Raw genomic sequence first — 54,780 nt, 5'->3', positions numbered from 1 at the left:
GCGGCCTTTCATCGGGTCGTTACTGCAGCAGTTCGAATCCCTGCTCGCGCACGCTCTGCGAGTCGAACCCGATCTGCACGTTGAAGCGGCCCGGCTCCGCCACGCGGCGCAGCTGGGCATTGAAGAACTTGAGTTTGTCCTCGTCGACCGTGAAGCGCACCTGGCGCTCCTCGCCGGGCTGCAGCATGACTTTGCGGAAATCCCTCAGCTCCTTGACCGGACGGACCACCGACGCGGCCACGTCCTGGATGTAGAGCTGCACCACGGTCTCGCCCGCGCGCTGGCCCGTGTTCTTGACGGTCACGGTCGCTTCGACCTTGCCGTTGCGCGCCATGGTCGGGCTCGACAGCGTGACGTCCGACAGGGTGAAGTCGGTGTAGCTCAGGCCATAGCCGAAGGGATACAACGGGCCGGTGATCTCCTCGTAGTACTGCGAGGTGTAGTTGCCCGGCTTGCCTTCCGTGAAGGGGCGGCCCAGCCGCGGATGGTTGTAGTAGGTCGGGATCTGCCCGACCGAACGCGGGAACGAGATCGGCAGCTTGCCCGCCGGGTTGTAGTCGCCGTAGAGCACGTCGGCGATCGCGTTGCCGCCCTCGGTGCCGGTGTACCAGGTCTCGAGGATCGCGTCGGCCTCCTGCTGCTCGCGCACCAGCGCCAGCGGGCGGCCGTTCATGAGCACCAGCACCAGCGGCTTGCCGGTGGCCTTGAGCGCGGTGATCAGGTCGCGCTGGCTCTGCGGCAGGTCCAGGCTGGTGCGGCTCGACGACTCGTGCGACATGCCGCGCGCCTCGCCGACCGCGGCCACGACCACATCGGCCTGCTGCGCGGCCTTCACCGCCTCGGCGATCATCTCCGCCGGCGTGCGTGGGTCCTGCGTCACCTCGGGCGTGTCCCAGTTGAGGAAGTTGAGGTACTTGACGACGCCCTCGTCGTTGGTGATGTTGGCGCCGCGCGCATAGATCACGCGGCCCTTGCCGTCCTTCGCGACCGCGGCATTCAGGCCCGCGCGCAAGGTGACCGCGTTCTTCGAGTAGCCCGCCGCCGACCAGCTGCCGAGCATGTCGATCGGCGCGTCGGCCAGCGGGCCGACCAGCGCGACGGCGGCCGAGCGCGCCAGCGGCAGCGTGCGGTTGCGGTTCTCGAGCAGCACCATCGATTTGCGCGCCACCTCGCGCGCGGCCGGACGGCTCAGGCGGCTGTCGGCATTGAGGTCCGGCGGATCGTCCTTGGCCACCCCGATGCGCAGGTACGGGTCGCGGAACAGGCCCATGTCGTACTTGGCGCCCAGCACCTCGCGCACCGCGTTGTCGATCGCCTTCATGCTCACCTCGCCGGACTTGACCAGGCCCGGCAGCTCCTTCAGGTAGACCGAATCGGCCATGCTGAGGTCGATGCCGTTGTTGATCGCGAGCTTGGCGGCCTCGCGCTCGTCCTTGGCCACGCCATGGCGGATCAGCTCGATGATGGCACCGTGGTCGCTGACCGCCACGCCCTTGAAACCCCAGTCCTTGCGCAGCAGGTCCTGCATCAGCCAGGTGTTGGAGGTGGCGGGCACGCCATTGATCGAGTTGAGCGCCACCATCACGCCGCCGGATCCGGCATCGATCGCGGCGCGGTACGGCGGCAGGTAGTCCTGGTACATCCGCATCGGACTCATGTCGACCGTGTTGTAGTCGCGCCCGCCTTCCACCGCGCCGTACAGCGCGAAGTGCTTCACGGCCGTCATGATGCGGCCGGCGGGCACTGGCAAGGTGCCGCCCTGGAAGCCCTTGACCGCGGCCTTGGCGATCTCGGACACCAGGTAGGGGTCTTCGCCGAAGCCCTCCGAGGTGCGGCCCCAGCGCGGGTCGCGCGCGATGTCGACCATCGGCGCGAAGGTCATGTCGATCGAGTCGGCGCTGGCTTCGCGGGCAGCGGTACGCGCCATCACGTCGACCGCGCCCAGGTCCCAGCTCGACGCCAGCCCGAGGCCGATCGGAAAGGTGGTGCGATGCCCGTGGATCACGTCATAGGCGTAGAACATCGGGATCTTCAGCCGGCTCTTCATGGCCGCGTCCTGCAGCCGGCGGTTGTCGGGGCGGTTGACCGAATTGAAGGTGCCGCCGACCCGGCCGGCCGCGATCTCGTCGGCCAGCTGCGCGATCGGCATTTCGGGGCCGATGCTGATCAAGCGGAGCTGGCCGATCTTCTCGTCCAGCGTCATTCTTGAAATGAGGTCGGCGACCAAGGCCGTTTTGCTTTTCGGTGCGGCGGGCTGCGCCTGGGAGAAAGCCAGCGGGCTGGCCAGTCCGGCCGCCAGGGCCAGCACAAACGACATCTTCATTCAGTCTCTTTCATGGATTCGTCGCCGCGTGCGGCGATGCGTCTCGCGCACGGCCCCTCTCTCGAGGGGGAAGGCTTGTCTAGCCCTGGATGCTAAGCTAAGCCGATATTTGTCGACTCGGACAGATCCGAGATACGACAGGAAGTTTCCATAAGTTGATTCTCATGATTGCTCACGCCGCCCGCCGCCGGGGACCGAAGCCCGCGCTGCTGTCCCTGGCCTCCGCCGCCCTGCTGCTCTGGGCCTGCCAGGCCCAGGCCTTCTCGCTCGACGACGTCACGGCGCAGGCACGCACCCTGATGAACAAGCCCTACGTGGCGCCGGTGAACAACCTGCCGCCGGCTTTCAGCGACATGCAGTTCGCCGACTACCAGAAGATGCAGCCGCGCGCCGACCGCTTCGAATGGAAGGACCTGGACACGCCGTTCCGGCTGAACTTCTACCACCAGGGCATGCAGTTCAATTCGGCCGTGCGGATCAACGAGATCACCGCCGACGGCGTGCAGGAGATCAAGTACGACCCCGACCGCTTCGACTTCGGCGGCCTCGCCTTCGACCGCGGCGCGACCCAGGCATTGGGCTACGCCGGCTTCCGGGTGCTCTACCCGATCAACCAGCCCGACAAGCTCGACGAGATCGTGAGCTTCCTCGGCGCCAGCTATTTCCGCGTGATCGGCAAGGGCCAGGTGTACGGGCTGTCGAGCCGCGGGCTGGCGATCGACACCGCGCCGCCGGGCGGCGAGGAGTTTCCCAACTTCCGCGAGTTCTGGATCCAGCGGCCGGCGCCGCAGGACCGCCAGCTGGTGATCTACGCGCTGCTCGACTCGCCGCGCGCCACCGGCGCCTACCAGTTCATCGTGACGCCCGGGGGCAAGGACGCAGTGGTCGACGTGCAGGCCAACATCTTCGTGCGCGGCGACATCAAGACGCTCGGCATCGCGCCATTGACCAGCATGTTCCTCTACGGGCCGAACCAGCAGTCGGACCTCAAGCGCGGCTTCAGGCCCGCGATCCATGATTCGAACGGCCTCGCGCTGCGCACCGGCAGCGGCGAATGGATCTGGCGGCCGCTCAACAACCCGCGCCAGCTCGCGATCAGCTCGTTCGAGATCGAGAACCCGAAAGGCTTCGGCCTGCTGCAGCGCGGCCGCGAGTTCTCGCGCTACGAAGACCTCAAGGACCGATACGACCTGCGCCCGAGCGCCTGGATCGAGCCGCAGGGCCAATGGGGCAAGGGCCGCGTCACGCTGATGGAAATCCCGACGCCGGACGAGACCAACGACAACATCGTGGCCTTCTGGACGCCTGACGCGCCCACCCGGCGCGGCCAGATGCTGCAGTTCGCCTACCGCATGCACTGGACCACCGACGAGCCGGCGCTGCACGATGCCGCCAACGCCTGGGTCCGCCAGACCTTCCACACCGACAGCGAGCAGCTGCAGGCCAACCTGATCCGCAAGCTCGACGGCAACAGCGCCTTCCTGATCGATTTCGAAGGCCCGGCGCTGGCCAGCCTGCCGCCCGGCACCGAGGTCAAGCCGCGGGTCAGCGTGGGCGACAACGCCGATCTGATCGACGTCGGCATCGAGCGCAACCCGGCGACCAAGGGCTGGCGCGTGTCGCTGCGGGTGCGCGTGAAGAACCCGGCCCTGTCGGTCGAGATGCGGGCCGCCCTGGTGCAGGGCGACCAGCCGATCAGCGAGACCTGGAGCTACCAGCTGCCGCCGAATCCGCCGGTGGCGGCAGCAGCGCCGCCAGCGCCCGCGGCGACGCCCTGAGCGGCTCGCGGCCTCAGGCCAGCAGCTTGGCGCCGGTCTTGGCCTGGAGGGCGTCGAAGCTCACGCCGGGCGCGAGCTCGACCACCTTGAGGCCCTCGGGCGTGACGTCCATCACGGCCAGGTCGGTGATGATGCGGTCGACCACGCCGACCCCGGTCAGCGGCAGGCTGCACTTCTCGAGGATCTTGAGGTCCTCGGTGCCGTCCTTCTTGCGAGCAACGTGTTCCATCAGGATGATCACGCGCTTGACGCCGGCCACCAGGTCCATGGCACCGCCCATGCCCTTGACCATCTTGCCGGGGATCATCCAGTTGGCGAGATCGCCCTTCTCGCTGACCTGCATGGCGCCGAGGATCGACAGGTTGATCTTGCCGCCGCGGATCATCGCGAAGCTGTCGTGGCTGCCGAAGATGGCCGAGCCCGGCAAGGTGGTCACGGTCTGCTTGCCGGCGTTGATCAGGTCGGCGTCGACCTGGTCTTCGGTCGGAAAGGGGCCGATGCCGAGCATGCCGTTCTCGCTCTGCAGCCAGACTTCCTTGTCGCCGACGAAGTTCGCGACCAGGGTCGGGATGCCGATGCCGAGGTTGACGTAGAAGCCGTCTTCGAGTTCTTCTGCCGCACGTGCGGCCATCTGGTCCTGGGTCCAGGGCATGTCAGGCTCCTTTGGTGTTCTTGATGGGCGCGGGGACTTCGACACCCGCGGCCGCTTGCGCGATCGCGGCCTGGGCCTCGACCTTGGCGGCGGCGGCATCGACCGAGGCGCTCACGGTGCGCTTCTCGATGCGCTTCTCGGGCGTGGCGTTGAGCACGATGCGGTGCACGTAGATGCCCGGCAGGTGGATGTCGTCGGGCGCCAGCTCGCCGACCTCGACGATCTTCTCGACCTCGACGATGCAGATCTTGCCGGCCATCGCGGCGGCCGGGTTGAAGTTGCGCGCCGTCAGGCGGAAACGCAGGTTGCCGGACTTGTCGGCGACGTCGGCCTTGACCAGCGCCACGTCGGGCACCAGCGAGCGTTCCATGACGTAGGTCTCGCCATCGAACTCGCGCAGTTCCTTGCCTTCGGCGACCTGCGTGCCGACGCCGGTCTTGGTGAAGAAGGCCGGGATGCCGGCGCCGCCGGCACGCAGCTTCTCGGCCAGCGTGCCCTGCGGCGTGAATTCGAGCTCGAGTTCGCCGGCCAGGTACTGGCGCTCGAACTCCTTGTTCTCGCCGACGTAGCTGGCGACCATTTTCTTGATCTGCCGGGTCTCGAGCAGCCTGCCGAGGCCGAAGCCGTCGACGCCGGCGTTGTTCGAGATGCAGGTCAGGTTCTTGACGCCCGAGTCGTGCAGCGCGTCGATCAGCGCCTCGGGAATGCCGCACAGGCCGAAGCCGCCGACGGCAAGGGTCTGGCCGTCGGCCACGACGCCCTTGAGCGCCGCGTCGGCGGAGGGATAGATCTTGTTCGCCATGGTTCCTCGCTGGGTGATGGGGATGGGGTTGAATCGGGTCGAAATCCGAACCCGGACGATACTACGTACTGGCATACGTAGTATTTCGTAATGGACACACCCGACACCGCGCTCGCCGCCATCGACTACCGGCTCGCCTTCGAGCAGGCGCCGGTCGGCATGGTGCTGTCGCGCCATCGGATCATCGTCGACTGCAACCTGCGTCTGTGCGAGATGTTCGGTGCCACGCGCGACGCGCTGGTCGGACAGTCGTTTCGAGTCCTGTACCCGAGCGTCGTCGAATTCGAGCGCATCGGCAAGCGCATGGAGCCGATTCTGAACGCCAGCGGCCGCTATGCCGACAACCGAATGATGAAGCGCCTGGGCGGCCTGCACGGTGCCTTTGCGGGCGAAACCTTCTGGTGCCACGTGAGCGGCCAGGCGCTCAACCGCGAGGCGCCGCACGAGGCCGGCATCTGGACCTTCGAGGACCTGGGCTCGCGGCGAGCCGCCAAGGCAGACCTGACGCCGCGCGAGCGCGAGGTCGCGGCGCAGCTGATGAAAGGGCTGACCTCGAAGGAGATCGGCCGGGCGCTGGCGATCAGCCACCGCACGGTCGAGATCCACCGCGCCCGGCTGATGCGCAAGTACACCGCGGCGACCACGGCCGAGCTGGTGCAGAAATTGATCGCTGGCTAGCGTCGGCGCCACACGATGAACCCGTACCACGACCCCGACAAGTCGCACCACCGCCCCAACGGCTTCCAGAACAACTACCTCGAGTTCGAGCCCAAGAGCCTGTCGGAGCTGCTGCGCTGGCGCCGCGAGGCGGCGCGCCTGCGCCTGCCGCCGCCGCCGCGGGCACCGACGCCGCGCGTCGCGCCCGAACTGGACTGGCTGCTTGCCAATGCACTCGCTGGTGCCGCGATGCAACCGGCCGTCACCTGGATCGGCCACGCGACGGCGATGGTCCAGATGGGCGGATTGACCCTGCTGACCGATCCAATGTTTTCACAGCGCGCCTCCCCGCTGCCGCTGCTCGGCCCGCGGCGCCATGCGGCCCCGGGCCTTGCGCTGGCCGACCTGCCGCACGTCGACCTGGTGCTGGTCTCGCACAACCACTACGACCACCTCGACGCGGCCTCGGTGGTGGCACTGAACCGGCAGCCGGGCGGCCCGCCGCTGTTCGTCGTGCCGCTGGGCCTCAAGGATTGGCTGGCAGCCCGCGGCATCACGCGCTCGATCGAACTCGACTGGTGGGACCGCCAGCGCCTCGAAGGCCCGCGGGGCCCGGTCGAGGTGGCCCTGGTGCCGGCCCAGCACTGGTCCTCGCGCAGCCCGCGCGACGCCATGGCCACGCTGTGGGGCGGCTTCGCCGTGCTGGCGCCCGACTGCCACCTGCTGTTCACGGGCGACACCGGCTACTCGCGCGACTTCGGCGACATCCGCCAGCACTTCAGCGACCGGCAGACCGTGACCCAGGGCGGCGGCTTCGATCTGGCGCTGATCCCGATCGGCGCCTATGCGCCGCGGTGGTTCATGCGCGATCAGCACGTGGATGTGGGAGAAGCCTTGCGGATCCACGCCGACCTCGGCGCCAAGCGCTCGCTCGGCATCCACTGGGGCGTGTTCCAGCTGACCGACGAGGCGCTGGACGAACCGCCGCGCAAGCTGGCGGAACTGCGCGAGCTCAGAGGGCTGGCGGAAGAGGAATTCTTCGTCACCGCGATCGGCGAGACGCGCCGGCTGCCGCCGCGCCGCGCGTTCAACCCGCTTTCCGAAACGTGAGGTTGATGCGCGAGGCGCCGAGCATCGGGTGCTCGCCCTCCTTCAGCGGCAGCACGCCGTGGAAATTGAGCCGGGCCGGCCCGCCCCACACCACGACGTCGCCGTGGGCGAGCGGCACGCGCCGCGGCCTGTCGCTGCGCGTCGAGCCGCCGAACTGGAACACCGCAGGCAGGCCGAGCGACACCGAGACGATCGGCTGGCCCAGATCGCGCTCGTCGCGGTCCTGGTGCAGCGACAAGCGGGTGCCGGGCAGGTAGCGATTGACGAGGCAGGCATCGGGCACGAAGCCGTCGAAGCCGGCCTCCGCGGCCGCCTGCGCCGCCAGCGCGGCAAAGGCGGCCGGCATCGAAGGCCAGGCCCGCCCGCTGTCGGGATCGATCGGGTCATAGCGGTAGCCGGTGCGATCGCTGACCCAGCCCAGCGCACCGCAGTTGCTCATCGCGACCGACATCGTGAAGCCGCCCGGGGTCACGAGATGGCGAAACGGCGCCCGCGCGGTCACGGCCTGCACGGCCGCGAGCAGGGCCGCATCGTGCCGGCACGCGAAGCGCCGCAGCACGACCGCGCCGGGCGCCAGCGGCTCCATTGACGGCGCATCGGGTTCGAACAGGTCCAGGGTCATTCAGGTGGCGTCGTGGAAGATGATGCCCAGCGTGTGCCGGCGGCCTGACTTCACGAGGCTGACGCCGTGGCGCAGGTTGACCCGATAGGCGCCGCGCGTACCCTGCACCGGGCGGTGATGCACCGCGATCACCGCGGCGTCGCCCTGCCGCAGCGGCAGCACCATTGGCCGCGACTGCATGCGCGGACGCTGCTCGGTCATGACGAATTCTCCACCGGAGAAATCGCGCTCCGGCTCGGACAGCAACACCACCATCTGCAGCGGAAAGACCTGCGCGCCGTAGAGATCCTGGTGCAGGCAGTTGTAGTCGCCGGGGCCGTATTGCAGGAGCAGAGGTGTTGGCTTGCATTGCCCCGCCGCATGGCAGCGGGCGATGAACTCGGCATGCTGCGGGGGATAGCGCACATCGACGCCCATGGCCTCGTTCCAGCGGTTGGCGATCGGCGCGAGCCGCGGGTAGACCGATTCGCGCAGTCCCGCGACCAGGCCCGGCAACGGATGGTCGAAGTACTTGTACTCACCGCGTCCAAAGCCGTGGCGCTCCATCACGACCCGGCTGCGAAACGGACCCGCCCCGGCGTAGAGCGCGGCCATCGAGCGGCACTGCTCGGGCGTCAGCAGGGCCCGGATGAGCGCATGGCCCTGTTCGTCCAGGTCGCTTGCGACCTGTGCCCAGTCGACCATGTCGATGTCGCGTGCGCTCACTGGTGCTCCGCCTCTCGTTGCAGCAGCGCGCTCTTGCGCTCCACGCCCCAGCGATAGCCCGAGAGGCCGCCGTCGCTGCGCACTACGCGGTGGCACGGGATCGCCACGGCCAGCGCGTTGGCGCCGCAGGCCTGGGCCACGGCGCGCACCGACTTCGGCGCGCCGATGCGCTCGGCGATCTGGCTGTAGCTCGCGGTCGCGCCGGCCGGGATCTCGCGCAGCGCCCGCCACACGCGCAGCTGGAAGGCCGTGCCGCGCAGGTCCAGCGGCAGGTCGAGCCCGAGCGCCGGCGCCTCGACGAAGCCGACCACCCGGGCCACCAGCGCCTCGAAGGCCGGGTCGCCGCCGATCAGCCGGGCCTTGGGGAAGCGGTCCTGCAGATCGCGCGCCAGCGCATCGGGATCGTCCCCGAGCGCGATCGCGCAGACGCCGCGCGCGCTCTGCGCCACCAGGATGGCGCCGAGCGCGCAGGCGCCGATGGCGAAGCGGATCTCTGTGTCGGCACCGCCGGCACGCCAGGCCGTGGGCGTCATGCCGAGCGTCCGGTCGGCATCCTCGTAGAAGCGGCCGTTGGAGTTGTAGCCGGCGTCGTAGATGGCGCTGGTGACCGATTCGCTGCGGCCGAGCGACTCGCGCACGCGGTGGGCGCGGTGCGCGGCGGCGTAGGCCTTCGGCGTCAGCCCCGTCACCGCCTTGAAGAGCCGCTGCACATGCGATGCGCTCAGGCCGGCACGCTCGGCCAGTTGATCGAGGGTGGGGCCCTGCTCGGCGCCTTCGATGAAGCGGCACAGATCGGCGACTTGCACCGCCTGCCGCTCGGCGCGCGCCGGCTGGTCGGGCTGGCAGCGCATGCAGGGCCGGAAGCCCGCCCGCTCGGCCTCGGCCGGGCTGGCGTGGAAGTCGACGTTCTCGGGCCGCGCGGAACGGGCGCCGCACGAAGGTCGGCAGTAGACGCCGGTGGTCCGCACCGAATAGACGAAGCGGCCATCGGCGGCCGGGTCGCGCGCGGCCACCGCCGCCCAGCGCGGATCGCTCACAGTGGCGAGTGCCCGCATCTCGTTGCTGTTGCTCATGTTCATCTCTGTCCTCGGCATGTTGTGGATCGGTGCCACCACTGTAGGAAAGGCCGCCGCGCCGCGCACTCCGTGTCTTGCTTTCGAATTCGACTGTAGGACCAGGGCGCCCCTGCGGCGTCATCAGCCTTCGACCTACGAAACGCCGCCGATGCCGCCGCTAGATTGAGCCCACATGATGGATCGTCGCTCACTTCTGGTCGCGGGTGGGGCCTCACGGCCCTGGCTTCCCTCGGACTGCCCGCGGGCGCGCAGGCGGCTGCCGGCCTCCGCTTCAGTCAGCCCTCGCCCTTCTCTTTCGAACGCCTTGTTGCATTGTCGAAGTCGCTGGCCGCCAAGCCCAGGGTCGCCGACGCCTCGCTGCCGGCCGACGTGCTGCAGCGTATCGACTACGACGCCCAGGGAAAGATCCGTTTCGACACCCGCAACGCGCTGTTCCGCGACGGTCCCGGCGCGTTTCCCGTGACCTTCTTCCACCTCGGACGTCTGGCCCCGGTACCGGTCCACATGTACCTCATCGAAGAAGCACGCGGCGACAGCTTTGCGCGCGAGATTCTCTACGACCCGGCGCTGTTCACGATGCCCGCCGACAGTCCGGCCAGGCAGTTGCCCGCCGGCGCCGGCTTCGCGGGCTTTCGCCTGCAGGAGAGCCGGCTCGGAGACCAGGCCGGGCGGCCCTGGCAGGACAACGACTGGGTGGCTTTCCAGGGCGCCTCCTACTTTCGCGCCATCGGCGAGCTCTACCAGTACGGGCTGTCGGCGCGCGGCGTCGCCCTCGATGCGGCCGTGCCCGACCGGCCCGAGGAATTCCCCGACTTCACGCGCTTCTACTTCGAGCCGCCCACCGCGGGCTCGGACGCCATGACGGTCTACGCGCTGCTCGAAGGACCCAGCATCACCGGCGCCTACAAGTTCCTGCTGCGGCGCGGCAAGGGCGTGCTGATGGACATCGAGTGCCGGCTGTTCCTGCGCCGCGAGGTCGAGCGTTTCGGCCTGGCGCCGCTGACCTCGATGTACTGGTACTCCGAAACGGCAAAGCCGACCGGCATCGACTGGCGGCCCGAGGTGCACGACTCCGACGGCCTGGCGATGTGGAACGGCGCCGGCGAACGCATCTGGCGGCCGCTCAACAACCCGACCCAGACCCGTGCCTCGACCTTCACCGACAGCAACCCCAAGGGCTTCGGCCTGCTGCAGCGCGACCGAAGCTTCGACCACTACCAGGACGGCGTCCACTACGAGAAGCGGCCGAGCCTGTGGGTCGAGCCGCTCGGTGCCTGGGGCGAAGGCGAGGTGCAGCTGATCGAGATCGCGACCGACGACGAGATCCATGACAACGTGCTGGCCTGCTGGGTGCCCAAGGCGCCGGTCAGCGCGGGTTCGAGCGTGACGCTCAAGTACCGCCTCCACTGGAGCGCCGAGGAGCCCTTCCCCTCGCCCTTGGCACGCTGCATCGCCACCCGCATGGGCCGCGGCGGCGAGCCGGGCAAACCTCGGCCGGCGGGGGTGCGCAAGTTCATGGTGGAGTTCATCGGCAAGCCGCTGGAATCGCTGCCGTCCGGCGTCAAGCCCGAGCTGGTGCTGACCGCGGCGCGCGGCAAGTTCTCGTACGTCTTCGCCGAAGCCGTTCCGAACGGTGTTGCCGGACATTGGCGGGCGCAGTTCGACTTCACGCCGGAGGGCAACGAGGCGGTCGACATGCGCCTGTTCCTGAAGAACGGGGAACAGACTTTGTCGGAGACCTGGCTGTATCAGTTTCAGCCGGGTTGAGATCGTTCGTTGGTGGGGGCCCGGCAAGCGGTGCGGGCCATCCCGACGTCTCCAACGCCGATGCCACCCCAACGTATCAGCGGTGGTGGGCGGTATGCCCTGGGCTGGCCGTTGAGGCACCGCCGAGCAGCGGAGCGGCAGGCGGAAAAAGGGCCGCGCGTGTTTGAGTGGAGCGCAGCGGAGCGAGTTTGCGCGGACCCCGCCTGCCGCGAGCAGCGCAGGGAAGCCCGAAGGGCCGGTGACGTCGGCCGGCCCAGGGCATACCGCCCGCCACCGCCGCCCACCGCCGTCAAACGTCCCCGATACCCTACTTCCCCTTCACAGCAATCAACTCGATCTCGAAGTTCAAGGTCGCGTTGGGCGGAATCACCCCGCCCGCCCCGCGCGTCCCGTAGGCGATGCCCGGCGGGCAGGTCAGCTTGGCCTTGCCGCCGACCTTCATCAGCTGCACGCCCTCGGTCCAGCACGGGATCACGCCGTTGAGCGGGAACTCGGTCGGCTCGCCGCGCTTGTAGGAGCTGTCGAACTCCTTGCCGTCGGGGAAGGTGCCTCGGTAGTGCACCTTGACCACGTCGGTCGCGGCCGGCGAGGCCCCCTTGCCGTCGACCAGCGACTGGAACACCAGCCCGCTGGGCTTGGTGACCGGCGCCGACTGCGCGAAGGCGCTCGGCAAGACGAACAACGAAACGACGGCGGCACAAAGAACTGATCGCACGGCAAACCCTTGGTTGATTGGACGAAGAGCCTCATTATTGCCGGGTGGCGCCTGTCTGGCACCGCTCTTGCACATCGTCGCCGCCTCCCCATCGACTCTCTGCTCGCACCATGCGCTACCGCACCACGATCGACTCCCAGGTCTTCGACTTCGACGACCTGAGGCAGGTCATGGCCTTTGCCAGCCCCGCACGTTCGGGCGACTACCTGGCGGGCATCGGCGCCGCCACCGCGCAGCAGCGCATGGCCGCGCGCCACGTTCTGGCCGAGACGCCGCTGAAGCAATTCCTGACCGAGGCGTTGATCCCCTACGAGGCCGACAACATCACGCGCCTGATCATCGACGGCCACGATGCCGCGGCCTTCGCGCCCGTGGCGCACCTGACGGTCGGCGATTTCCGCAACTGGCTGCTGTCCGACCTCGCCGACACCGCGGCATTGAGTGCGCTGGCGCCCGGCCTGACGCCCGAGATGGTGGCCGCGGCCTCCAAGCTCATGCGCAACCAGGACCTGGTCGCAGTGGCCCGCAAATGCAGCGTGGTCACGCGCTTCAGGGACACCATCGGCCTGCCCGGCCACCTCTCGGTGCGGCTGCAGCCCAACCACCCGACCGACGACCTGCGCGGCGTCGCCGCCTCCACGCTCGACGGCCTGTTGATGGGCGCCGGCGATGCCGTGATCGGGCTCAACCCGGCGTCCGACAGCATGCCCATCCTCGGCGAACTGCTGCGGCTGCTCGACGAAGTCATCCAGCGCTTCGAGATTCCGACCCAGAGCTGCGTGCTGACCCATGTCACCAACACGCTGAAGCTGGCCGAGTCCGGGGCGCCGATCGACCTGGTGTTCCAGTCGATCGGCGGCACCGAGCAGACCAACCTGTCCTTCGGCGTCACGCCCGAGCTGCTCGACGAGGCCCATGCCGCGGCGCAGTCGCTGCAGCGCGGCACCGTCGGGCGCAACTGCATGTACTTCGAGACCGGCCAGGGCAGCGCGCTGTCGGCCAACGCCAGCTTCGGCGTCGACCAGCAGACTTGCGAGGCACGCGCCTACGCGCTGGCCCGCCGCTACCAGCCCCTGCTGATCAACACCGTGGTCGGCTTCATCGGGCCCGAGTACCTGTACGACGGCAAGCAGATCATCCGCGCCGGCCTCGAGGACCACTTCTGCGGCAAGCTCCTCGGCCTGCCGATCGGCTGCGACATCTGCTACACCAACCACGCCGAGGCCGATCAGGACGACATGGACACGCTGCTGGTGCTGCTCGGCACGGCCGGCATCAACTTCATCATGGGCGTGCCGGGCGCCGACGACGTCATGCTCAACTACCAAAGCACTTCCTTCCACGACGCGCTCTTCCTGCGCCAGACCCTGGGCCTCAAGCGGGCGCCCGAGTTCGAGGCCTGGCTGCAACGCATGCAGATCAGCGACGCCGCGGGCCGGCTCCATCCGCCCTCGTCCAATCGCCTGCTCGCCGACATGGGTGCCCTCGCGGCACTCGCCCGATGAACGACATCGTCACCGCCAGCCCCTGGGGCGCCTGGCGCAGCGCCACCCCGGCGCGGCTCGCGCTCGGCCGCGCCGGCGCCGGCATGCCGACCGACGAGGTGCTGCGCTTCGGCTGGGCCCATGCGATGGCGCGCGACGCAATCCACGCCGCGCTCGACGTGCCGGCGCTCGAGTCCGCCCTGCGCGACGGCGGCTGGGCCGTGGCCGAGGCCCGCAGCCGCGCGCCCGACCGCACCGCCTACCTGCGCCGCCCCGACCTCGGCCGCCAGCTCGACGCCAGCGACGCCGAGCGGCTGCACGCCGCCGCCGGGCCGCCGGCCGACCTCTGCATCGTGGTGGGCGACGGCCTGTCCTCGCTGGCGGTGGCGCGCCATGCCGTCCCGCTGCTGGCGGCGCTGCGCCCCCATCTGCCGGCCGGGCTGGCGCTGACGCCGGTGGTGGTCGCGACCCAGGCCCGGGTCGCCCTGGCGGACGAGATCGGCGAGGCTTTCGGCGCGCGGCTGTCGGTCATGCTGATCGGCGAACGCCCGGGGCTGAGTTCGCCGGACAGCCTCGGGATCTACATCACGCACGCGCCGCGCCGCGGCCGCCACGACGCCGAACGCAACTGCATCTCGAACGTGCGGCCCGAAGGGCTGGCCTACGCAACGGCCGCCTTCAAGCTCGGCTGGCTGCTGCGCGAAGCCCTGCGCCGGGGACTCACCGGCGTTGCGCTGAAGGACGACAGCGAGCTCCATCTCCCCTCCTCCCTATGATGATCGGGAACAAGGAACCCAGGAGACGCCCATGACCGACCGCTATCCCCTCGCCGAGCTCAAGGACCTGCCCGACGACATCCGCGCCGCGGTGCTCGCAGTCCAGGAGAAGGCCGGCTTCGTGCCCAACGTGTTCCTCGGACTGGCGCGCCGCCCGGCCGAGTGGCGGGCCTTCTTCGCCTACCACGACACCCTCATGCTGAAGGAGGAAGGCTCGCTCACCAAGGGCGATCGCGAGATGATCGTCACCGCCACCAGCGCGGTCAACCAGTGCCTCTATTGCGTGGTGGCCCACGGCGCGCTGCTGCGCATCTACGAGAAGAAGCCGCTGGTGGCCGACCAGGTGGCAGTCAACTGGCGCAAGGCAGACATCACGCCGCGCCAGCGCGCGATGCTCGAGTTCGCGATGAAGGTCTGCGAGCGTTCGCACGAGATCGACGACAGCGATTTCGCGCCGCTCCACGTTCACGGCTTCGACGACGAGGACATCTGGGACATCGCCGCCATCACCGCCTTCTTCGGCCTCTCGAACCGAATGGCAAGCTTCAGCGGGATGCAGCCTAACCCGGAGTTCTTCCTGATGGGCCGGGTCCCACGCGAGAAGAAGTAGCCACCGCATCGCGCCCGCGGCACGACGCCAGCGCATCGAGCGCTGGCAGGTAGGTCGGCGTCTTGACGTCCATCAGGCCGAGCACCGTGTGATAGAGGTTGTCGTGCGTGAGCGGCGTGTCCAGCCCCGCCGACATGCAGCTGGCGGACAGTCGCCGGCGGGCCGTCATGCCTTCGCCGAACCAGGCCACCATCGGTACGTGCTTCTGCACCTCCGGCGCGAAACCGTAGGGCACGCCGTGCAGGAACAGGCCGTACTCGCCGAGCGATTCGCCGTGGTCGCTCAGGTAGAGCAGCGCCGTATCGAACTTCGCCGACTGGCCCTGGAGCCAGTCGATGGTCTTGCCCAGGAAGCGGTCGGTGTAGGCGATCGAGTTGTCGTAGCCGTTCAGCAGCTCGGAGTGGCTGCACTCGGCCAGCGCATTGCTCCGGCATTCGGGCAGGAAGCGCTTGGCATCCGGCGACGAGCGCTTGAAGTACGAGGGGCCATGACTGCCCATCTGGTGCATCACCAGCACCACGCCCTTGGCGCGGCGCTCGGCGGGCAGTGCGGCCAGGCGCTGGTCCAGGCCCTTGAGCATGACGTCGTCCAGGCACTCGTCGCCGTCGCACAACGCGCTCTTGACGCCGGCGTCGAGCGGGTCGAAGGCCGAGGCATGGGGAATGCGATCGCACACGCCCTTGCAGCCGCCGGCCTGGTTGTCGAGCCAGAACACCGCCAGGCCCGAGGCCTGCAAAACGTCCATCAGGTTCTCGTAGTCGTCCTTGCGCCCCTCGAAGGCCTGCTTGCTCAGCGGCGAGAACATGCACGGCACGGAGGCCAGGGTGTTGGTGCCGCAGGAATGAACGTCGCGCCAGCTCAGCACCTTGCGCGCCGCGAGCTCCGGCGTGGTGTCGCGCGCATAGCCGTTGAGGCCGAAGTGGTCGGAGCGCGCGGTCTCGCCCACCACCAGCACGAACAGCGGCGGCCTGGCCTGTCCGGCATAGCTGGCGCCCAAGGCCGCACCGCCGCTCATCGGAATCAGGCGGCGGTTGTGCTTGAAGACCGGTCCGAAAGTCACCGACCCCGCGGAATACAGGCTCGCCAGCGGATTCATCATGTAGCGCAGGTTCGCGTTGTTGCGCATCAGCGGCGCCAGTTGCCGGTTCATGGCCATCGCACCGCCCGCGGCCAGCACCGCCACGGCCAGCAGCAGCACGCCATTGCGCCAGGCCTGCGAGACCAGGCGCTGCGGTGCCAGCCGGAGGCGCCAGAGCGCCCAGCCCGGCAGCGCAGCGACCAGGATCACATTGAGCAGCAGGCGCCAGCTCATCAGGTCGCGCACCTCGTTGGCGTCGGTCTGCATGGCGTTGGCCAGCATGCTCGGGTCCATCACGACGCTGTAGCTCAGCATGTAGTGCTGGACCACCGCCGCCAGCACGACGACGCCGAACCAGACCGGCTTCATCCAGCGCGACCAGGCGGTGAACGACAGCAGCGCCACGGTGCCGCACACCGTGAGCAGCAGCATCGATGCGATCGAGGGCAGGTACACGCTGGGTGCGCCGCCGATGCGCGCGAGCTCGATCCACAGCGGCCAGTTGGCCACCAACGCGAGATAGAGGCTCAGCCAGACGACGACGCGCCGAGCAGTGCGGGGACGTTCCACCCAGGCGTCGAAGGCCTGCCTGCGCGAACGCAGCGCGCCCATGGGCGCGGGAACGAGCGGGTCGTCGACCGCGGTCTCGCTGGGCGGCAGCGCAACGGAAGACGAATTGGAACCAAGCATCGGTGAAGACTACGCAGCCGGACTGAAACCTCCCTGAATCGACCGGTCAGGCTTCGTTCAGCTTCGGCGACGCATCTGGCCGCGTACGCCGGTCGGACAGCACCCGAAAGAGCACATCGATCGCGAAGGCCGCCACCCAGCAGAACCAAGCGGTCCACAAGGTGTGGCTCATGAAGTGGGCGCCCCGCATCTGCTGGGAAAGGCCCAGGGCCAGCCCGGTGACCAGCGTGCAGGCGAACCAGGCCCGCGCGACACCGGGCGAGGCGCGGCGAAATACGAAGTAGCCGCCCAGGTAGGCGAAGGCCGCCGAGGCATGGCCGGCTGGAAAGCAATGGCCCGGGCCACCGTCGCGCACACCAAAGGCCCAGTGCGACACTTGTTGCGCGACGCCGCCGAAGGCCTGGAGATCCCAGGGGCAGCTGGTCTTGCTGGTGAACTTGAGCAGCGAGATGAGGATGACGCTGGCCAGCGCGGTCGCAGCCAGTTGCACCCGCTCGCCCCGGCGCAGGCGTCGAAGCAGGCCCACCGGCCACCGGATGGCGGCAAAAAGCCCGATCACCAGCACCCAGCTGAGCGTCTTGGCGCCCTCGTGCATCACCTTGTTCAGGAACCAGTCGTCGCGCCACGGAAAACCCGTCGGCGTGCCTGCCATCCGGGCCAGCACGAGATCCAGCCCGCTGGCATCCCACAGAAGCAGCAAGCCGAGAGCGAGCAGCGTGAGGACGAACAAGCGGGCGTAGGCAGAGCGAATCATGCGGCGCAAGGCTAGCGCACGGGCATGAACCGAGGCTGAAGGCCGGACCGGCAGGCTCTAGACTCCTCCTTTTTGAAAGGACGCAGCCGTGCGCATATTGCTGGTCGAAGACGACACCGGACTGGCCGACGCTGTCTGCAGTTATCTTCAGGCAAAGGCCTTCGTGGTCGACGTGGCACCTGGCTTGGCGGAAGCACGCGCCGCGCTGACCGCGGTGCAGTACGCGGCGGTGCTGCTCGACCTGCACCTGGGCGACGGCGACGGCCTGTCGCTGCTGCCGACCATCCGCGCCCTGCGAGAGCGGCCGATCGTGATCGTGCTGACCGCCCGCGACCAGGTGACCGACCGCATTCGCGGCCTCGATGCCGGCGCCGACGACTACCTCATCAAGCCCTACGACCCGGCCGAACTGCTGGCCCGGCTGCGGGCGGTCGAGCGCCGGCGCAGCACCAGCAGCGCCCCCGTGCTGCGGCTCGGGACCCTCGAGATCGACCTGGCGCGCGACCTGGTGCGCAAGGACGGCTTTCCGGTCACGCTGACCCAGAAGGAATGGGCCCTGCTGCGCGTCATGGCGACCCGTCCCGACCGCATCCACACGCGCGAGAACCTGGCCGATGCGCTGTACGGCTTCGGCGACGAGGCCGACAGCAACACCCTCGAGGTCTTCATCAGCCGGCTGCGCCGAAAGCTCGGGCGCAACCACATCCAGACCCTGCGCGGCCTGGGCTACCGGCTCTCGTTCGCACCGGAAGAAGAGCAGGAATGAAGCTCGGGCTGATGCAGCAGGTCGGCTTCGAGCCGCTGGGCCGCCGCGATTCGCTCGCCGGCCGGCTGACGCGCACGCTGATCGTCTGGGTCGGCGGGGTCTGGCTGCTGTGCGTGCTCGGGGTGGTCTGGTATGTGGACCGCGAGATCAACCACAACTTCGACAGCGAGCTGATCGAGGTCTCGCACCGGATGTTCGACATGGCGGTGCACGAACTCGACAAGCTGCAGAGCGAGAACCCGGATGCGCGGCCGCCCCTGATCGCACCGCGGCAGCTTTACCCGACAGATGCGGTGATCTACCAGGTGGTCAGCCTGCATGAACAGGTGATGCTGCGTTCGGCCGAGGCGCCGATCAGCGCCTTCGACGTGCCGCTGGCGCCCGGCTTCGCCAACGCCGAACCCTGGCGCATCTACACCGTCCGGCATCCCACGCGCGAGCTGTTCTTCCAGGTCGCCGATCCGCTGGACGAGCGTCGCACCGCGCTCAACCGGACCCTTTTCGGCCTCATCATCCCGCTCGGGGCCGTGCTGCCGCTGCTGGCCCTGGTGCTGCGCAACGTGGCGCGCAACGAACTGCGCGTGCTGCAGCAGCTGGCCGGCGAGATCGAGCAGCGCAGCGGCGCCGACCTGCGCCCGATCCAGATACCCGGACTGCCGAAGGAACTGCGCTCGGTGGCCGACCACGTCAGCCAGCTGCTGGAGCGCCTGTCGCAGGCCCTGGACGTCGAGCGCGCGCTGGCCGCCAATGCCGCGCACGAATTGCGCACCCCGCTGGCCGCCGCCCGCCTCAGGTTGCAGACCGCGCTCGACCACGACCTGAAGCACGACGACGTGCAGGCCGCGCTCGACGCGCTGCAGATGCTCGGCCACCGCACCGAGAAGCTGCTGCAGTTGTCGCGCGCCGAGTCCGGGGCCTCGCTGACGCGGGCGCCGATCGACCTGGTCCAGCTCGCCGGCACGGTGGCCCAGGAGTTCTGGCAGGATCCGCGCGTCAACGAGCGCCTGTCGCTCAGGGTCCCGGACAGCAAGGCGCCCGTGACGCTCGGCGACGTTGACGCGCTCGCGATCGCGCTGCGCAACCTGGTCGAGAACGCCTTGCGCTACGGCCGCGGCCGCGTCGTCGTCGAAGTGCTGGAGCCCTGCACGCTGGCGGTCCGCGACTTCGGACCCGGCGTCAGCGCGGAGCAGCTGCGCACCCTGCAGCATCGCCATGTGCGCCACGGTTCCGACCGCGCCGGCTATGGGCTCGGGCTGTCGATCGTCGGCACCATCGTCGACAAGCTGGGCGCACGGCTCGAGCTGAGCTCGCCGCCGTCGGGGGCACCCTCGGGTTTCGAGGCACGGATCGCCCTGCGCCCGGCTTGAGGCTTTCCGGTCATCGGTGCGCCTTGATCGACGCCGCGATGCCCAGCACGAAGAGCAGCGCGGCCAGCCATTCGGTCGCCAGCGGCCAGCGTCCGTCCCACATGAACGCATAGAGCAGCGCGAACAGGGTCTCGCTCACGATCAGCTGGCCACAGAGGCTGGCGGACAGCCGCTGGCTGGCGACGTTCCACAGCACCGTCGCCAGCCATGACGAGCCGATGCCCCCGGCCAGCGCCAGCAGCAGGAACAAGCCGCCATTGGGCTGCGCGCGCATTGCCTGGTGGCTGGAACCCGCCAGCAGCCACAGCACGGCCGCGCCCAGCCCGGTCGCGATGCCGAGCCAGTTCGCCCAGTCGGCGGCGTGGACCTCGGGGTGCCGTCGCAGCCAGGCGGCATTGAGCAGTCCGAAGGCGGTCCAGCTCGCCATCGCCAGCAAGGCCAGCAGCAGGCCCCAGCCGAATCCGGCGCCGCCCGCGACCTCGACGCCGCTCTGCGGCCATGCCGCCGCGACCATCAGCCCGATGCCGGCGGCGGTCAGCGCCAGGCCCGGCACCAGGGCCCGCAGCGCCAGGCCCGCGGGCCGGCCCAGCAGCATCATCCAGACCGGAATGGTGCCGATGATCAGGCTCGGCACCGCGGTGCCCGCGCCTTCGATCGCAAAGGCGAGCAGCACGTAGTAGCCGGTGAAGCCGAGCACGCTGAGCGCGAGCGCCGCGGCCGCCTGCCGCCCGCTGGGCCAGCGCCGCAGCGCCGGCCGGGTGGCGACGGCCACCCCGGCGACCGCCCCGAAGACCAGGAAGCGCGCGGCCGCGATGTCGACCATGCCGAAGTTGTCCACCATGCGCGGCGCCACGAACACCAGGCCCCAGAGCGCGCCCGCGGCCAGCCCGGCGGCGACGCCGGCGAGCGCACGGGGCGTCAGAGCGCGAACCCGTCGTCGGCCGCGATCACGGCGCCATTGACGAAATGGCTCTGGCTGCTGGCCAGCAGCACGATCAGCCCGTCGAGGTCCTCGGGCTTGCCGACCCGCTTGCGCGGCAGCATGCCGACCAGCTTCTGGCCACCGTCCGTGACCCAGTGCTCCTCGTTGAGCTCGGTGGCGATATAGCCCGGGCACAGCGCATTGACGTTGATGCCGAAGCGGCCCCACTCGAGCGCCATGGCCTTGGTCATCTGCACCAGCGCCGCCTTGCTCATGCAGTAGACGCCGATCTGGGGCAGCACCTTGAGCGCCGCCACCGAGGCGATGTTGATGATGCGCCCGCCGACGTAGGTGCCCGGCGCCGCCCCCTGGGCGCGCGCCAGCATGCGCTTGCCGATCTCCTGGGCGACGAAGAAGGAACCCTTGACGTTGGTGTCGAAGATGAAGTCGTAGTCGTCGACCGACACATCCTGCAATCGCCGGGTGTGGCTGACGCCGGAGTTGTTGACCAGCACGTCGATCGGCCCGACCTCGGTCTCGGCCCGCGCCACCGCCGCCTTGATGCTGCCGAGGTCGGTGACGTCGAGTTCGACCACGTGGGCGTCGCCGCCCTCGCCTTCGATGCGGGCGCGCAGTTCCTTCAAGCGGTCGGTGTTGCGGCTGGCCAGCACCACGGCGGCGCCGGCGCGCGCCAGCGTCTTCGCGAACTGGGCGCCGAGACCGGTCGACGCGCCCGTGACGAAGGCGACGCGGCCGGAAAGATCGATGCTGTAAGCCATGGGAAAAGCTCCTGTGGGAGTCGCCGAGGCGACGCCCCGGAGCGCGGGCGGGTGACGCATAAAATGGCCCGGCCCGCCGCGGTGCCTCGCACCCTCAAACCATTATCGACGAGACCCCCACATGACGAATGACGAAATCCTCGCCCAGTTCGGACCCCGCGAATCCATGGAATACGACGTGGTCGTGGTCGGCGCCGGTCCCGGCGGCCTGGCCACAGCGATCCGCCTGAAGCAGCTGGCCGCCTCGCACGGCAAGGACATCTCCGTGGTGGTGCTCGAGAAGGGCTCCGAGCCCGGCGCGCACATCCTTTCGGGCGCGATCATGGATCCGCGCGCGCTCTACGAGCTGCTGCCCGACTGGGAAGAGCTCGGCGCGCCCCTGAACCAGCCGGTCACGCGCGACACCTTCCTCATGATGACCGAGACCGGTGCCACCCGGACGCCCAACTTCATGCTGCCGAAGAACTTCCACAACGAAGGCAACTACATCGTGAGCCTGGGCAACGTGGTGCGCTGGCTGGCGCAGCAGGCCGAGGCGGCTGGTGTCGAGATCTTCGCCGGTTTCCCGGCGGCCGAGGTGCTCTACACCGACGACGGCAAGGTGCGCGGCGTCGCCACCGGCAACCTCGGCATCGGCAAGGACGGCGAGCCGACCGAGAACTTCCAGCTCGGCATGGAGCTGCACGCCAAATACACCATCTTCGCCGAGGGGGCGCGCGGCCATCTGGGCCGCCAGCTGATCGCCAGGTACAAGCTCGACGACGGCAAGGACCCGCAGAGCTACGGCATCGGCATCAAGGAGCTGTGGGAGATCGACCCGGCGCGCCACGAGCCCGGTCTGGCGGTCCACACGGCCGGCTGGCCGCTGCCCTCGGACACCTATGGCGGTTCCTTCCTGTACCACGCCGAGAACAACCAGCTGATCATCGGCTACGTGGTCGGGCTCGACTACCAGAACCCGTACATGAGCCCGTTCGAGGAGTTCCAGCGCTTCAAGACCCATCCCAACATCCGCTGGTACTTCGAAGGCCAGGACAAGGGCCTGAAGGCCCCCAAGCGGCTGAGCTACGGCGCCCGGGCGATCACCGCGGGCGGCCTGCTGTCGCTGCCCAAGACCGTGTTCCCGGGCGGCGCGCTGGTCGGCTGCGAGGCCGGCTACCTCAACGCCAGCCGCATCAAGGGCAGCCACGCCGCGATCAAGACCGGCATGCTGGCCGCCGAGGCCGCCTACGAGGCCGTGATGGCCGGCCGCCAGCACGACGAGCTTTCGGCCTACCCGGCCGCCTTCGAGAAGAGCTGGCTGCGCACCGAGCTCAACAAGGCGCGCAACTTCAAGCAGTGGTTCAAGAAGGGCCTGGCGGTCGGCACGGTGATGACCGGCATCGAGCAGCTGGTGCTGCGCGGCCACATTCCGTGGACCATCCACCGCCACCAGCCCGACAACGAGCGGCTCAAGCCGGCCGCCCAGTCCAAGAAGATCGCCTACCCGAAGCCCGACGGCAAGCTCACCTTCGACCGGCTCTCCTCGGTGTTCATCAGCAACACCAACCACGAAGAGAACCAGCCCGCGCACCTGACGCTGAAGAACGCCGCGGTGCCGACCACCATCAACCTGCCCGAGTACGCCGGCCCCGAAAGCCGCTACTGCCCGGCCGGCGTGTACGAGTTCGTGCCGGATGCCGAGGGCAAGGAAAAACTGCAGATCAACGCCCAGAACTGCGTCCACTGCAAGACCTGCGACATCAAGGACCCGACCCAGAACATCGTCTGGGTCACGCCGGAAGGCGGCGGCGGGCCCAACTACGTGGGGATGTAACGCGGGAGGGCGTCTCGCTATTCGCGGAACTGGGCCTGGATGTCCCGTGCGCCGTGCAGGATCCGCACGATCAGCAGAAAGTCATCCTGCGATTGAAAGAAGATCACGTAGCGACCATGCGCGCAGGAGCGCAGCCCTTCGGCAAGCTCCTGCCTTGGCCGATACGCCTGCGGACTGGATGCAATCTTCTGGCAGTGGTCGCGCAGCTCCGCGACGAAGCTCAAGGCTCGGCGAGGGTCGTCCAGCGCAATATAGTCGCCGATGGCTTCGAGATCCGCCTGCGCGAGCCGCGTGAAGGCGACACGCGTCACGCCTTGCCGCTGGCGCGGGCCTTGTACTTGGTCTCGAGCCGAGTGAACACCTTCTCGGCGTCCTCGCCCACGCCGCCGTCCAGACCTGCCCTGATGGCGCTTCTGAGTTCGGCCAGCTTCAAGTCATTGAGCCGCTCCTGATCCTCGAGCAACCGCAAGCCTGCACGCACGACTTCGCTGACATTGTTGTAGCGGCCGGCTTCGACCTGCTCGCGAATGAACGACTCGAAATGGGGGCTTAGGGCAACACTGGTCGGCATAAGATCTCACATAACAGTTACTAACTATTATGGGAGATTCTTCATTTCCCCACCAACTGCGTCAGCCGCTCGGCCTCGAAGCACTCGTCCCGGGCCGCGTCGCCCGGCACGCAGTCCTTCTTGCCGGGCTGCTTCGACAGCGCCTCGATGGCCTGCCAGAGCAGCGCGATCTGGTGCTCCTGGCCGGCGGCGTTGTCGATCAGGCCGCGCATCGCGAGCGACAGCGGGTCATCCTCCAGCGTGATGCCGTAGGCCGAGAACTTGCCCTCCGTGCCCGTGACATCGGCGCTGGTGTCCGACTTCGACGGGATGATGCGCGCCGGGATGCCCACCGCCGTGGCGCCCGCGGGCACCGGCTTGATGACCACCGCGTTGCTGCCGATCTTGGCGCCGTCGCCCACCACGAAGCCGCCTAGCACCTTGGCGCCGGCGCTGACCACGACGTTCTTGCCCAGGGTCGGATGCCGCTTGGTGCCCTTGTAGAGCGAGGTGCCGCCCAGGGTCACGCCCTGGTAGATGGTGCAGCCGTCGCCGATCTCGGCGGTCTCGCCGACCACCACGCCCATCGCATGGTCGAAGAAGACCCGGTCGCCGACGACCGCGCCGGGATGGATCTCGATCCCCGTCAGCCAGCGCGACATCTGCGAGACGAAGCGGCCGATCCACTTGAGCCCATGGCCCCAGCACCAGTGCGCCAGCCGATGCAGCGCCACCGCATGCAGGCCCGGGTAGAGGGTCAGCACCTCCCAGCGCGTGCGGGCCGCCGGGTCACGGTCGAGGATGCACTGGATGTCGGAGCGCAGGCGCGAAAACATGCTTTGTCGTTATATCGATAGGGGCTGAAAGTCTAAGCCGCCGGGTCTTCGCGCACGGCGGATGGGGTTTTCGGGGTGCCCGGGCGCCCCTGGGCCGCTTCGGTCATGGCCTTGGCGATGCCGCGCAGGATGTGGATTTCTTCCGGCGTCGGCCGGGCCCGGTTGAAGAGCTGCTGCAGCCGCGGCATCAGCTTCTTGGGCGCCTCGGGGTCGAGGAAGCCGATGTCGACCAGCGACCGCTCCCAGTGGTCGAGCATGCCGGCCACCGCCCGGGCGTCGGCCGCGGTCGGCGCCGGGGTGGCGTCGCGCACCCCGTAGCCGCCCAGCGCCAGCCGCCACTCGTAGGCGATCACCTGGATCGCGGCGCCCAGGTTCAGCGAGCCGAATTTCGGGTCGGTGGGAATGCTGAGCGCGACGTTGCAGCGGTAGACGTCCTCGTTGCGCATGCCGAAACGCTCCGAGCCGAACAGGAAGGCCACGTGCTGCGCCTCGCCGCCGGCCAGCGGCTCCAGGTGCTCGCGCGGCGTCCGGGTGGGCGGGCCGAAGTCGCGCGGGATCATCGCGGTGGCGCACAGGTGGGTGACGCCGTCGAGCGCCTCGTCCAGCGTCTCGACGATGCGGGCGTTGTCGAGCACGTCGAGCGCCCCGCTGGCGCGCTGGATGGTCTCCTCGCGCCGCAGCACGTTGGCCCAGCGCGGCGCCACCAGCACCAGGTCGTCGAAGCCCATGGTCTTCATGGCGCGGGCGGCGGCGCCGACATTTCCGGCATGGCTGGTCTGGATCAGGATGAAGCGGGTGCGCATGGCTGCGGGTAAAATCCCATGATTCTCGCCGCCCGCATCGCCGGGCCGCTTTTCAGGGGGCCCCCGCATCAACCGATCGCCCCTTTTCCGTTCTTCACACAATTCATGTCGTCCCCCAACCTGCACCCCATGCTCAACGTGGCCGTCAAGGCCGCCCGCGCCGCCGGCGCCATCATCAATCGCGCCGCGCTCGACGTCGAAGCGGTGCGCATTTCGCAGAAGCAGGTGAACGACTTCGTCACCGAAGTCGATCATGCGAGCGAGCGAGCGATCATCGAGACGCTGCTCACCGCCTACCCGGGGCACGGCATCCTGGCCGAGGAATCGGGCACCGAGCACGGCGCCAAGGATTCCGACTACGTCTGGATCATCGATCCGCTCGACGGCACCACCAACTTCATCCACGGCTTTCCGGTCTACTGCGTGTCGATCGCGCTGTCGGTGCGCGGCAAGATCGAGCAGGCGGTCATCTACGACCCGAGCCGCAACGACCTGTTCACCGCCACCAAGGGCCGCGGCGCCTTCATGAACGAGCGCCGGATCCGCGTCAGCAAGCGCACCCGCCTCAACGAATGCCTGGTCTCGACCGGCTTCCCGTTCCGAACCGGCGACAACTTCAAGCAGTACCTGGCCATCATGGCCGACCTGATGCCCCGCATGGCCGGCCTGCGCCGCCCGGGCGCCGCGGCGCTCGACCTGGCCTATGTCGCGGCCGGCTTCACCGACGGTTTCTTCGAGACCGGCCTCAACATCTGGGACGTGGCGGCCGGCTCGCTGCTGGTCACCGAGGCCGGCGGCCTGATCGGCAATTTCACCGGCGAGCCCGAGTTCCTCGACCAGCGCGAATGCCTGGCCGGCGCCCCGCGCATCTACGGGCAGCTGGTGCCGCTGCTGGCCAAGTACTCCAAGTTCGCAGGCCTCGACGACAAACTGCGCGCCAGCGACCGGATGCGCGCGGTCGATCCTTCGGCCCAGGGCGGCGACACCTACGCCCGCAGCACCATCGACGCCACGCCGGCCGCGGCGCCCGAGACCGAGCCGGCCGCCGACGCGGCGCCGGCACCGCGCAAGCTCACGCGCATCCGCCGCGAAGTCCCCGTGGCGCCCGCCGAGGGCGACGCCGCCGCGAAGTGATGGAGGCGCCCCGCGCGGCCGCCGTCCGCAGCCGTGCCGCCCTGCGCGTGGCGCTGGGCCACTACATCGCCAACGGCATCTCGGTGGCCTTCGGGCTGCTGCTGATCTCCGGCGGCGTCCACCTGGTGCTCGGAACCCTCGCGGCGTCGGCCGCCTCGGTCGGGGTCATCGTGACCGCACCGCCCGATCTGCCCGCCCCCCGCCGCGGCAAGCTGCTGCAGATGCTGCCGGCGCCGCTGATCGGGCTGCCGCTGTTCTTCCTGGTGCAGCTGCTGCACGCCAAGCCGCTCGAACTCGGCCTGCTGCTGGTTCCGGCCACCTTCCTGGCCTTCGTGGCGATGGCCTGGGGCAAGCGGGGCATCCCGATCGCGATCGCCGTGATGTTCTCGATGATCTTCTCGATGGCGACGCCGAAGCCCGACGACATGGCCGAGGCGGTGCAGCGCACGCTGTATTTCGGCCTCGGCGCCGGGCTCTACGTGATCTACGCGGTGCTCGCCAACCTGGCGCTCAACGCCCGCTACCGGGTGCAGGTGATGGCCGACCTGCTCCTCTCGCTGGCCGCCCTGATGCGGACCGAGGCGCGCCAGTTCACGCCCCGCGACGACTCCGGCGACATCCGCGAGGTGCCGGCCTCGCTGCTCGGTCAGCTGCTGCGCGAACAGGCCGCGCTGGCCGACCTGCTTCAGGCAGCGCGCGACATCGTTCTCGAATCGCCGCGCACGCCCTACCGGCAGCGCCTCGCCGGCATGCTGATGACGGTGCTCGAACTGCGCGACCTGCTGCTGGCCAGCGAGCTCGACCTCGACGCCCTCAAGACCCATCCCGGCCATGCGGCGGCGCTGGTCGAGATGCGCCGCATCCTGGAGGCCCTGGCCGCCGACACCGCGGCGCTGGCCGACGCCCTGCTGCTCGGGCGCCCGCCGGCCACGGTGCCCGACCGCCGGCGCGAGCTGACGGCGATCCATCTCGACGAGGACCCGGCGCGCTCGCGCAGCTACACCGGCCCGACGCCGGCGATGCTGGCGCGCGGGCTGGCCAGCCGCATCGGCCACATCAACGACGAGGTGCTGCGCCTGTCGGCGCTGGCGCGCGGCGAGCGCGAGCCCGACCTGGCGGTGGTGCGGGCCAGCTGGCAGATGTTCGTGAGCCCGACCGAATGGTCGCTGCGGCCCTTTCTCGCGCTCTGGCGCTGGGACGCGCCGCCGCTGCGCCATGCAATTCGCGCCGCATTGGCGATCGCGGCCGGCTACGGCATCGCGCTGGCCCTGCCCTGGGGCTCGCACGACTACTGGATCCTGCTGACCATCGTGGTGGTGCTGCGCGGCAGCCTCTCGCAGACCCTGGAGCGGCGCAACAGCCGCGTGGCCGGCACGCTGCTGGGCTGCGTCTTCGCGGTGGCGCTGCTGTCGGCCCATCCGTCGCCGCTGACGCTGCTGGCCGCCATGACGCTGGCGCAGGCGATCGCCCACGGCTTCGCGGTGCGGCGCTACCTGATCACCGCGGTGGCGGCCACCGTGCTGGGCCTGGTCCAGGCCCACATGCTGAACACCGGCATGAGCACCACCTTCGCGCTGTTCGAGCGCGTCGCCGACACCCTGATCGGCGCTGCGCTGGCCTGGGCCTTCTGCTACGTGCTGCCGTCCTGGGAGCGCGGGCAGATCCCGGCCCTGGTGGCGCGGGTGCTCGGCGCCCAGGCGCGGCACGCGCGGCTGGCGCTGGGGCTGGGCCAGCTGCGCTCGGTCGGCGTCAGCCCCGAGCTCGAATGGCGGCTGGCCCGGCGCGAGGCCTACGACAGCCTGTCGGCCCTGGTGCAGGCCACGCAGCGCTCGCTCTCGGAACCGCGCGCGGTGCGGCCCCCGCTGGAGCCGCTCGAGCACCTGCAGGCCCACAGCTACCAGCTGCTGGCCCAGCTGAGCGCGGTCAAGTCGATGCTGGTGCTGCGGCGCGACCGGCTGACGCCGGCCGAGATCGAAGGCCCGCTGGCCCGCACGGCCCAGCGCATCGAGGCCAGCATCGGCGCCGCACCCACCAGCGGCCCGGTGATGCCCGAGGGCGCGCCCGCCACCACGCTGGCCGGCCCGATCCCCCTGCCCGACCCCTTCGACAACGACGTCACGCCATGGCTGCTGCGCCGGCTCGATCTGGCAACCGGCATCGCCGCCCAGCTGCGCGACGACGCGGCGCGCATCCTGCAACCCGCCGCCGAGGACAGCCCCCAGACCGCCTCATGATGACGACCTTGCTCGCCTATCCGTGGTCCGCCCCGCTGCTCGCGGCCTTGCTGGCGGTACCGCTGGCGCTGCTGGGCCACCGCCTCGCCGGCCTGGTGCTCGAACGCCTCACCCGCTCGGTGCCGACGCTTCACGCGACCCTGCTGGCGATCAAGCGGCCGGCGCTCTTCGTGCTCCCGCTGGTGGCGCTGCAGCTGGTCTGGCAGGCCGCGCCCGACGACCTGCGCTTCGTCGGCAACGTGCGCCACCTCAACGGCCTGGCGCTGATCGGGGCGGCGACCTGGCTCGCCGTGCGGGCGGTCAGCGGCTTCGCCGAGGGCATGGTCAGGCAGCATCCGTCGGACGTGCGCGACAACCTGCAGGCACGCCGCATCCTGACCCAGGCGCGGGTGCTGGCGCGCACCGCCAACACGGTGCTGGTGGTGGCCGGGGCGGCGTTGATGATGATGACCTTTCCGGGCGCGCGCCAGGTCGGCGCCAGCCTGCTGGCCTCGGCCGGCGTGATCGGCATCGTGGCCGGCCTGGCCGCCAAGCCGGTGTTCAGCAACCTCATCGCCGGCCTGCAGATCGCGCTGGCGCAGCCGATCCGCATCGACGACGTGCTGGTGGTCGAGGGCGAATGGGGGCGGGTCGAGGAGATCACCGGGACTTTCGTCGTGCTGCGCATCTGGGACGACCGCCGGCTGATCCTGCCGCTCACCTACTTCATCGAGAAGCCGTTCCAGAACTGGACCCGGCACGACTCCCAGCTGCTCGGCTCGGTCTTCGTCTACGCCGACTACGGCATGCCGCTGGCGCCGCTGCGCGCCGAGGTCGAGCGCATCGTCAAGGCGGCGCCCGAATGGGACGGCCGCTTCTTTAACCTGCGCGTGACCGACGCCACCGAACGCACGATGCAGATCCGCGTGCTGTGCACCGCGGCCTCGTCGGCGCTGGCCTTCGACCTGCGCTGCACGGTGCGCGAGGGACTGATCGCCTTCATGCAGCGCGAGTACCCGCAGTTCCTGCCGCGGATGCGGATCGAGGGCGACGACGCCCGCCCGGCGGTGCCGGCGGCGCAGCCCTGAGGCGCGGCATCCGGCTCAGCCGCTGCCGGCGCCCCGCCGCGATCGGTCGGCTTTCGGCAGCACCGCCTCGCCGGCCATGCGTTCGGCTTGCGCCTGCAAGCGCCGGAGCGCATCGTCCAGGCGGGTGGCGGTTTCCTCGTCCAGTGTCCCCAGCAGGTCGGCGTTGATCCGCGACACCAGCGGAAACAGCTCGTCGTACAAGGCCTGCCCGCTCGCCGTGAGGCCGAGCAGTACCTGCCTTCGATCGCCCGCCGGGTGCGTGCGCGACAGCAGCCCCTTGGCGACCAGCGAGCCCACCGCCTTCGAGGTCCGGGCCCGATCGAGCTGGGCATGCCCGGCCAGCTGCGAAGAGCTCAGCTCGCCGCGGCTGGCCAGCGTGGCGATCAGCCGCCACTCGCGCCGCGTGATGCCGAAGCGCCCTTCGCACAGGCGGATGACCATGCTGCCGCCGACCGCGATCAGGCGCGACAGGCGGTACAGCAGCAGGTCGTCCAGGGGTCGGCGTGGCGCGCTCATCTAGTGGTAAATCCTTGGAATGGTTGATTAGAACAATCGAATGGCACGACTCTAAAGTCGATCCAAAGGAGACACGCACCCATGCACCACGCATTCGACCGCCGCCGCGCACTCGCGGCCCTGGGCGGCCTGGCACTGGCGCCCCTCGCTCGCGCCCAGGCATTCACCCCCGGCCAACCGATCAAGGTCCTGATCGGCGTGCCGGCCGGCGGCACGCAAGACGTGCTGACCCGCGCCATCGCCCACGAGGTGCGCGATTCGCTCGGTCCGCTGATCATCGACAACCGCTCCGGCGCCGCCGGCCGCATCGCGGCCGAGGCGGTGAAGAACGCCGCGCCCGACGGCCGAACGCTGCTGCTCGGCACCGCCAGCATGATGGCGATGTTCCCGAGCGCCTACCGCAGCCTCTCGTACGACCCGATCAAGGACTTCATCCCGATCGTCAATGCGGCCCGCTTCGAGCTCGCGCTGGTGGTGAGCAAGGACGTGCCGGCCAGCACGCTGGCCGAGTTCATCACCTGGGCCAGGGCGCAGGGCGACAAGCTCAGCTTCGGCTCGTACGGCGCGGGCACGCCCTCGCACTTCCTCGGCGAGATGCTCAATCGCTCGGCGGGACTGAAGATGGTCCACGTGCCGTATCGAGGCTCCACGCCAGCGCGGCAGGACGTGATGGGGGGCCAGATCCCGGTGTATTTCGACACCGTCGGCGGCGCGCTGCAGATGCAGCCCGGCGGCCGCGTGAAGGTGCTGGCGACCAGCGGCGACAAGCGCTCGCCGCTGATGCCCGACCTGCCGACCTTCACCGAGGCCGGCCTCAAGGACGTGGTTGCGACCGCCTGGTTCGCCTACTACGCGCCGCTCAAGACGCCGCAGCCGATCGTCGACAAGCTGCGCGCCGAGTTCACCCGCGCGGTCAATTCGCGCGAGGTGCGGCAGCAGCTGCTGCAGAACGGCATGTACCCGGTGGGCGATGGCCCCGAGGCCTTGTTGAAGACAATGCGCGAGGACACCGCCCGCTGGGGCGGAATCATGAAGGCCGTGAACTTCCAGGCCAACGACTGACCCTGACCTTGCCTCGCATCGGAGCTCCCATGTTTTCTCGTCGATTCTTTCCCCGCCTCGCCGCCGCTCTCGCCCTGGGCACCGTGGTGCTCGGCGCCCAGGCCCAGGCCCTCGAAGGCGGCCCGCTGCACATCGTGGTCGGCTATGCGGCCGGCGGCGCCACCGACCGCGTGGCCCGCATCGTCGGCGACAAGCTGCAGGCCAGGCTCGGCGTGCCGGTGATCGTCGACAACAAGCCCGGCGCCGGCGGCCGGCTGGCGGCGCAGCAGGCCAAGGCCACGCCGGCCGGCCAGAACGTGCTGATGCTCGCCAATCCGGCCGTGATGGTGGTGGCGCCGCTGGTCTTCAAGGACAACGGCTACGACGCCGAGCGCGACTTCGTGCCGGTCTCGCACGTCAACGACTACGAATTCGCGCTGGCGGTATCGACCGCGGTGCCGGTGCGCGAGTTGTCGCACCTGCTGGCCTGGATGCGGGCCAACCCCGAGAAGGCCAACTTCGGCGTGCCCGCCACCGGCAGCCTGCCGCACTTCTTCAGCCTCATGATGGGCGAGAAGGCCAAGGTGCGGGCCGAGGTGGTCGGCTATCGCGGCTCGGGCCCGCTGCTGACCGACCTGATCGGCGGCCAGGTGCCGATCGCCTTCGACACCTTCGACGTCGACCTGCCGCAGCACCAGGCCGGCAAGATCCGCATCCTGGCGGTTTCGGGGGCCAAGCGCTCGCCCTTCGCGCCCGAGATCCCGACCTTCAAGGAGGCCGGTCTCGACCTGGTCGCCACCGGCTGGAACACCTTCTTCGCGCCGGCGACCATGCCGAAGGACAAGGTGGCGCGCCTGTCGCAGGAAATCCGCGAAGTCATGCAGGACCCGGACACCCAGCGCCGCTTCAAGGACACGCTGATGACGCCAGTGGTCAGCACGCAGGCCCAGACCGAGGCCATGCTCAAGGCCTACCGCGCGCAATGGGCGCCGGTGGTGCAGAAATCCGGCTACCAACCCTGAACCCCATGCAACGACCCAACATCATCTTCATCGTGGCCGACGACCTCGGCCATGCCGACCTCGGCTGCTACGGCGGCCGCGATGCCGAGTTCGGCCCGGTCTCGCCGGTACTCGACGGCCTGGCGGCCAGGGGCATCCGCTTCACGCAGGGCTATGCCAACTCGCCGGTGTGCTCGCCGACCCGCTTCGCGATGATCACCGCGCGCTACCAGTACCGCCTGCGCGGTGCCGCCGAGGAGCCGATCAACAGCAAGAGCCGCGGCAGCGCCACCCTGGGCCTGCCGGCCGACCACCCCACCCTGCCCTCGCTGCTGCGCGGCGCCGGCTACCGCACGGCGCTGGTCGGCAAGTGGCACCTGGGCTATCCGCCCAACTTCGGTCCGCTGCGATCGGGCTACGAGGAGTTCTTCGGTCCGATGTCGGGCGGCGTCGACTACTTCACGCACTGCGATTCGAGCGGCCGGCACGACCTCTGGTCGGGCGAGGAGGACTGCCCGCAGGAGGGCTACCTGACCGACCTGCTGTCGCGGCGCGCGGTCGACTACGTCGAGCGGATGGCGCAGCAAGAGGCGCCCTTCTTCCTGAGCCTGCACTACACGGCGCCGCACTGGCCCTGGGAAACCCGCGACGACGCGGCCAAGGCGCCGGCGGTGAAGGACAACCTGTTCGACCTCTCGGGCGGCAACATCCACACCTACCGCCAAATGATCCACCACATGGACGAGGGCATCGGCTCGATCATGGCCGCTCTCGAAAAGCACGGCATCGCCGACAACACGCTGGTGGTCTTCACCAGCGACAACGGCGGCGAACGCTTTTCCGACAACTGGCCGCTGGTGGGCGGCAAGATGGACCTGACCGAGGGCGGCATCCGGGTGCCGTGGATCGCGCATTGGCCGCAAGGCATCAGGGCCGGCGGCGTGACCGCGCAGCAATGCATGACGATGGACTGGTCGGCGACGATGCTCGCCGCCGCAGGTGTCGCGGCCGACCCGCGCTACCCGCTCGACGGCGTGTCGCTGCTGCCGGTGCTGCGCGACGCCGGCAAAACCTTCGCGCGGCCGCTGCACTGGCGCATGAACCATCGCGGCCAGCGCGCGCTGCGCGACGGCGACTGGAAATACCTGCAGGTCGACGGCAACGAGTACCTGTTCAACATCCCGGCCGACGAGCGCGAGCGGGCCAATCAGGCAAAGAAGGAACCGGAGCGCCTGGCCGCGATGCGCGCCGACTGGCTGGCCTGGAACGCCACCATGCCGCCGATCCCGGAGGATGCGACGGTGAGCCTGGGCTATTCGGTCAAGGACATGCCGCAGCGCTGAGCCAGCGCCGGGCCGCCCTGCATCAGCTGGCCTGGTAGCGCTGCTGGGGGCGCTGGGCCGATGCGCGCAGGAAGCGCACGGTCTGCGCGAATGCCGAGAGGCCGGCGCCGAGGCGCTTCAGCAGCGGCATGAACACCGACGGCTCGTTGCGGCTCAGGTGGCTGGCGTCGTCGTTGGCCAGCTCGCGTTCGAAGGTGTCGGTGAACTTCGGATTGCGGGGGAAATAGGCGTTGGAGTGGGTCATGGGCGCCATTTTAAGGGTTTACCCTAGATTTCAAGTGCTCCCTGTCCCGACAACCCCGCCGAATCCGGGCCTCTGTCACGAATGCCCGGGATGCATCTTGACTTCGATATCATTTAGATATATCTTTTCTAAAATAGATAACGAATTCAAGGACACACCATGCGAGATTGCAGACACTTTCTACACGGCAGCCGGCGCGCTGAACACGCCGACGGGCTCGGCGGCGGCGGCCGGGCCGAAGCGGGCGAACACCGCGGCGGGCGCGGCGGCGGCCGGATCTTCGGCCACGGCGGGTTGCGCTTCGTGCTGCTGCAGCTGATCGCTGACAAGCCGAGCCACGGCTATGAACTGATCAAGGCCATCGAAGAGCGCCTCGGCGGCCGCTACAGTCCCAGCCCCGGCATCGTCTACCCGACCCTGACACTGCTCGAGGAACTGGGCTGTGTCAGCGTCGATGCCGCCGACGGCGGCGGGCGCAAGCGCTACAGCGTCACCGCGGGCGGCCTCGACTACCTCGCCGCCCATCGCGCGACCGTCGACGAGATGATGGCCCGCATGGCCGGCGGCGTCGACGGTGCCGGCCCGCGCGCCGGCCGTCCGCCACAGGTCGTTCGCGCCATCGAGAACCTCAAGCTGGCGATGCGGCTGCGCCTCGCCGGCGCCCCCCTCACCGAACAACAGGCCCACGAATTCGCCGCGGTGCTCGACCACGCCGCCCAACAACTCGATCGCATCGGAACCTCATGAACGACACCTCCATCGCTTCGTCCACCCCCGACCGTCTGCCTCGCCGCTTGCGCCACGACCTGCGCTTCCGCAAGCTCGAAGTCCGTCGCGTGCAGCGCCTCACGCCGCACCTGATCCGGATCACGCTCGGCGGCGACGAGCTCGCCGGCTTCACGAGCCCGGGCTTCGACGACCACGCCAAGGTCTTCTTTCCCGATGCCGCGACCGGCCAACTCACGGTGCCCACGACCGGCCCCGAAGGCCCGGTCTGGCCGCCCGGCCCGAAGCCGGCCATGCGCGACTACACGCCGCGCCGCCACGATGCCCAGGCCGGCACGCTCGAGATCGACTTCGCGCTGCACGATGCCGGTCCGGCCACGCAATGGGCCGAAGCGGCCCGGCCCGGCGACGTGGTCGGCGTCGGCGGCCCGCGCGGCTCCTTCATCATCCCGACCGCCTTCGACTGGCACCTGCTGATCGGCGACGACACGGCGCTGCCCGCGATCTCGCGCCGGCTGGCCGAACTGCCCGCCGGCGCGCGCGCCGTGGTGCTGGCCGAAGTCGACAGCGAAGCCGACGAAATCTCCTTCGACACCCAGGCCGCCCTCGACCTCCAGTGGGTGCACCGCCGCGGCGCGGAGCCGGGCACCGGATCGCCGCTGCTCGATGCACTGCGCCGCCTGACCCTGCCCGAAGGTGACTTCCACGCCTGGGTGGCCTGCGAGTCCAGCGCCGCCAAGGCGCTTCGCGCCCATCTCGTGGGCGAGCGCGGCGCCCACCCGAAATGGGTCAAGGCGGCCGGCTACTGGCGCCGCGGCGCCGCCGCCACGCACGACACCCACGAGGACTGAGCGCCGGCGGCTCTCCCCCAAACGCGCTATGCCGCGCAGCCGTTTGACGATGACGGCTCATGGTCCCAAAATTCAAGAAACTGAGTACTTTGGAATTAGGCGGCGCGTGCGCCGAGGGAGTTGAACCGATGAGCACCGGACCTGCGCACTGGCAGATATTGATCGCCGTGCTGACTGGCGCGCTGCTGTTGGCCCTGATGTGGGCATGGCGACGGGTCGCTGGTCGCCGCGAAATGGAACGCCGCATCGAGGCCGCGAGGGTTCGTTCCGGCCATGTGCCGCTGGAAATCCCGACCGTGCGCGGCGGGACCAACCCCTCGGGCGACTCGGTGCCCGACACGCTGCCCGAGTGGTTCATCCAGGGCAAGGGCGAACACGCGATCGTCGACGAGACGCCGCGCATCCGGGTCCGGTACTTCGATGGCCAGGACCGGAAGATCGAGTGCATCCTGCAGGTCGACCAGCTCGACCTTCAGAAGAAGATCATCGTCGGCCACGGCGAACTGCCGGGCGACACGCGGCGTTTGCCGCTGCACCGCATCGCCTCGGCGCGCATCGCCGAATCGGGCCAGCGCTTCAACATCGACACCTGGGTCGAGGCTGTCCGCGTGGCCCGCCGCCGGCGCGGCCAGGCCTGAGCGGCAACCTTCAGCCGACTCTGCGCCTCCTGCAGGCCGTCAGGGCGTGCCGCCTTGCTGGGGCTTCGGCTCCGCCACCGGCGGCGGCGCGCCGGTGCCGGGTACGCGGGTCCGCTGGCAGATCATCCGGCCGGTCTGCCGGTCCCAGTGGCAGGCCCGTTTGGATTGGGTCGCCGGTGGGGTCGAAGGCTCCGCCGACCAGGCAAGGCCAGCGAAGACGACGGCACCGAAAAGAAGGAGTGGTTGGAGTTGCTTCACGCCGGCAGCTTACTGCAGCCCTCGTGCCTTGCCTCATCATTTCTTGGGAGTGGCTCGTCAGGCCCTGCGGATGCCGCCGGCGCCCGCCGGCTCGGACCGCGGCGCCCGCTTCGCCGGCTTCCTCGGCCCCAGCTGCTGAACGAGGCTCACTGCCGTCGGCAGAGGCGTCTCGAGGATCCGGGCCATGCCACGCGCGAAGCGCTCGCAGCCGGCGTCGAACTCGGCGACGGCCTGGAGGTATTCACGGCGGGCGGACTTCTTGCTCATGACCCGGAAGGTAGCGCAAAAGGCCGACCCTCGCCGCGTTCATTCCGAAGCAAAATGTCACCGGCCCGAGCCACCTACTCTTGAAGGGGATCGACGTGAAGAACGAGATGTCGCTCGCGCAGTTGCGTGGCCAGTTCATCGCCGGCAACGTCCTGCTCGAAAGTCTTCTGCAGTCATTGCCGGTGGAAACGCTGCGCACGCTGTACGCGCGGCACGAAACCAACGCCCGGGAGGTCGCGGACGCGCTCCGGCGTGCGAACCGCTCGCAGGAAGAACTGGACGCCTACAACGACTTCACATTGAACAACCAGGTCGTGATCGGCCGCATCTGGCGCAATTCGGCTTAGAGCCGCAGGCTCAGCCGATCACCTCGGGCCATTCGGTATGGAAGAACCGGCCTTCGGGCTGGTCGGTCCGCTCGTAGGTGTGGGCACCGAAGAAGTCGCGCTGCGCCTGCAGCAGGTTCGCCGGCAGACGCTCGGTGCGGTAGCTGTCGTAGTAGGCCAGCGAGGCGCTGAACGCAGGCACCGGGATGCCGTTGCCGACCGCTAGCGCGACCACTTCGCGCCAGTTCTGCTGGGTGCGGTTCAGCAGGTCCTTGAAGAAGGGGTCGAGCATCAGGTTGCCGAGCGCGGGGTCGGTGCGAAAGGCGTCGGTGATGCGGTTCAGGAATCGCGCCCGGATGATGCAGCCGCCGCGCCAGATCGCCGCGATGCGGCCGAGGTCGAGGCCCCAGTCCTTCTTGTCGCCCATGGTCTTGATGAGATCGAAGCCCTGGGTGTAGCTGATGACCTTCGACGCATAGAGCGCATCGTGGACCTTGGCCACCAGCGCCTTCTTTTCCAGCGACAGCGCGATCTTCGGGCCCTGAAGGAGCCGGCTGGCCGCCACGCGCTGCTTCTTCTGCGACGACAGCACGCGGGCCTCGACGGCGGCGTTGATGGTGCTGATGACCACCGCGTTCTCGGCGGCATTGATCAGCGTCCACTGGCCGGTGCCCTTCTGGCCGGCCTTGTCGAGAATGACGTCGACGATCGGCTTGCCGGTCTCCGGGTCTTTCTGTCCGAGCGCCTTGGCGGTGATCTGGATCAGATAGCTTTGCAGCTCGCCCTCGTTCCATTCATCGAAGATCGCGGCCATCTCGTCGGTCGTGAAGCCGGCCGCCTTGAACAGGCTGTAGGCCTCGCAGATGAGCTGCATGTCGCCGTATTCGATCCCGTTGTGGACCATCTTGACGTAGTGCCCGGCGCCGCCCGGCCCGATGTGGATCACGCAAGGCTCGCCGTCCACCTTGGCCGCGATGCTCTCGAAGATCGGCTTCATCACTTCCCAGGTGGAGAGCGGTCCGCCCGGCATGATCGACGGCCCCTTGCGCGCTCCTTCCTCGCCGCCCGACACGCCGGCGCCGATGAAGCGCAGGCCCTTGCCCGCGAGGTAGGCATCGCGGCGCTCGGTGTCGGTGTAGAGGCTGTTGCCGCCGTCGATGACGATGTCGTCCTTGTCGAGCAGCGGGATGAGTTGCTCGATCACCTGGTCGACCGGTGCGCCGGCCTTCACCATGATCTGGATCTTGCGCGGCCGAGCCAGGCTCTGGACGAAGTCCTCGAGCGTCTTGGCGCCGACCAGCTTCTTGCCGGGGTTGGCGGCGACGAAGGCCTCGGTGGTGGCCTCGGTGCGGTTGTAGACGCTGACCTGGAAGCCGTGGCTTTCCACGTTCAGCACCAGGTTCTGGCCCATGACGGCCAGGCCGATCAATCCGAAATCGCTTTTGTCGTTCATCTGTAGATTCTCCGGCCCCTCGCGAAATGGCGCTGGCGGTGCAATTGATACAGATTGTGCGCACGAGTCGGGCCTCGGCGTGTCCGTGCCGGCTTGTGGTGACCATCGACAGACTCTGGTGGTTATAATAACCACCATGCGCAGCGCAGCCATCATCGAAGCTCGTAGCCGATGGCTGGTCGCTTCGCTCGGTGCGCGGCAGCCACCACGTGTTCAACCACCCTGGCAAGCCGGGTCACATCACTGTGCCGCATCCGAAGAAAGACCTGGGCATCGGCCTTGTCCAGAAGCTGCTCAAGCAGGCCGGGTTGAAGTAAAGGAGTCCATCATGAAATTCCTCATTGCCATCGAGCCAGGGACCGACAAGACGGCCTTCGGCGTGGCCGTGCCCGACCTGCCCGGGTGCTTCTCGGCGGGAGACACGCTGGAGGAAGCCTTCGACCACGCGAAGGAAGCGATCGACGCCTTTCTGGAGGCGTTGGCCGAGGACGGCGCCGAGATCCCTGCGCTGAAGCCGATGGCCGCGCACATGGCAGACCCCGAGTACGCGGGCTGGACATGGGGCGTCGTGGAAGTGGACGTGACGCGCTACGAAGGCAAGGCAGAGAAGATCAACATCACGCTGCCGGGCCGCCTGCTGGCCAAGATCGACGCTTACACGCGGACGCACAACACCAACCGCAGCCGCTTCCTCGCCGACGCGGCCCGGTCGGCGATGCAAGGCTGAAGAGGCCGGCGCGCCGGCAGGCGCCGGATCAGCGCAGGAATCCCCGGCGAGCAGTCCCTGGCCGAGCCGAGGCCCGGACAACCGTCCACCATAATGTGCGGGCCCGGCTGCAACGGCCAAGTTTTGTTAGGTGCCCGCAAGTTGAACCAGATCGTCGAAGACCGTGATATCCCTATTGAAATCAAAGGGATAGCGCAAAAAGGCCTTGCCCATCGCGCGCCTGCGAAGCCTGACCTGTCCGGTCACACGCCCATGATGGCGCAGTACCTCGGCCTCAAGGCCGACCACCCCGACACCCTTCTGTTCTACCGGATGGGCGACTTCTACGAGCTGTTCTACGCCGACGCCGAGAAGGCCGCGCGATTGCTCGACATCACGCTGACCCAGCGCGGCCAATCGGCCGGCCAGCCGGTCGTGATGTGCGGCGTGCCCTTTCACGCTGTCGATACCTACCTGGGCCGCCTGATCAAACTCGGCGAATCGGTCGCCATCTGCGAGCAGGTCGGCGAAGTCGGCGCCAGCAAGGGACCGGTGGAGCGCAAGGTGGTGCGGGTGGTCACGCCGGGCACGCTGACCGATGCCGAACTGCTCAACGACAAGAGCGAATCGCTGCTGCTGGCCGTGCATGCGGGTGCGCGCAACTTCTGCGGCCTGGCCTGGCTCAGCGTCACGGGTGCCGAGCTGCGGCTCGCCGAATGCCCGTCCGACGCCCTCGAAGCCTGGATCGCACGGATCGCACCGAGCGAACTGCTCTACAGCGCCGAGGTCACGCCCGCCTTCGAGCAACGCCTGAAGGCAGCGCGCGGCGCCACCCCCTTCACCCTGTCGCTGCGGCCGGCCTGGCAGTTCGACGGCGGCCTCGGCGAGCGCAAGCTGTGCGAGCAGATGGGCAGCACCAACCTGGCGGCCTGGAATGCCGAATCGCTCGCCAACGCCCATGCCGCCGCCGCCGCGCTGCTGGGCTATGCCGAGCACACCCAGGGCCGGGCGCTGGCGCACGTGCAGCGGCTGGCGGTCGAGCGCGACGGCGAACTGATCGAACTGCCGCCGACCACCCGGCGCAATCTCGAGCTGGTCCAGACCCTGCGCGGCGAAGAGTCGCCCACCCTGTTCTCGCTGCTCGACACCTGCATGACCGGGATGGGCAGCCGGCTGCTCAAGCGCTGGCTGCTGGCGCCCCGACGCGACCGCGGCGCGGCCCAGTCGCGGCTCGAAGCGATCGCCGCGCTGCAGGCCCCGCCGCCCGGTGGCACCGCGGCCCCCTGGCGCACCCTGCGCGACCAGCTCAAGAACACCAGCGACGTCGAACGCATCGCGGCCCGCATCTCGCTCAGGCAGGTGCGCCCGCGCGAGCTGCTGGCCCTGCGGATGGCGCTGGCCAAGGCCGGGCAGCTGGCACCCGCCCTGCCCGGTGCATCGGCGCTGCTGGCGCAACTGGCCGACCAGCTGGCGCCACCCTCCGGCTGCGCCGAACTGCTGGTCGCCGCGATCACTCCGGAGCCCTCGGCGCTGGTCCGCGACGGCGGCGTGATCGCCAGCGGCCACGATGCCGAGCTCGATGAGCTGCGCGCCATCAGCGAGAACTGCGACGACTTTCTGCTCCAGCTCGAGGCCAGCGAACGCGAGCGCACCGGCATCAGCAATCTGCGGGTGCAGTTCAATCGCGTGCACGGCTTCTACATCGAGGTCACGCAGAGCGCGCTGGCCAAGGTGCCCGACAACTACCGCCGGCGCCAGACACTGAAGAACGCCGAGCGCTTCATCACGCCCGAGCTCAAGGCCTTCGAGGACAAGGCGCTGTCGGCGCAGGACCGCGCACTGGCGCGCGAGAAGTGGCTCTACGAGCAGCTGCTCCACGCCCTCCAGCCGTCGGTGGCCGCGCTGACCCGGCTGGCCGGCGCCATCGCCACGCTCGACGCCCTCTGCGCACTGGCCGAGCGCTCGCATGCACTGCACTGGCGGGCGCCGAGTTTCGTCGCCCATCCCTGCATCGAGATCGAACAGGGCCGCCATCCGGTGGTCGAAGCCCGGCTGGCCGAGAAATCTTCGGGCGCGTTCATCGCCAACGACACCCGCCTCGGCCCCCAGCAGCGCATGCAGGTCATCACCGGCCCCAACATGGGCGGCAAGTCGACCTACATGCGGCAGGTCGCGATCATCGTGCTGCTGGCGTCCATCGGCTCGCACGTGCCGGCCGCGGCCTGCAGGCTCGGGCCGATCGACGCCATCCACACCCGCATCGGCGCGGCCGACGACCTGGCCAACGCACAGTCGACCTTCATGCTCGAGATGACCGAGGCGGCGCAGATCCTGCACGGCGCCACCGCCCACTCGCTGGTGCTCATGGACGAGATCGGCCGCGGCACCAGCACCTTCGACGGGCTGGCGCTGGCGGCCGGCATCGCCGCCCAGCTGCACGACCGCACGCGCGCCTTCACGCTCTTCGCGACCCACTATTTCGAGCTCACCGAATTCCCGGCCAGCCACCACGGCGCGGTCAACATGCACGTGAGCGCCACCGAGGCCGGCCGCGACATCGTCTTCCTGCACGAGATGCAGCCCGGCCCGGCCAGCAAGAGCTACGGCATCCAGGTGGCGCGGCTGGCCGGCATGCCGGCGGCGGTGGTCAACCACGCGCGGCAGGCGCTGGAGGCCCTGGAATCGCAGCAGACCCAGACCCGCGCCCAGGTCGATCTGTTCGCGCCGCCGCCGGCGGCCGAGGCGCCGCTGGCGAGCGCCGTAGAATCCGCGCTGAGTGCGATCGACCCCGATGCGATGAGCCCGCGCGAAGCGCTCGAGGCCCTCTACACACTGAAGAAACTCCAGATGCGCGAGCAGGGCTGATGGCTCGATTCGTGCAAGAAGAACTCATGACCTACTGTGTCGGCATCAAACTCAACGCCGGACTGGTGTTCCTGTCCGATTCGCGCACCAATGCGGGCGTGGACCACATCAGCACCTTCCGCAAGATGATCGTCTACGAGCAGCCCGGCGACCGCGTCATGGTGCTGCTGTCGGCCGGCAACCTGAGCATCTCGCAGTCGGTGCGGGAAATCCTCCAGATCGAAGAGCTGCGCGAAACCAAGGAGAACGGCGAGGAAAGCCCGCCGATCACCATCTGGAACGCCAAGAGCATGTTCGACGCCGCCCGCGTGCTCGGCTCGGCCGTGCGCCACGTGTACGACCGCGATGCCGAGGCGCTCAAGCACGCCGGGCTGGACTTCAATGTCTCCTTCATTTTCGGCGGCCAGGTCAAGGGCGAGGGCATGCGCCTGTTCCTGGTCTACGCGGCCGGCAATTTCATCGAGGCGACCACCGAGACGCCCTACTTCCAGGTCGGCGAGTCGAAGTACGGCAAGCCGGTGCTCGACCGCGTGCTGACCCCCGAGACCCCGCTCGACGAAGCCGCCAAGTGCGCGCTGGTGTCGATGGACTCGACCATGAAGTCGAACCTGTCGGTCGGCCTGCCGCTCGACCTGGTGGTGTACGAGGCCAACACCCTGCGCACCGACAAGGTGATCTGCATCGACGCCGACAACCCCTACTACCGGATGATGCACAACAGCTGGGGCCAGAAGCTGCGCGAGGTGTTCGACAGCATCGAGGACCCGGTCTGGGACGACGCCTACACCGAGCATCCGCTGAAGATGCCGGCCACGCGGCACAGCCCGCTGCGCAAGATCTCGACGCCCGAAGAAAAGCTGATCTGACCGTGCCCGGCGCCGCCCGCCGGTGCCCCCTTGCCATGCTTCCTCCAGTCATCTTCTCGCACGGGAACAGCTTTCCCGCGAGCACCTACCGCGTGATGCTCGACAGCCTGCGCAACCGCGGCTTCGACGTCGATGCGGTCGAGAAATTCGGCCATGACCCCAAGTACCCGGTCACCGACAACTGGCCACACCTGGTGCAGCAGCTGGCGGACTTCGCGCAGGCGCGGGCCGACCGGGCCGGCGCCCCGGTGCTGCTGGTCGGCCATTCGCTCGGCGGTTTCCTGAGCCTGATGTGCGCCGCCCTGCATCCGGCGCTCGCCCGCGGCGTGGTGCTGCTCGATTCGCCGCTGATCGGCGGCTGGCGCGCCGGCACGATCAACCTCATGAAGCGCACGCCGCTGATGAAGAGCGTGTCCCCCGGCATGATCAGCCGCAAGCGCAGGAACACCTGGGAGCACCGCGAGGCGGTGTTCGAGCATTTCCGCAGCAAGAAGGCCTTCGCCAAGTGGGACGAACGCGTGCTGCGCGACTACATCGAGCACGGCACCTTCGATCTCGACGATGCGAGCGACGCCGGGCCGCCCCAAGGCGCGAGGGCCCCCGCGGGCGGCAGCGAGGACACGTCAGTGCCGAGCGTGGGGGCCAGTTCACGCGCCTTGAGTTTCGACCGCGATGTCGAGACCGCGATCTACGACACCATCCCGCACAACCTGGGCGCCCTGCTGCGCGCCCATCCGCTGAAGTGCCGCGCGGCCTTCGTCGGCGGCCGCCAGTCGGTCGAGATGAAGCGGGTCGGCATGGCGATGACCCAGCAGGTCACCAAGGGGCGGATCATGATGCTCGACGGCACCCACCTGTTTCCGATGGAAAAGCCGATCGCCACCGCCGCGGCGGTCGAGGCGGCGCTGCGCAACCTGCTCTGACGCGTCGGCGGCGGCCGGCACCGCCGCGGTCCCTTGCCATCATCCCGCCCCATCGGGAGGACGACCTCCCGGACGAGTGGAATCAATTCGGGACGGCCCGGCTTTTTCTTGAAGTGAGGGACACATGGCCTGGATCTATCTCGTCATCGCCGGCATTCTCGAAGTGGCATGGGCCTATTCGATGAAGCTCTCCGAGGGCTTCAGCCGCCCGTGGCCCACGGCCCTCACGCTGGTCCTCATGATCGCGAGCTTCGGCTTGCTGTCGATCTCGATGCGCTCGCTGCCGCTCGGTACCGCCTACACGATCTGGACCGGCATCGGCGCGGTCGGCGCCTTCGTGGTCGGCATCCTGGTACTCGGCGAGCAGGCCAGCCTCATGCGGATCGCCGCCGGCGCACTGATCGTCTGCGGCATCGTTCTGATGAAGCTCTCGTCGCCGCACTGAGCCCTTGCCGGCGTTCAGTCGGCCCAGGTGACGACGCCGCTCCACGCGGTCGCCAGCACCACGATCCCGAAGGCGATCCGGTACCAGGCGAAAGGCACGAAATCGTGCGTGCTGATGTAGCGCAGCAGCCAGCGCACGCACAGCCATGCGCTCACGAACGAGAACACCAGGCCGACCGCGAACAACGGGATGTCGGCCACCGACAACAGCGCGCGCTCCTTGTAGAGGCTGTAGGCGCCGGCACCGATCAGGGTCGGGATCGCGAGGAAGAAGGAGAAGTCGGTCGCCGCCTTGCGCGACAGCCCGAGCAGCATGCCGCCGATGATGGTCGAGCCGCTTCGGCTGGTGCCGGGGATCATCGCGAAGCACTGCACCAGGCCGACCTTGAGCGCATCCCAGGGCGTCATGTCGTCGACGTTCTCGATCCGCACCGAGCCCGGCGGTCGCCGCTCGGCCCACAGGATGATGAAGCCGCCGATGATGAAGGTGCTCGCCACCACGGTCGGCGTGAACAGGTGGGCCTTGATGGCCTTGCCGAACAGCAGGCCCAGCACCACCGCCGGCAGAAAGGCGATCAGCACGTTGAGCGCGAAGCGCCGCGCCTTCGGCTGGCGCGGCAGCGCCACGACGGTCGAGTGGATCTTGTGCCAGAAGACCAGCACCACCGCGAAGATGGCACCGGTCTGGATCGCGATGTCGAAGACCTTGGCCTTGTCGTCGTCGAAGCCGAGCAGCGAACCGGCGAGGATCAGATGGCCGGTCGACGAGATCGGAAGAAATTCGGTCAGGCCCTCGACGATGCCCATGATGGCGGCCTTGGCCAGCAAAACGATATCCACGCGCGCTCCTTGAAAGAGCGTCGATTATCGCGATCGCGGCGGTCAGGTTCCGTTCAGATCAACACGGCGAGATGACGCGCACCACCACCTCGCGATGGTCCTTGAAGCCCATCCGCTGGTAAAGCCCATGGGCGCCTTCGTTGTCACGCATGACATGCAGGAACGGGGTCTCGCCTCGCTGCAGCTGGCGGCGAATCAGCTTCGCGGCCAGCCGGCGCGCCAGGCCGCGCCCCTGGTAGTCGGGATGGGTGCAGATGCCGCTGATCTCGCGCAGCGTGCCGGCGCACATGCGTTCGCCGGCCATCGCGATCAGGCGGTCGCCCTCGAAGCAGCCGAAGTAGTCGCCGAGCTCGGGTGTCCGCGGGCCGAAGGGCCCGGGGCGGGTCAGCGCGGCCAGTTCGACCGCCTGGGCCGCATGTTCCGGCCGCAAGGACGTGGCATCGAGAGCCGGGTCGTCGTCCGGCATCGCGCCCTGCCACACCATCCTGAACATGGTCGAGTCCAGATCGATGCGCCAGCCCGCGGGTGCGCTGCCGGACCAGTCCATGCAGTAGAAGTGATCGCCGGGGGCGCAGAACGGTGTCAGGTCGTCGAGCTCGGGATGGCCGGCATTCGCGAACCCGACGATCGGAGAAAAGCCGGGCGCGTAGCGGCGGGCGCGGTCGGTGCCGGTGGCGAAGCCGGCGTGCGGGCCCGAGAGCGTGTTCCAGGCGATGTTGTCGAGCAGCGGGTTCATCGCGTTTCCAGTCGCCGCCGCAGGGCGCGCACCGCACTGTCGACGGTGGTCAACACCGGCAGCCCCGACGCCGCTTCGCAGGCCGCCCGGGCGCGCGCCAGGCTGAACTGCGCCAACGCGATGCGGGTGCAGCCGCGCGCGCGCAGCCCCCTGGCCTGGGCGGCGACCAGCGCATCGTGCTGCTCGCCGTCGCCGGCATTCAGGGCCTCGAGCGCGCCCTCGGCCAGCGCCAGTTCGAGCGCCACGCCGGGCGGGAATTCGGGCGGCATCGATTCGAGCGTGGGCCCGAAGCTCGCGATCAGGCCCAGCGTGCCGGCGCCGGCCGCGGCCTCCTCGATCATCGCCTCGTTGGGCTTCAGCACCGGCATGCCGGCGTGGCGCCGCGCCACCGCCTCGATGCACGGACCGAAGGCCGAGCAGGTGAAGAGGATGCCTTGCGCGCCGCAGTCGACCGCATACTGCGCCAGCCGCTGGAAGCGCTCGTGCATGGCCTCGTCGAGCCCGCGCCCGCCGCGAGCGAGATCGCCCGACAGGCTGTCGTCGAGCAGGTTCGTGCGCAAGGCCTCGGGCCATTCGCGCGCCAGCGCTTCGTTGATCGGCGCGACCGAATGCGCCAGGGCGTGGATGAGTGCGATACGGGTCATCGGCGGTGCTCAGATCCCCTTCGACGACGGATTCGCGAAAGCGTCCCGGGTCTCGGCGTTGAGCGGGTAGTTGATGTTGATGTTCTTCGGCGGAATGGGCGACATGAACCAGCGGTTGTAGAGCTTTTCCATCTCGCCCGATTTCATCATGCCACCGACCACGCGGTCCACCAGCGCCTTGAATTCGGGATCGTCCTTGCGCAGCATCAGCGACTGGTTCTCGGTGCGCAGGCTTTCGCCGGTGATCCTGAAGTCCTTCGGGCTGCGGGCGTTGGCGATCTGGCCCGCCAGCAGGATGTCGTCCAGCACGAAAGCCTGAGCGCGGCCGTTCTCGACCAGCAGGAAGGACTCGGTGTGGTCCTTCGCCGCGACGTTCGTGACCTCGAGGTTCTTGCCCTTGTCGGCCTCGCGCAGCAGCCGGAACGAGGTCGTGCCCGTGGTGGTGACGACCGTCTTGCCCTGCAGGTCGGCGATGTCCCTGATGCCCGAATCGGCCTTCACCAGCATGCGCACGTTGTAGCGGAAGATGTCGGGCGAGAACGCCACCTGCTTCTGCCGCTCGACCAGGTTGGTGGTCGAGCCGCATTCGATGTCGACCGTGCCGTTGGCCACCAGCGGGATCCGGTTGGCCGAGGTCACGGCCTGGTAGCGGACCTCCAGGCTCGGCATCCGGAGCTCGGTCTTGATGGCGTCGACGATCCGCATGCAGATGTCGATGCTGTAGCCCACCGGTTTCAGGCTGGCATCGAGGTACGAAAAACCGAAGGACGACTCGCGGTAGCCGACGGTGATGGCGCCGCTGGCCTTGACCTTGGCCAGCGTGCCGCCCTCCTGGGCCTGGGCGGTCGTGAGCGGCAGCAGCGTGCAGGCCGCCATCAAGGCGGCGAAGGCGAACGGGGACAGGCGAGCGAAGGCCATGGAGCAACTCCTCGAAACAGGTGGGTGAAGGCGAAGGGGGAATTCGTTGCAGCGCGTCAGCGCAGCGCGGCGCGCGTGACGCTGTCGATCGCGCCGGCCAGCCGCGTCGCGATCTCCTGCAGATCCTGCCGGGTGGCAATGAAGGGCGGCGCCAGCAGCACGTGGTCGCCCTGCCGGCCGTCGACCGTGCCGCCGAAGGGATAGCACAGCAGGCCGCGCGCCATCGCGTCGTTCTTGATCCGGGCGTGCAGCTTCAACCCCGGCGCGAACGGCGACTTGGTGGCCCGTTCGGCCACCAGCTCGACGCCCCAGAAGAAGCCTCGGCCGCGGATGTCGCCCACGTGCGGATGGTCGCCGAGCGCCTCGCGCAGCATCGCGCCGAAGGCTTCGCCGTCATCCCGCACCTTGGCCAGCAGGCCGTCGCGCCGGATCACCCGCTGCACCGCCAGTGCGGCCGCGCAAGCCACCGGATGACCGAGGTAGGTGTGGCCATGCTGGAAGAAACCGCTGCCCTGCGACATCGCCTCGACGATGCGGCGCTGCGCGAGCACGGCGCCGATCGGCTGGTAGCCGCCGCCCAGGCCCTTGGCGACCGTCACCAGGTCGGGCACCACGCCCTCCTGCTCGCAGGCGTACAGCGTGCCGCAGCGGCCCATGCCGCACATCACCTCGTCGAGGATCAGCAGCACGCCATGGCGGTCACAGACCTCGCGAACGGCCTTGAAGTAGCCCGGCACCGGCGTCAGCACGCCGGCGGTGGCGCCGCCGACGGTCTCGGCGACGAAGGCGATCACGCGGTCGGCGCCCTGCGCCAGGATCGCCGCCTCGAGCTCGGCCGCGAGCCGCACGCCGTACTGATCGGCGCTCTCGCCTTCGTGCTGCTCGCGGTACGGATAGCAGGGAGAGACGTGCGTGGCCGGCACCAGGATCGGCGCGAAGGGCTCGCGCCGCCAGGCGTTGCCGCCGACGGCCAGCGCCCCCAGCGTGTTGCCGTGGTAACTCTGGCGGCGGGCGATGAAGTGGGTGCGCTGCGGCTGGCCGATCTCGACGAAATACTGGCGCGCCATCTTGAGCGCCGACTCGACCGCCTCGGAGCCCCCGCTCACCAGGTAGACATGGCTCATGCCCTCGGGCGCGCCGCCGATCAGCTCGTCGGCCAACTGCTCCGCCACCTCGGTGGTGAAGAAGCTGGTGTGGGCATAAGCCAGGCGATCGACCTGCGCGTGCATCGCGGCGATCACGTCCGGATGCCCATGGCCCAGCGAGGAGACCGCTGCGCCGCCGGAGGCGTCGAGGTAGTCGCGGCCGGCGGCGTCGCGGATCGTCATGCCGCTCGCGGCAATGGCGACCGGCGGGGTGTGGCGGAGATGGCGGTGGAAGACGTGCGTCATGGCGTCGGCTGAATGGAACTAATGTACCAAATGAATTATTGTTTGGAACATTTGTTCCGTCAAGGGATTCTGGAACACCTCCGTTCCATCCGGTACATTCGTTCCAAACCACGACAGGACTTCCATGGGCGTCAAGGACGATCTCCGCCAGCGCTTCGCCGGCCTGAGCCCCGCTCTGCAGCAGGTGGCCAGGTACGTGCTCGACCACCCCAATGACGTGGTCACTCATTCGATGCGCACGATCGGCACGCGCTCGGGCGGCACCCCCGCCACGCTGGTGCGCTTCGCCCAGCACCTGGGCTATGCCGGCTGGCCGCAGTTCAAGGAAGCGGTGGCGTCGGAGATGGGGCTCGGGCCGGAGGCCTACGGCGAGCGGGCCCGCACGCTGGTCGGCCGGGCGACCGACCGCGGCCTGGTCGAGGAGATGTTCGAGGTGCAGCGCCGCAACCTAGAGGCGACGCAACGGCAGAGCGCCGCCTCGTTGCAGAAGGCTTGCGCCCTGCTCGAAAAGGCGGCCACGGTGCATGCCGCCGGCTTCAGGGCCTGCTTCCCGATCGCCTTCTCGTTCGTCTACGTGTACCGGATGTTCCGCACCAGCGTGCAGCTGATCGACGGCCAGGGCGGCTCGCTGGAGATGCAGCAGCGCGCGATGAGCAAGGGCGATGCGCTGGTCGTCGCCAGCTTCGCCCCCTATTCGCGCGAGGCGCTGCAGGTGGCCGAGGCCGCCCGGGCGGCGGGCTGCAAGGTGCTGGCGCTGACCGACAGCGCGGCCTCGCCGCTGTCGCTGCTGGCCGACGAGACCTTGCTGTTCGCGATCCAGAGCCCGTCGTTCTTTCCCTCGGTCGCGGCCGGCACGGCGCTGGCCGAAGCGCTGCTGGAGCTCCTCGCGAGCCGCGCCGGCAAGCCGGTCGTGAAGCGCATCGACCAGGCCGAAACCCAGTTGTTCGAGTCCGGCGCCTACCTGCAGCCGCCGCGGCTGCGCGGCGCCTGAATCATGACTTGGGCAGCGCGGCCGCGGCGACCGGCTGCGGCGCCGGCGCCATCCACTCGGCGTGCCAGCCGCCACCCAGCGACTGGATCAGCGTGATGGCGGCCACCTGCCGGTTGACCTGCACCTGCAGCAGCGCGCGCCGGCTGTTGAGCGCCGACACCTGCGCCACCACCACGCTGGTGTAGTCGATGGTGCCGGCCCGGTAGCGGTTCAGGAACTGCTGCTCGGTGCGGTCGGCCGCGGCCGAGCTCTGGCGGCGCAGGTCCTCCTGCTGCGCCAGGCTGCCGCCCGCGGTCAGCTGGTCCTCGACGCTCTGGAAGGCGGCCAGCACGGTCTGGCGGTAGCGCGCCACCGTGGCCTCGTGGCCGGCCTTGGCGGCATCGACGCTGGCGCCGATCGCGCCGCCGTCGAACACCACCTGCGCGACCGACAGGCCGAGCGACCACAGCGTGTTCGAGGCATTGAACAGGTCGCCGATGCGCGATGCGCTGGTGCTGATGCCGCCGCTCAGGCTGAAGTTCGGGTAGTAGGCCGAGCGCGCGATGCCGATCTGCGCGTTCGCCGCCGCCACCTGGCGCTCGGCCGCCGCGATGTCGGGCCGGCGCTCGAGCAAGGTCGACGGCAGCTCCGCAGGCACGCCGGGCACCGTCATCTTCCACTGGGCCACCGGCAGGCTGAAGTCGGCCGGCGCGACCCCGACCAGCACCGCGATCGCATGCTCGAGCGCATCGCGGTTGCGCTTCAGCGCCGCGCGCTCGGCCTGGGTGTTCGAGTACAGCGTCTCGGCCTGCAGCACGTCGCTCTGGGCGGCGATGCTGGCGGCATAGCGGTTGCGCGTGATCTGCAGGCTGCGCAGGTAGCCCTCGAGCGTGTCGTCGAGGATCTGCAGTTCGGCATCGGCTTCGCGCAGCGAGAAGTAGTTGGTGGCGAGGTCGCCCACGGCCGACAGGCGCGCCGCCGCCAGGTCGGCCTCGCTGGCCTGTGCGTTGGCCTGCGCGCTGTCGACCGCCTGGCGCAGGCGGCCCCAGACATCCGGCTGCCAGTCGACGCCCAGCGCGGCCGCGGAGGCGGTGGCGGCCGAGATGTCGCGGCCCCCGGTACGGCGCGCGCTGCCGTCGAGCGTGACCTGCGGGAACAGCGCGGCGCGCTGGCCGCGCACCAGTGCCTGGGCCTGCGCATAGTTGGCGACCGCGGCGGCAATGTTCTGGTTCGAGATCTGGACGCGCGCCGCAAGGTCATCGAGCGTGGGGTCGCCGAAGAGCTTCCACCACTCGCCCCGGTCGAAGGCATCGGCCGGTGCCGCGGGTTGCCAGCCGGCGGCGGCCGGGGCCGACTTCCAGGCGGCCGGCGCCGCCACCGGCGGCCGTTCGTAGGCCGGGCCGACGGCGCAGCCGGCCAGCAACGCCGCCAGGGCCAGTGCCAGGGGAAGGCGGGGGAAAGGACGTGAGGCTGCAATCATGGGTTCAAGGCGATATCGGGCGTGCCGGGCGGGGCGGAATCCGCGCCGCGGCTCAGGGACTTTTCGTTGGCGGGCCGCCGGCGCAGCTTGTCGAGCAGCACGTAGACTACCGGCGTGGTCAGGAGGGTCAGCAGCTGGCTGGCGATCAGCCCGCCGATGATCGCGACGCCCAGCGGCTGGCGCAGCTCCGAGCCCAGCCCAAAGCCGATCGCCAGCGGCAGCGCACCGAGGGCGGCCGCCAGCGTGGTCATCAGGATCGGACGGAAGCGCAGCAGGCAGGCCTCGCGCACCGCTTCCACGGCGCTGAGCCCGCGCGAGCGTTCGGCCTCGAGCGCGAAGTCGATGATCAGGATCGCGTTCTTCTTGACGATGCCGATCAAGAGGAAGACGCCGATCAGCGCGATGATCGAGAACTCCATGCGGAACATCAAGAGCGCCAGCACCGCGCCGACCCCGGCCGAGGGCAGCGTGGTCAGCACGGTGATCGGATGCACCAGGCTTTCGTAGAGCACCCCGAGCACGATGTAGATCACCACCAGCGCCGCGACGATCAGGAACCACTGCTGGCCCTGCGACTGCTGGGCCGCCAGCGCTGTGCCCTGGAAGCTGCCGCGCACGTTGATCGGCATCGCGATGTCGGCCTCGGCCTGCGCCACGATGCGCTTGGCGTCCGACAGGCTGACGCCGTCGGCCAGGCTGAACGACACGGTGCTGGCGAGCTCGGTGTCCTGGTGGTCGATCGAGGTCGGCACCGCCCGCTCGCTGAGCTTGGCGAAGGCCGACAGCGGCACCATCAGCGTGGTGTCGGTGGCGATCTGCTGCCCGGTGGACGCGGTGCGCAGGGCCGGATTGGCCGACACCGTGGTCGAGGTGCCGGTGTTGGCGTCGGTCGTGTTCTTGATCGAACTGGTGATCGCCTGGCCGTTGGCGTCGGTGCTGGTCTGCAAGGTCGACGGCACGTACAGGTCCTTCAGCACGATCGGCGAGCGCTGGAAGCGCGGCGCCCACTCCATCACCACCGAATACTGGTTGAGCTCGTCGTAGATGGTCGCCACCGAGCGCTGTCCGAAAGCGTTGTAGAGCGCGCTGTCGACGGCGGACGAACTCACGCCGAGCCGGGCGGCGGCATCGCGGTCGACCTCGACGAAGGTCTCGACGCCGTTGTCCGCGTCGTCGCTGTCGACGTCGGTGAGCGCGGTCTCGTCGCGCAGCCGGTTGGCGAGCTTGGTCGACCAGGTGCGCAGGTCACCCAGGTTGTCGCTCTTGAGCGTGTACTGGTAGCTCGAGTTGCTCGAGCGCCCGCCCATGCGCAGGTCCTGCACCGGGCTCAGGAACACGCGCAGGCCGGTCAGCTGGTTGAGCTGGGGGCGCAGGCGGTCGATCACCGCCTGGGTCTTGTCGGTGCGCTGCGACACCGGCTTGAGGTTGACGAACATGAAGCCGCCGCCCGAGCGTCCCCCGCCCGAGAACCCGACCACCGTGTCGACCGCCGGGTCCTTGCGGATGATGTCCACCGCCTGGCGCAGCTTGTCGGCGATGGCCGCCGACGAGATGCTCTGGTCGGCGCGCAGCCCGGCATTGAGCTGGCCGTTGTCCTGCTGCGGGAAGTAGCCCTTGGGGATGGCGTTGAACAGATAGACGTTGAGGCCGATCACCGCCAGCAGCACCACCACGACCACGCCCTTGCTGGCCAGGGCCCAGTCGAGGCTGTGGGCGTAGGTGCGCAGCGTGCCGTTCCAGGCCCGCTCGCCGACACGGCCGAACCAGGCGCGCAGGCGCCCGGGCGGCTTGCCCTTGGCTTCATCGGCCTCGCTGCGCAGCAGCATGGCGCACAGCATCGGCGTGGTGGTGAGCGAGATCACCAGCGAGATCAGCACCGAGGCCGACAGCGTGACCGCGAATTCGCGAAACAGCCGGCCGACCTGGCCGCCCATGAACAGCAGCGGGATGAACACCGCCACCAGCGACAGGCTGATCGACAGCACCGTGAAGCCGACCTCGCGGGCGCCGCGCAGCGCGGCCTCGACGCGGTTCATGCCGGCCTCGACGTGGCGGGTGGTGTTCTCGAGCACCACGATCGCGTCGTCGACGACGAAGCCGGTGGCGACGGTGAGCGCCATCAGGCTCAGGTTGTTGAGGCTGTAGCCCAGCAGGTACATGATGCCGAAGGTGCCGAGCAGCGAGACCACGGTCGCCACGGCCGGCACGATGGTGGCGCGCGCCTTGCGCAGGAACAGGCCCACCACCAGCACGACCAGCGCCACCGAGATCATCAGCGTGATCTCGATCTCGCGCAGCGAGGCGCGGATGGTGTTGGTGCGGTCGGACGCCACCTGGACGTCGATGTCCTGCGGCAGCTGCGCGCGCAGTTCGGGCAGCAGTTCGCGCACGCCATCGACGGTCTCGATGATGTTGGCGCCGGGCGACTGCGTCACCAGCACGATCACCGCGGGTTCGCCGTTGAACAAGCCCAGCGTGCGCGTGTTCTCGACGCTGTCGATCACGCGGGCGACGTCGCCCAGTCGCACCGCGGCGTTGTTGCGCCAGGCGATCACCATGTCGCGATACTCGGCGGCATAGCGCCCCGGTGCCGGCGTGTAGATCTGGAGCCGGCGGTCGGCGGTCTCGATCGCGCCCTTCGGCCGGTTGGCGTTGTTGGCCTGGATCGCGGCGCGCACGTCCTCTGTGCTGATGCCGAAGCGGTTCAGTGCAAAGGGCTCGAGCTCGACCCGCACCGCAGGCAGCGAACCGCCGCCGATCTCGACCTCGCCGACGCCCTCGACCTGCGACAGCCGCTGGCTCACGATGTTCGAGACCGCCTCGTAGATCTGGCCCGGCGTGCGGGTCTTCGAGGTCAGCGCCAGGATCACGACCGGGGCCGCGGTCGGGTTGCGCTTGCGGTAGGTCGGGTTGCTGCGCAGCGTGGCCGGCAAGTCGGCGCGGGCGGCGTTGATCGCGGCCTGCACCTCGCGCGCGGCGCTGTCGATGTTGCGGCTGAGGTCGAACTGCAGCGTGACGCGGGCCGAGCCATTGGAACTGGTCGAGGTCAGCTCGTTGACGCCCGGGATGATGCCGAGCCTTCGCTCCAGCGGCGTGGCGACGCTCGAGGCCATGGTGCTCGGACTGGCGCCCGCCAGGCTGGCCTGCACCGAGATGGTCGGATAGTCGACCTGCGGCAGCGGCGAGACCGGCAGCACGAAGAAGGCGACGATGCCTGCCAGGGCGATGCCTATGGTCAGGAGCATCGTGGCGATGGGGCGCTCTACGAAGGGCTTGGAGAGGTTCATATTTCCTCTCCGCACGTCGTCGATTCGGGGCGGCGATGGCGGGCGGTATGCCCTGGACCGGCCGACGTCACCGGCCCTTCGGGCTTCCCTGCGCTGCTCGCGACAGGCGGGGTCCGCGCAAACTCGCTCCGCTGCGCTCCACTCAAACACGCGCGGCCCTGATCCGCCTGCCC

General features: G+C 69.1%; 52 protein-coding genes and 1 pseudogene. 27 read left to right on the top strand and 26 right to left on the bottom strand.

The window, feature by feature from the left end:
- Positions 1–19 precede the first annotated feature (19 nt).
- Positions 20–2,317: a beta-glucosidase BglX gene (gene bglX, locus AC1DF3_RS22900; protein WP_478140969.1), complete on the bottom strand. Its 2,298-nt coding sequence runs from the start codon at positions 2,315–2,317 to the stop codon at positions 20–22.
- Positions 2,318–2,487: 170 nt separating this feature from the next.
- Here bglX and AC1DF3_RS22895 point away from each other — a divergent pair, with 170 nt between their 5' ends.
- Positions 2,488–4,101, top strand: a complete 1,614-nt coding sequence (locus tag AC1DF3_RS22895; protein WP_478140925.1) for a glucan biosynthesis protein G — start codon at positions 2,488–2,490, stop codon at positions 4,099–4,101.
- A gap of 13 nt (positions 4,102–4,114) precedes the next feature.
- Here AC1DF3_RS22895 and AC1DF3_RS22890 read toward each other — a convergent pair whose 3' ends face one another.
- Together AC1DF3_RS22890 and AC1DF3_RS22885 are read right to left on the bottom strand one after the other, a co-directional pair.
- Positions 4,115–4,753 (bottom strand): 3-oxoacid CoA-transferase subunit B, encoded by a 639-nt coding sequence (locus AC1DF3_RS22890; protein ID WP_286522712.1) that lies wholly within the window; start codon positions 4,751–4,753, stop codon positions 4,115–4,117.
- 1 nt (position 4,754) lies between these two features.
- Positions 4,755–5,555, bottom strand: coding sequence for a CoA transferase subunit A (locus tag AC1DF3_RS22885; protein ID WP_286522713.1), 801 nt, complete (start codon positions 5,553–5,555; stop codon positions 4,755–4,757).
- A 90-nt stretch (positions 5,556–5,645) separates the two neighbouring features.
- On the opposite strand from AC1DF3_RS22885, the gene AC1DF3_RS22880 reads away from it, so the two are divergent.
- Positions 5,646–6,233 (top strand): LuxR C-terminal-related transcriptional regulator, encoded by a 588-nt coding sequence (locus AC1DF3_RS22880; RefSeq protein ID WP_286531440.1) that lies wholly within the window; start codon positions 5,646–5,648, stop codon positions 6,231–6,233.
- A gap of 15 nt (positions 6,234–6,248) precedes the next feature.
- Complete coding sequence (locus tag AC1DF3_RS22875) at positions 6,249–7,322, top strand: MBL fold metallo-hydrolase (protein WP_478140924.1); 1,074 nt, start codon at positions 6,249–6,251, stop codon at positions 7,320–7,322.
- On the opposite strand, the gene alkB is transcribed toward AC1DF3_RS22875, so the two are convergent.
- From alkB to ada, 3 genes are read right to left on the bottom strand one after another with little or no spacing between them, the layout of a single operon-like run.
- Positions 7,300–7,944, bottom strand: coding sequence for a DNA oxidative demethylase AlkB (gene alkB / locus AC1DF3_RS22870; RefSeq protein WP_286531436.1), 645 nt, complete (start codon positions 7,942–7,944; stop codon positions 7,300–7,302). The genes AC1DF3_RS22875 and alkB overlap by 23 nt on opposite strands.
- On the bottom strand, positions 7,945–8,628 hold the full coding sequence (locus tag AC1DF3_RS22865; protein ID WP_478140968.1) for a 2OG-Fe(II) oxygenase: 684 nt from the start codon (positions 8,626–8,628) through the stop codon (positions 7,945–7,947). It lies immediately after the preceding gene.
- Positions 8,629–8,645: 17 nt separating this feature from the next.
- A complete protein-coding gene (ada, locus tag AC1DF3_RS22860; protein ID WP_478140923.1) occupies positions 8,646–9,728 on the bottom strand; it encodes a bifunctional DNA-binding transcriptional regulator/O6-methylguanine-DNA methyltransferase Ada in 1,083 nt (360 codons plus the stop codon).
- A gap of 169 nt (positions 9,729–9,897) precedes the next feature.
- Between ada and AC1DF3_RS22855 the strand changes: the two are divergent.
- Positions 9,898–11,492 (top strand): annotated as a pseudogene (locus AC1DF3_RS22855) (OpgD/OpgG family glucan biosynthesis protein).
- 307 nt (positions 11,493–11,799) lie between these two features.
- Here AC1DF3_RS22855 and AC1DF3_RS22850 read toward each other — a convergent pair.
- On the bottom strand, positions 11,800–12,174 hold the full coding sequence (locus AC1DF3_RS22850; protein WP_478140966.1) for an FKBP-type peptidyl-prolyl cis-trans isomerase: 375 nt from the start codon (positions 12,172–12,174) through the stop codon (positions 11,800–11,802).
- 143 nt (positions 12,175–12,317) lie between these two features.
- Between AC1DF3_RS22850 and AC1DF3_RS22845 the strand changes: the two genes are divergently transcribed.
- Genes AC1DF3_RS22845 through AC1DF3_RS22835 form a run of 3 tightly spaced genes read left to right on the top strand, consistent with a single transcriptional unit; the run spans position 12,318 to position 15,077 of the window.
- Entirely contained in the window at positions 12,318–13,712 is a 1,395-nt protein-coding gene (locus tag AC1DF3_RS22845; protein WP_478140922.1) for an ethanolamine ammonia-lyase subunit EutB, read from the top strand.
- The gene (gene eutC / locus AC1DF3_RS22840) at positions 13,709–14,467 is read left to right on the top strand and encodes an ethanolamine ammonia-lyase subunit EutC (protein WP_286531408.1); all 759 of its coding nucleotides are present in this window, start codon (positions 13,709–13,711) and stop codon (positions 14,465–14,467) included. Before AC1DF3_RS22845 ends, eutC begins: the two co-directional genes overlap by 4 nt.
- 31 nt (positions 14,468–14,498) lie before the next feature.
- Positions 14,499–15,077, top strand: a complete 579-nt coding sequence (locus tag AC1DF3_RS22835; RefSeq protein WP_478140921.1) for a peroxidase-related enzyme — start codon at positions 14,499–14,501, stop codon at positions 15,075–15,077.
- Here AC1DF3_RS22835 and AC1DF3_RS22830 read toward each other — a convergent pair.
- Both AC1DF3_RS22830 and AC1DF3_RS22825 read right to left on the bottom strand, forming a co-directional pair.
- Positions 15,028–16,767 (bottom strand): phosphoethanolamine transferase, encoded by a 1,740-nt coding sequence (locus tag AC1DF3_RS22830; protein ID WP_478140965.1) that lies wholly within the window; start codon positions 16,765–16,767, stop codon positions 15,028–15,030. The genes AC1DF3_RS22835 and AC1DF3_RS22830 overlap by 50 nt on opposite strands.
- 124 nt (positions 16,768–16,891) lie before the next feature.
- Positions 16,892–17,599, bottom strand: coding sequence for a phosphatase PAP2 family protein (locus AC1DF3_RS22825; RefSeq protein ID WP_286531404.1), 708 nt, complete (start codon positions 17,597–17,599; stop codon positions 16,892–16,894).
- Positions 17,600–17,687: 88 nt separating this feature from the next.
- Here AC1DF3_RS22825 and AC1DF3_RS22820 point away from each other — a divergent pair, with 88 nt between their 5' ends.
- Together AC1DF3_RS22820 and AC1DF3_RS22815 are read left to right on the top strand one after the other, a co-directional pair.
- Positions 17,688–18,365 carry a response regulator gene (locus tag AC1DF3_RS22820; RefSeq protein ID WP_286531402.1) on the top strand — a complete coding sequence of 226 codons (678 nt, stop codon included), beginning with the start codon at positions 17,688–17,690 and terminating at the stop codon, positions 18,363–18,365.
- Complete coding sequence (locus AC1DF3_RS22815; RefSeq protein ID WP_286531400.1) at positions 18,362–19,732, top strand: sensor histidine kinase; 1,371 nt, start codon at positions 18,362–18,364, stop codon at positions 19,730–19,732. The genes AC1DF3_RS22820 and AC1DF3_RS22815 overlap by 4 nt, the downstream gene beginning before the upstream one ends.
- A 10-nt stretch (positions 19,733–19,742) precedes the next feature.
- Here the strand turns inward: AC1DF3_RS22815 and AC1DF3_RS22810 are convergent, their stop codons facing one another.
- Together AC1DF3_RS22810 and AC1DF3_RS22805 are read right to left on the bottom strand one after the other, a co-directional pair.
- Positions 19,743–20,573 carry a DMT family transporter gene (locus tag AC1DF3_RS22810; RefSeq protein WP_478140920.1) on the bottom strand — a complete coding sequence of 277 codons (831 nt, stop codon included), beginning with the start codon at positions 20,571–20,573 and terminating at the stop codon, positions 19,743–19,745.
- Between the two features lie 77 nt (positions 20,574–20,650).
- Complete coding sequence (locus AC1DF3_RS22805) at positions 20,651–21,433, bottom strand: SDR family oxidoreductase (RefSeq protein WP_353506689.1); 783 nt, start codon at positions 21,431–21,433, stop codon at positions 20,651–20,653.
- 121 nt (positions 21,434–21,554) lie between these two features.
- Between AC1DF3_RS22805 and AC1DF3_RS22800 the strand changes: the two genes are divergently transcribed.
- Positions 21,555–23,249: an electron transfer flavoprotein-ubiquinone oxidoreductase gene (locus AC1DF3_RS22800; protein WP_286531397.1), complete on the top strand. Its 1,695-nt coding sequence runs from the start codon at positions 21,555–21,557 to the stop codon at positions 23,247–23,249.
- 17 nt (positions 23,250–23,266) lie between these two features.
- Here AC1DF3_RS22800 and AC1DF3_RS22795 read toward each other — a convergent pair whose 3' ends face one another.
- The 4 genes from AC1DF3_RS22795 to AC1DF3_RS22780 are packed head-to-tail and all read right to left on the bottom strand — an operon-like array spanning position 23,267 to position 25,438.
- Positions 23,267–23,560: a type II toxin-antitoxin system RelE/ParE family toxin gene (locus tag AC1DF3_RS22795; RefSeq protein ID WP_286531395.1), complete on the bottom strand. Its 294-nt coding sequence runs from the start codon at positions 23,558–23,560 to the stop codon at positions 23,267–23,269.
- Positions 23,557–23,820, bottom strand: coding sequence for a type II toxin-antitoxin system ParD family antitoxin (locus AC1DF3_RS22790; protein WP_286531393.1), 264 nt, complete (start codon positions 23,818–23,820; stop codon positions 23,557–23,559). The genes AC1DF3_RS22795 and AC1DF3_RS22790 overlap by 4 nt, the downstream gene beginning before the upstream one ends.
- A gap of 41 nt (positions 23,821–23,861) precedes the next feature.
- Entirely contained in the window at positions 23,862–24,635 is a 774-nt protein-coding gene (gene cysE / locus AC1DF3_RS22785) for a serine O-acetyltransferase (RefSeq protein WP_478140919.1), read from the bottom strand.
- A gap of 32 nt (positions 24,636–24,667) precedes the next feature.
- Positions 24,668–25,438: an RNA methyltransferase gene (locus AC1DF3_RS22780; protein WP_286531389.1), complete on the bottom strand. Its 771-nt coding sequence runs from the start codon at positions 25,436–25,438 to the stop codon at positions 24,668–24,670.
- Positions 25,439–25,543: 105 nt separating this feature from the next.
- On the opposite strand from AC1DF3_RS22780, the gene AC1DF3_RS22775 reads away from it, so the two are divergent.
- The 3 genes from AC1DF3_RS22775 to AC1DF3_RS22765 are packed head-to-tail and all read left to right on the top strand — an operon-like array spanning position 25,544 to position 29,873.
- A complete protein-coding gene (locus AC1DF3_RS22775; RefSeq protein WP_478140918.1) occupies positions 25,544–26,572 on the top strand; it encodes an inositol monophosphatase family protein in 1,029 nt (342 codons plus the stop codon).
- Positions 26,572–28,806 carry an FUSC family protein gene (locus AC1DF3_RS22770; protein WP_478140917.1) on the top strand — a complete coding sequence of 745 codons (2,235 nt, stop codon included), beginning with the start codon at positions 26,572–26,574 and terminating at the stop codon, positions 28,804–28,806. Before AC1DF3_RS22775 ends, AC1DF3_RS22770 begins: the two co-directional genes overlap by 1 nt.
- Complete coding sequence (locus AC1DF3_RS22765; RefSeq protein WP_301810592.1) at positions 28,803–29,873, top strand: mechanosensitive ion channel family protein; 1,071 nt, start codon at positions 28,803–28,805, stop codon at positions 29,871–29,873. The genes AC1DF3_RS22770 and AC1DF3_RS22765 overlap by 4 nt, the downstream gene beginning before the upstream one ends.
- Before the next feature lie 15 nt (positions 29,874–29,888).
- Here the strand turns inward: AC1DF3_RS22765 and AC1DF3_RS22760 are convergent, their stop codons facing one another.
- Positions 29,889–30,389, bottom strand: a complete 501-nt coding sequence (locus AC1DF3_RS22760) for a MarR family winged helix-turn-helix transcriptional regulator (RefSeq protein WP_286531381.1) — start codon at positions 30,387–30,389, stop codon at positions 29,889–29,891.
- Positions 30,390–30,470: 81 nt separating this feature from the next.
- Here AC1DF3_RS22760 and AC1DF3_RS22755 point away from each other — a divergent pair, with 81 nt between their 5' ends.
- Genes AC1DF3_RS22755 through AC1DF3_RS22745 form a run of 3 tightly spaced genes read left to right on the top strand, consistent with a single transcriptional unit; the run spans position 30,471 to position 33,774 of the window.
- The gene (locus AC1DF3_RS22755) at positions 30,471–31,451 is read left to right on the top strand and encodes a Bug family tripartite tricarboxylate transporter substrate binding protein (protein ID WP_478140916.1); all 981 of its coding nucleotides are present in this window, start codon (positions 30,471–30,473) and stop codon (positions 31,449–31,451) included.
- A gap of 29 nt (positions 31,452–31,480) precedes the next feature.
- On the top strand, positions 31,481–32,452 hold the full coding sequence (locus AC1DF3_RS22750) for a Bug family tripartite tricarboxylate transporter substrate binding protein (protein WP_478140915.1): 972 nt from the start codon (positions 31,481–31,483) through the stop codon (positions 32,450–32,452).
- Between the two features lie 5 nt (positions 32,453–32,457).
- Entirely contained in the window at positions 32,458–33,774 is a 1,317-nt protein-coding gene (locus AC1DF3_RS22745; RefSeq protein WP_478140914.1) for a sulfatase family protein, read from the top strand.
- A 22-nt stretch (positions 33,775–33,796) separates the two neighbouring features.
- Here AC1DF3_RS22745 and AC1DF3_RS22740 read toward each other — a convergent pair whose 3' ends face one another.
- Complete coding sequence (locus AC1DF3_RS22740) at positions 33,797–34,018, bottom strand: hypothetical protein (protein WP_286522757.1); 222 nt, start codon at positions 34,016–34,018, stop codon at positions 33,797–33,799.
- Between the two features lie 159 nt (positions 34,019–34,177).
- Here AC1DF3_RS22740 and AC1DF3_RS22735 point away from each other — a divergent pair, with 159 nt between their 5' ends.
- From AC1DF3_RS22735 to AC1DF3_RS22725, 3 genes are all read left to right on the top strand, one after another.
- Positions 34,178–34,765 (top strand): PadR family transcriptional regulator, encoded by a 588-nt coding sequence (locus tag AC1DF3_RS22735; RefSeq protein ID WP_286531374.1) that lies wholly within the window; start codon positions 34,178–34,180, stop codon positions 34,763–34,765.
- Entirely contained in the window at positions 34,762–35,595 is an 834-nt protein-coding gene (locus AC1DF3_RS22730) for a siderophore-interacting protein (protein WP_286531372.1), read from the top strand. Before AC1DF3_RS22735 ends, AC1DF3_RS22730 begins: the two co-directional genes overlap by 4 nt.
- Positions 35,596–35,723: 128 nt before the next feature.
- Positions 35,724–36,233 carry a hypothetical protein gene (locus tag AC1DF3_RS22725; RefSeq protein ID WP_286531370.1) on the top strand — a complete coding sequence of 170 codons (510 nt, stop codon included), beginning with the start codon at positions 35,724–35,726 and terminating at the stop codon, positions 36,231–36,233.
- Between the two features lie 315 nt (positions 36,234–36,548).
- On the opposite strand, the gene AC1DF3_RS22720 is transcribed toward AC1DF3_RS22725, so the two are convergent.
- A complete protein-coding gene (locus AC1DF3_RS22720; RefSeq protein WP_286531369.1) occupies positions 36,549–36,758 on the bottom strand; it encodes a hypothetical protein in 210 nt (69 codons plus the stop codon).
- 95 nt (positions 36,759–36,853) lie between these two features.
- On the opposite strand from AC1DF3_RS22720, the gene AC1DF3_RS22715 reads away from it, so the two are divergent.
- Positions 36,854–37,105, top strand: coding sequence for a hypothetical protein (locus tag AC1DF3_RS22715; RefSeq protein WP_478140913.1), 252 nt, complete (start codon positions 36,854–36,856; stop codon positions 37,103–37,105).
- Positions 37,106–37,115: 10 nt separating this feature from the next.
- Here AC1DF3_RS22715 and gnd read toward each other — a convergent pair whose 3' ends face one another.
- Positions 37,116–38,537, bottom strand: a complete 1,422-nt coding sequence (gene gnd, locus AC1DF3_RS22710; RefSeq protein ID WP_478140912.1) for a decarboxylating NADP(+)-dependent phosphogluconate dehydrogenase — start codon at positions 38,535–38,537, stop codon at positions 37,116–37,118.
- Positions 38,538–38,728: 191 nt separating this feature from the next.
- On the opposite strand from gnd, the gene AC1DF3_RS22705 reads away from it, so the two are divergent.
- From AC1DF3_RS22705 to AC1DF3_RS22680, 6 genes are all read left to right on the top strand, one after another.
- Positions 38,729–38,854 carry a type II toxin-antitoxin system HicA family toxin gene (locus AC1DF3_RS22705; RefSeq protein ID WP_478140911.1) on the top strand — a complete coding sequence of 42 codons (126 nt, stop codon included), beginning with the start codon at positions 38,729–38,731 and terminating at the stop codon, positions 38,852–38,854.
- A gap of 11 nt (positions 38,855–38,865) precedes the next feature.
- Positions 38,866–39,264, top strand: coding sequence for a type II toxin-antitoxin system HicB family antitoxin (locus tag AC1DF3_RS22700; RefSeq protein ID WP_286531362.1), 399 nt, complete (start codon positions 38,866–38,868; stop codon positions 39,262–39,264).
- A gap of 252 nt (positions 39,265–39,516) precedes the next feature.
- Entirely contained in the window at positions 39,517–42,108 is a 2,592-nt protein-coding gene (gene mutS, locus AC1DF3_RS22695; RefSeq protein ID WP_478140910.1) for a DNA mismatch repair protein MutS, read from the top strand.
- 26 nt (positions 42,109–42,134) lie between these two features.
- On the top strand, positions 42,135–42,974 hold the full coding sequence (locus AC1DF3_RS22690; RefSeq protein WP_286522766.1) for a proteasome-type protease: 840 nt from the start codon (positions 42,135–42,137) through the stop codon (positions 42,972–42,974).
- A gap of 35 nt (positions 42,975–43,009) precedes the next feature.
- Positions 43,010–43,897, top strand: coding sequence for an alpha/beta hydrolase (locus AC1DF3_RS22685; protein ID WP_286531357.1), 888 nt, complete (start codon positions 43,010–43,012; stop codon positions 43,895–43,897).
- Between the two features lie 124 nt (positions 43,898–44,021).
- Positions 44,022–44,342, top strand: a complete 321-nt coding sequence (locus AC1DF3_RS22680) for a DMT family transporter (protein ID WP_478140909.1) — start codon at positions 44,022–44,024, stop codon at positions 44,340–44,342.
- A gap of 14 nt (positions 44,343–44,356) precedes the next feature.
- Here the strand turns inward: AC1DF3_RS22680 and AC1DF3_RS22675 are convergent, their stop codons facing one another.
- From AC1DF3_RS22675 to AC1DF3_RS22655, 5 genes are read right to left on the bottom strand one after another with little or no spacing between them, the layout of a single operon-like run.
- Complete coding sequence (locus AC1DF3_RS22675; protein WP_286531354.1) at positions 44,357–45,181, bottom strand: undecaprenyl-diphosphate phosphatase; 825 nt, start codon at positions 45,179–45,181, stop codon at positions 44,357–44,359.
- A gap of 58 nt (positions 45,182–45,239) precedes the next feature.
- Positions 45,240–45,917, bottom strand: a complete 678-nt coding sequence (locus AC1DF3_RS22670; RefSeq protein WP_286531353.1) for a GNAT family N-acetyltransferase — start codon at positions 45,915–45,917, stop codon at positions 45,240–45,242.
- Positions 45,914–46,561 (bottom strand): aspartate/glutamate racemase family protein, encoded by a 648-nt coding sequence (locus tag AC1DF3_RS22665; protein ID WP_286531352.1) that lies wholly within the window; start codon positions 46,559–46,561, stop codon positions 45,914–45,916. Before AC1DF3_RS22665 ends, AC1DF3_RS22670 begins: the two co-directional genes overlap by 4 nt.
- A 9-nt stretch (positions 46,562–46,570) precedes the next feature.
- On the bottom strand, positions 46,571–47,479 hold the full coding sequence (locus tag AC1DF3_RS22660) for a transporter substrate-binding domain-containing protein (RefSeq protein ID WP_286531350.1): 909 nt from the start codon (positions 47,477–47,479) through the stop codon (positions 46,571–46,573).
- A gap of 56 nt (positions 47,480–47,535) precedes the next feature.
- Positions 47,536–48,870, bottom strand: coding sequence for an aspartate aminotransferase family protein (locus tag AC1DF3_RS22655; RefSeq protein WP_286531347.1), 1,335 nt, complete (start codon positions 48,868–48,870; stop codon positions 47,536–47,538).
- 124 nt (positions 48,871–48,994) lie between these two features.
- On the opposite strand from AC1DF3_RS22655, the gene AC1DF3_RS22650 reads away from it, so the two are divergent.
- The gene (locus AC1DF3_RS22650) at positions 48,995–49,861 is read left to right on the top strand and encodes a MurR/RpiR family transcriptional regulator (protein ID WP_286531344.1); all 867 of its coding nucleotides are present in this window, start codon (positions 48,995–48,997) and stop codon (positions 49,859–49,861) included.
- 1 nt (position 49,862) lies between these two features.
- Here the strand turns inward: AC1DF3_RS22650 and AC1DF3_RS22645 are convergent, their stop codons facing one another.
- Both AC1DF3_RS22645 and AC1DF3_RS22640 read right to left on the bottom strand, forming a co-directional pair.
- Positions 49,863–51,320, bottom strand: a complete 1,458-nt coding sequence (locus AC1DF3_RS22645) for an efflux transporter outer membrane subunit (protein WP_478140908.1) — start codon at positions 51,318–51,320, stop codon at positions 49,863–49,865.
- On the bottom strand, positions 51,317–54,607 hold the full coding sequence (locus AC1DF3_RS22640) for an efflux RND transporter permease subunit (protein ID WP_478140907.1): 3,291 nt from the start codon (positions 54,605–54,607) through the stop codon (positions 51,317–51,319). The genes AC1DF3_RS22645 and AC1DF3_RS22640 overlap by 4 nt, the downstream gene beginning before the upstream one ends.
- Between the last annotated feature and the right edge of the window lie 173 nt (positions 54,608–54,780).

The sequence above is a fragment of the Variovorax sp. 10N432 genome (genome assembly GCF_056394465.1).
This window is presented reverse-complemented; position numbering and strand designations above follow the sequence as displayed.

Bases quoted from the DNA above. Each gene is read 5' to 3' on its own strand.
- AC1DF3_RS22650 (WP_286531344.1), top strand. From the start codon at position 48,995: ATGGGCGTCAAGGACGATCTCCGCCAGCGCTTCGCCGGCCTGAGCCCC.
- AC1DF3_RS22830 (WP_478140965.1), bottom strand. From the start codon at position 16,767: ATGGGCGCGCTGCGTTCGCGCAGGCAGGCCTTCGACGCCTGGGTGGAA.
- gnd (WP_478140912.1), bottom strand. From the start codon at position 38,537: ATGAACGACAAAAGCGATTTCGGATTGATCGGCCTGGCCGTCATGGGC.
- mutS (WP_478140910.1), top strand. From the start codon at position 39,517: ATGATGGCGCAGTACCTCGGCCTCAAGGCCGACCACCCCGACACCCTT.
- AC1DF3_RS22735 (WP_286531374.1), top strand. From the start codon at position 34,178: ATGCGAGATTGCAGACACTTTCTACACGGCAGCCGGCGCGCTGAACAC.
- eutC (WP_286531408.1), top strand. From the start codon at position 13,709: ATGAACGACATCGTCACCGCCAGCCCCTGGGGCGCCTGGCGCAGCGCC.
- AC1DF3_RS22835 (WP_478140921.1), top strand. From the start codon at position 14,499: ATGACCGACCGCTATCCCCTCGCCGAGCTCAAGGACCTGCCCGACGAC.
- AC1DF3_RS22660 (WP_286531350.1), bottom strand. From the start codon at position 47,479: ATGGCCTTCGCTCGCCTGTCCCCGTTCGCCTTCGCCGCCTTGATGGCG.
- AC1DF3_RS22865 (WP_478140968.1), bottom strand. From the start codon at position 8,628: ATGGTCGACTGGGCACAGGTCGCAAGCGACCTGGACGAACAGGGCCAT.
- AC1DF3_RS22750 (WP_478140915.1), top strand. From the start codon at position 31,481: ATGTTTTCTCGTCGATTCTTTCCCCGCCTCGCCGCCGCTCTCGCCCTG.
- AC1DF3_RS22690 (WP_286522766.1), top strand. From the start codon at position 42,135: ATGACCTACTGTGTCGGCATCAAACTCAACGCCGGACTGGTGTTCCTG.
- AC1DF3_RS22805 (WP_353506689.1), bottom strand. From the start codon at position 21,433: ATGGCTTACAGCATCGATCTTTCCGGCCGCGTCGCCTTCGTCACGGGC.
- AC1DF3_RS22775 (WP_478140918.1), top strand. From the start codon at position 25,544: ATGTCGTCCCCCAACCTGCACCCCATGCTCAACGTGGCCGTCAAGGCC.
- AC1DF3_RS22670 (WP_286531353.1), bottom strand. From the start codon at position 45,917: ATGAACCCGCTGCTCGACAACATCGCCTGGAACACGCTCTCGGGCCCG.
- AC1DF3_RS22895 (WP_478140925.1), top strand. From the start codon at position 2,488: ATGATTGCTCACGCCGCCCGCCGCCGGGGACCGAAGCCCGCGCTGCTG.
- AC1DF3_RS22810 (WP_478140920.1), bottom strand. From the start codon at position 20,573: ATGGTGGACAACTTCGGCATGGTCGACATCGCGGCCGCGCGCTTCCTG.
- AC1DF3_RS22815 (WP_286531400.1), top strand. From the start codon at position 18,362: ATGAAGCTCGGGCTGATGCAGCAGGTCGGCTTCGAGCCGCTGGGCCGC.
- AC1DF3_RS22665 (WP_286531352.1), bottom strand. From the start codon at position 46,561: ATGACCCGTATCGCACTCATCCACGCCCTGGCGCATTCGGTCGCGCCG.
- cysE (WP_478140919.1), bottom strand. From the start codon at position 24,635: ATGTTTTCGCGCCTGCGCTCCGACATCCAGTGCATCCTCGACCGTGAC.
- ada (WP_478140923.1), bottom strand. From the start codon at position 9,728: ATGAACATGAGCAACAGCAACGAGATGCGGGCACTCGCCACTGTGAGC.
- bglX (WP_478140969.1), bottom strand. From the start codon at position 2,317: ATGTCGTTTGTGCTGGCCCTGGCGGCCGGACTGGCCAGCCCGCTGGCT.
- AC1DF3_RS22730 (WP_286531372.1), top strand. From the start codon at position 34,762: ATGAACGACACCTCCATCGCTTCGTCCACCCCCGACCGTCTGCCTCGC.
- AC1DF3_RS22755 (WP_478140916.1), top strand. From the start codon at position 30,471: ATGCACCACGCATTCGACCGCCGCCGCGCACTCGCGGCCCTGGGCGGC.
- AC1DF3_RS22780 (WP_286531389.1), bottom strand. From the start codon at position 25,438: ATGCGCACCCGCTTCATCCTGATCCAGACCAGCCATGCCGGAAATGTC.
- AC1DF3_RS22760 (WP_286531381.1), bottom strand. From the start codon at position 30,389: ATGAGCGCGCCACGCCGACCCCTGGACGACCTGCTGCTGTACCGCCTG.
- AC1DF3_RS22725 (WP_286531370.1), top strand. From the start codon at position 35,724: ATGAGCACCGGACCTGCGCACTGGCAGATATTGATCGCCGTGCTGACT.
- AC1DF3_RS22890 (WP_286522712.1), bottom strand. From the start codon at position 4,753: ATGCCCTGGACCCAGGACCAGATGGCCGCACGTGCGGCAGAAGAACTC.
- AC1DF3_RS22645 (WP_478140908.1), bottom strand. From the start codon at position 51,320: ATGATTGCAGCCTCACGTCCTTTCCCCCGCCTTCCCCTGGCACTGGCC.
- AC1DF3_RS22845 (WP_478140922.1), top strand. From the start codon at position 12,318: ATGCGCTACCGCACCACGATCGACTCCCAGGTCTTCGACTTCGACGAC.
- AC1DF3_RS22685 (WP_286531357.1), top strand. From the start codon at position 43,010: ATGCTTCCTCCAGTCATCTTCTCGCACGGGAACAGCTTTCCCGCGAGC.
- AC1DF3_RS22640 (WP_478140907.1), bottom strand. From the start codon at position 54,607: ATGAACCTCTCCAAGCCCTTCGTAGAGCGCCCCATCGCCACGATGCTC.
- AC1DF3_RS22765 (WP_301810592.1), top strand. From the start codon at position 28,803: ATGATGACGACCTTGCTCGCCTATCCGTGGTCCGCCCCGCTGCTCGCG.
- AC1DF3_RS22875 (WP_478140924.1), top strand. From the start codon at position 6,249: ATGAACCCGTACCACGACCCCGACAAGTCGCACCACCGCCCCAACGGC.
- AC1DF3_RS22745 (WP_478140914.1), top strand. From the start codon at position 32,458: ATGCAACGACCCAACATCATCTTCATCGTGGCCGACGACCTCGGCCAT.
- AC1DF3_RS22740 (WP_286522757.1), bottom strand. From the start codon at position 34,018: ATGACCCACTCCAACGCCTATTTCCCCCGCAATCCGAAGTTCACCGAC.
- AC1DF3_RS22790 (WP_286531393.1), bottom strand. From the start codon at position 23,820: ATGCCGACCAGTGTTGCCCTAAGCCCCCATTTCGAGTCGTTCATTCGC.
- AC1DF3_RS22655 (WP_286531347.1), bottom strand. From the start codon at position 48,870: ATGACGCACGTCTTCCACCGCCATCTCCGCCACACCCCGCCGGTCGCC.
- AC1DF3_RS22885 (WP_286522713.1), bottom strand. From the start codon at position 5,555: ATGGCGAACAAGATCTATCCCTCCGCCGACGCGGCGCTCAAGGGCGTC.
- AC1DF3_RS22825 (WP_286531404.1), bottom strand. From the start codon at position 17,599: ATGATTCGCTCTGCCTACGCCCGCTTGTTCGTCCTCACGCTGCTCGCT.
- AC1DF3_RS22800 (WP_286531397.1), top strand. From the start codon at position 21,555: ATGACGAATGACGAAATCCTCGCCCAGTTCGGACCCCGCGAATCCATG.
- AC1DF3_RS22680 (WP_478140909.1), top strand. From the start codon at position 44,022: ATGGCCTGGATCTATCTCGTCATCGCCGGCATTCTCGAAGTGGCATGG.
- alkB (WP_286531436.1), bottom strand. From the start codon at position 7,944: ATGACCCTGGACCTGTTCGAACCCGATGCGCCGTCAATGGAGCCGCTG.
- AC1DF3_RS22700 (WP_286531362.1), top strand. From the start codon at position 38,866: ATGAAATTCCTCATTGCCATCGAGCCAGGGACCGACAAGACGGCCTTC.
- AC1DF3_RS22880 (WP_286531440.1), top strand. From the start codon at position 5,646: ATGGACACACCCGACACCGCGCTCGCCGCCATCGACTACCGGCTCGCC.
- AC1DF3_RS22770 (WP_478140917.1), top strand. From the start codon at position 26,572: ATGGAGGCGCCCCGCGCGGCCGCCGTCCGCAGCCGTGCCGCCCTGCGC.
- AC1DF3_RS22720 (WP_286531369.1), bottom strand. From the start codon at position 36,758: ATGAGCAAGAAGTCCGCCCGCCGTGAATACCTCCAGGCCGTCGCCGAG.